The following is a 57,671-nucleotide window of genomic DNA, read 5'->3' as shown; positions in this document are numbered from 1 at the left end:
ACGGGCCGACCGAGACGACATTCACCCGCGAAAACCTTGAGGCGGCGTTTGGCGGCGTGCTGCGCCACTTCACGCTGGGCGGTGACGCGCTGCACGATGACGAGGATGCCCGCTCGGTCACGATCTTCAGCGATGACGAACGGCCTTTGGTGCAATACGGCGACAAGACACAGCGCAGGCGGCGCAAATCATGATGTCTTATCTGCTGGAGCCGTTCTCATACAATTACATGACCAACGCGATGTGGGTCTCGGCGCTTGTCGGCGGCGTCTGCGCGTTTCTGTCTGCCTATCTGATGCTGAAAGGCTGGTCGCTGATCGGCGATGCGCTGTCGCACTCGGTGGTGCCGGGGGTGGCGGGCGCCTATATCCTTGGCCTGCCCTTCGCGCTGGGCGCGTTCATCGCGGGCGGTCTGGCCGCCGGCGCAATGCTGTTTCTGTCCGAGCGGTCGGGGCTGAAGGTGGATGTCATCATCGGCCTGATCTTTACCTCGTTTTTCGGGCTGGGCCTGTTCATCGTGTCGGTCAACCCGATGTCGGTGTCGATCCAGACCATCACCATGGGCAACATTCTGGCCATCACGCCCGAGGATACGCTGCAACTGGCCATCATCGGCTTTGTGTCGCTGGCGATCCTGCTGGCCAAGTGGAAGGATCTGATGGTCACCTTCTTTGACGAAAGCCACGCGCGCACCATCGGCCTGCGCCCCGGCCTGCTGAAGGCGGTCTTCTTCATCCTGCTGTCGGCCTCGGTCGTGGCGGCGATGCAGACCGTCGGCGCGTTTCTGGTCATCGCGCTGGTCGTCACGCCCGGCGCGACGGCCTACCTGCTTTGCGACCGGTTCCCCCGGTTGATCGCAATGTCGGTCGCCATCGGCGCCATCACCAGCTTTGTCGGCGCCTATGCCAGCTATTTTCTGGACGGCGCAACGGGCGGTATCATCGTGACGCTGCAAACGGCGATATTCCTGCTCGCCTTCATATTTGCCCCCAAACACGGTCTGCTGGCGGCCAAACGCAAGGCGCGGGCGGCGCTGCGGCGCGGCCCCGGCGCCCTGAGCGCGGAGATCAAGTAATGGATTTCGACACCCTCATGCTGCCCTTTCAATTCGGGTTCATGCAAAACGCCTTCCTGATTTCGATGATCGTGTCCGTCCCTGCCGCCCTTCTGTCATGCTTTCTGGTGATGAAGGGCTGGGCGCTGATGGGCGATGCGGTCAGCCATGCGGTGCTGCCGGGCATCGTGCTGGCCTATATTCTGGGCATTCCTCTGATCATTGGCGCCTTTGCGGCAGGCATGACCTGCGCGCTGACCACCGGGTATCTGGCCAGCAACAGCCGGATCAAACAGGACACCGTGATGGGGGTCGTGTTTTCCGGCATGTTTGGCGTTGGCATCGTTCTTTATGTCTCGATCGAGACGAACATGCACCTGGATCACATCCTGTTCGGCAACATGCTGGGCGTGGGACCGGACGATATGTGGCTGGCGGGCATCATCTCGGCCGGGGTGGGCCTGCTGCTGGTGTTGAAGTGGAAGGATTTCCTGCTGCACAGCTTTGATCCCGCGCAGGCGCGCGCGTCGGGCTTGTGGGTCAATGGGCTGCATTACGGATTGCTGGCCGCGTTGTCGCTGACCATCGTGGCGACGCTGTCGGCGGCGGGGCTGATCCTGGCCATCGGGCTTCTGATCGCGCCGGGCGCCATCGCATTTCTGATCGTGCGCAAATTTTCCACGATGCTATGGGTGTCGGTTCTGGTCTGCATGGCCTCCATGCTGCTGGGCACCTATGCCAGCTTTTTCCTGGACAGCGCGCCGGCCCCGACCATCATCCTGATCCTGACGGCGCTGTTTATCGTCGCTTTCATCCGGCGCCAGATGGTCACGCGCCGCACCTCGCGGCAGCGCGTGGCGGCGGGTTCCTGACCGCAAACCGCCCTTGACCCCCGCTGCGCAAACCGCTCCTAATGCCCGCTGCGGACCATGCCACGGGCCGGAAATATTGCGCTTGTGCATAATTTCTTAACGTGTTGGCGGTCTTAGTATTCGGGACCACCGTCAGGAGCAGGGTTTGGCCTTTCGATTCATTCATACGTCCGATCTGCATATCGGGCGCAAATTCGCCAATATTCCCCAGCCGGGCGATGGTAACATTCGCGGCCGCCTGATGGAGGCGCGCCATGCCGCAATCGGCGCGCTGGCAACAGCGGCGCGCGATCACGGCGCGGCGCATGTCCTGCTGGCGGGTGATACATTCGATACCGCCACGCCATCACCCAGCGTGATCCGGCAGGCGCTGACGGCGATGGGCGCGGCGCGCGACGTCACATGGTGGCTACTGCCCGGCAACCACGACAACCTGCGCGACGCCGAACCGCTGTGGGATGCGATCCGCCGCGATGCGCCGCAAAACGTCATCCCCCTGACCGACGCCGCGCCCCACGTGCTGGACGGCACCGCAACCCTTCTGCCCTGCCCGGTCGCCTTTCGCACAGGCGCCACTGATCCGTCCGAGCCGCTGGTCTCCATGTCCAGCGAGGCGGGGCATCTGCGCATCGGGCTGGCGCATGGCGGCGTGACCGACTTCATCGAAAGCGGCGCCTCCATCGCCCCCGACCGGGATCGCACCGCACGGCTGGATTATCTGGCACTGGGCGATTGGCACGGGCGCATGGCCGTATCGGACCGCGTGCAGTATTCCGGCACGCCGGAGCAGGACCGCTTCAAACACGGGCGGCGCGGCGTCTGTCTGTGTGTTGCGCTGGACGGCCCCGGCGCGGTCCCGCAGGTGCAGGAGGTCGAAACCGGCACGTTCCTGTGGTCCGAAACCGACCTGCCCCTGCACCCAAGGCAGGACGCCGCGGCCGCGTTGGCCGCGATCCTGCCCGGCAGCGACCGCCGCAATATACTGACACGTGTCCGCGCCACCGGATGGGCCGGCCTGCCCGACCACGCCGATCTGCGGCGCGCCGCAGACCGATGCGCCCCCGATTTCGCACATTTCGAGCTGGTGACAGACGCGCTCGGCACGCAGTACCAGACCGCGGATCTGGACCAGATCGACCGCGGCGGCGCCCTGCGGCTGGCGGCTGACGCGCTGATGCAGGACGCTGAATCCGCCGCCTTGCCGCAGGACGCGAAGGACGTCGCGGCCGACGCGCTGGCGCGTCTTTATGCTTATGTGCGGGAGGCCGCCGAATGAAGCTTCGCAGTATTTCCCTGAACAACGTGCGCCGCTTTACGGGTTCCGCGCGCGTGGACGGCATCGCTGACGGTCTGAACGTCCTGAGCGAGCCGAACGAGCATGGCAAATCGACCCTGTTCGACGCAATTCAGGCGCTGTTCTTCAAACCCCACGGCTCGTGCGACAAGGACGTGACAGCCCTGCGCCCCCATGCAGGCGGCGCGCCCGAGGTCACGATCGAAGTCGAGACAGACGACGGCCGCTTTGCCATCGCCAAACGATGGCTGCAAAAACCCGCCGTCACCGTCCATCACGGCGGCAGGCTGATTGCTCAGTCGGACGAGGCTGAGGCATGGATCACCCATCTTCTGGGCGGCGACGCGGGCGGCCCGTCGGGCCTGATCTGGGTGCGTCAAGGCATGACAGACCTGACCAGCGGCACCAAGAAGGAACAGGACACCGCACTGGAGGCCCGGCGCGATCTGATGACCTCGGTCGGAGAAGAGGTGGAGGCGATGACCGGCGGCCGGCGGATGGACATGGCGCTGGCCCGCTGCCGCGCGGAGCTGGCGATATATGCCACTGGGAAAGGCAGGCCCAAGGCGAACGGCCCTTGGAAAGAGGCGCAGGATCATGTCGATACGCTGGCCGCGCGCCACAGCGGCCTGGCCGAAACCGCGCAGGCCCTGTACGACGCGTTGGCCGAACGCGCCCGCGTCCGGCGCGGCCTGCGCGACTGGGAGGCGCCCGAGGCCGCCGAAGAGCGGCGCACAAAACTGGACGCGGCCCGCGCAAACCACGCCGCCGCCGAGCGTCACGCCGAGAAGGTCGAGGCCGAAGAGCGCAAGATGCAAATGGCCCGCCTGACCGCCGACAGCGCCCGGACCCGGCTGGAGACGTTCAGGGAGGCCCGCGCAGAACTCAACGCCGCCGCAAACGCCGCGCGCGCCGCCACTATCGCCGCGACCGAGGCAAAGACAGCGCTGGACGCCCAGCACTCCGCGCGGGATGCCGCAGGCAGCACCGCCGACGCGGCGCAAAAGGCGCTCAGGTCCGCCGAAGCCGCCTACGCCTTGGCCACACGGGCCAAGGCGGCACGGGACGGCGCGGACCGCCGGCAGGACCTGACGCGCCGCATCGCACATGCCGAGGCGGCACGCTCGGCGATGGAAGTTGCATCGGCCGGGCGCACCGGGCCCGATGCCGGCACGCTGCGGCGTATCGAGGCGCTGGCCGGCGCCCACGCGGCCGCCATTGCCGCGCGCAATGCAACATCCACGCAGGTGATTGCCCACTATTCCGATGGCCGCGACAGCACGATCCGCATGGCAGACGCGCCGCTGCCCGGCGGGCAGCCCGTCCCCCTTACCCGCGCGACAAAGCTCATCATCGACGGGATCGGCGCATTGGAAGTGCGCCCCGGCGAGGGCGGCCACGATGACAGCACCGTAGAGGCGGCAGCAGCCACACTGCGCCAGGCGCTGGCAGATGCGGGCGCGGACAATCTGGAAGCAGCCCGCGTCAGCGCAGCCACCCGCGCCGAGGCCGAGCGTGCCTATGGCGAGGCAAAGGCCGTTCTGGCCAGCCTTGCGCCGGACGGCATCGACCGGCTGCGCGCCGCGCTGGCAGACATTCCCGAACTGGATGGTGTCGAAGACGCGCCCGACCCCGACGAAGCAGGCGCCGCGCTTGCGCAGACCCGCACGGCACATGACACCGCCCAGGCCGCGCGCGAGGGGGCGTCGGAACGGCTCGGCGATGCGCGTAACGCGGCAACCCATGCGGATGCGACGCTGGCATCGCTGCGCGACCGCCTGCACCGGGCGCAGGATGCGCTGGCAAAGGACGAGGGCGCGACCGAGGACAGCTTGCAGGCTTTGGCAGACAGCGCGCAGGTGGCCTATCAGCAGGCGGCGGCGGCGCATGCCGAATTGGCCGCCACCGCGCCCGATCTGGCCAGCACCAAGGCGGCGTTGACACGCGCGGCGTCGGTCGACCGGCAGGCGCAGGAGGAAATCGCCCGCCTGAAGCCGCTTCTTGCCCGGCTGGACGAACGCATCAGCCGCTCCTCCGGTGATGCGGTCGAAGAACGGCTTGCCGAAACCGCGCAGGAACTGGAGGCCGCGCGGCATCACCTTGACCGGATCGCCCATGAAGTGGCGGTTCTGATCCGGCTGGAAAAGGCGCTGGAGACCGCGCGCAACGAGGCGCGCGAGCGCTATTTCACCCCCATCGCCAAAGAGCTGAAGCCGCTGCTGCACCTGCTCTGGCCCGATGCCGAGCTGACATGGGGCGAGGAATCGCTGCTGCCGAATGCGCTGATCCGCGACGGGCAGGAAGAGCCGATCGACATTCTATCAGGCGGCACACAGGAGCAGATCGCGCTGCTGGTGCGCCTTGCCTTTGCAAGGATGCTGGCCGCGTCGGGCCGGATCGCGCCCGTCATTCTGGACGACGCGCTGGTGTTTACCGATGACGACCGGATTGAACGCATGTTCGACGCGCTGCACCGGCAGGCCGGCGACATGCAGATCATTGTGCTTACCTGCCGCCAGCGGGCCTTTCGCAATCTGGGCGGCACCGCCTTGCGGCTGTCACCTGCCCTCGCAGATGCGGAGTGAACAGCGGCTCAGCCCCCTGTAACAGCAGGCCCATCAATTATTTTCGCCACGCTTCGGGCGAGAACGCACAGCGCTCAGGCTTGATGTCGATCAGCGGCGTGCCGTTCAGGCAATCCAGGCCACGCACGGTCAGCACCATCCCGTCAATCGAGTCCAACCTTACCAGTGCCACCCCGATGGGATTTGGCCGCACCGGCGAGCGCAGCGCGAAGGTGCCGACAACATTACCTTTGGAGCCCGGATTTTGCACCGCTAGATCGCGCCGCGCCTGATCGAGCCAATAGAACACTTCGATCCGGTCCAGCGATTCCAGCCCTTGCAAGGCCGGCCCCCATGGCGCGAACAGCTCGATCGTGCAGGCCGGCCCGTCCGGCGTGCCCTGACGTGGACATTCGGCGCGTGTGTTCCATGGCGTGTGGATGCGCCCGATAAACCGGATCTGCGCATCGCCCGCGGGCGGCAAATCGACAGAGATTTCATGGTCGCGAATGTCGGACGTGCTGCTGGTCATGCTTTTTCCTTTTCCCCGTGGGCGGGCCTGCCCTCCTATTGAACAGCGGCGGCAGGTCGAACGCAACATGCGTGCATGGGCCGGGCATCGCAACGACGCAATCGGCGCCATCAGGCCGCGCCCGGATGATCCTGCCGGACAACCAAGCAAGTGGAACACGCCTAGACCGGGCAAGACTGGACCGGAAAGAATCGCTATGGATTAATGTGCTTTATTATGCGAAATTTCCCGAAGTTCGGAGGAAACACATAAATGCAGAGCTTTTCTTCGATCCTGTTCGAGGCGATCGGCCTGATCCTGTCCTGGGATGCGGACGTGATCGAGATCATTCTGCTGTCGCTGCGTGTCACGCTGACGGCGGTTGCGGTGTCCTGCCTGATCGGTCTGCCGCTGGGCGCGGTGGTGGGCGCGTTCCGGTTTCCGATGCGCACGGCCGTGCTGGTGGTGATGAACACGGCCATGGGCCTGCCGCCGGTCGTGGTGGGGCTGCTGGTCTATCTAATGTTGTCAGCGTCGGGGCCGATGGGGGTTCTGGGCCTGCTTTATACGCCAACGGCGATGATCGTGGCGCAGACCATTCTGGTGACGCCCATCGTCGCCGCCCTGACCCGGCAGGTGATCGAGGATCTGAACAGCGAATATGCCGAACAGTTCGAATCGCTCGGCGTCGGACGGCTGGACCGGGTGCTGGCCCTGCTGTGGGATGCGCGCTACAGCCTGCTGACCGTGGCGCTGGCAGGCTTCGGGCGCGCGGTGGCCGAGGTGGGCGCGGTGATCATCGTGGGCGGCAACATCAACCATGTGACCCGCGTGATGACGACCACGATCGCGCTGGAGACATCCAAGGGCAACCTACAACTGGCGTTGGCGCTGGGGCTGATCCTGCTGGCCATCGCGGTGGTTGTGAACGGCCTTTTGATGGCCATTCGCGGCACAGCGGCGCGGGCGGCCTATGTCTGAGCCCGCAATCAACATCCGCGCGCACAGCGCCGTCGCGCCCGAACCGCTGATGTCGGCGCGCGGCCTTTGCTTTGACGCGGGCGGGCAACGCCTGATCGACGCGGTTGATCTGGACATCCTGCCGGGCCGCTGCACCGTCGTCATGGGCGCCAATGGCAGCGGCAAAAGCCTGCTGCTGCGCCTGCTGCACGGCTTGCTGACCCCCAGCGAAGGCAGCATTACATGGCGCGGCAGGCCGCTGGACCGCGCGGCGCGGCGCGAGCAGGCGATGGTGTTTCAGCGCCCCGTGATGCTGCGCCGGTCGGTCGCGGCCAACCTGCGCTTTGCGCTGTCGGTGCGCGGCGTGCGCGGTCCAGAGCGCAAGGCGCGCGAGGCTGAAACGCTCGACCTTGCCCGGCTGGACGGGCTAAAGGACAGGCCCGCGCGCGTGCTGTCGGGGGGCGAGCAGCAGCGCCTTGCCATGGCCCGCGCCATGATCAGCGCGCCCAGGCTGCTGCTGCTGGACGAGCCGACGGCAAGCCTTGATCCTGCATCGACCCTTGCGATTGAAAACCTGATCGCGCAGGCCCGCGAAAGCGGCGCGACAATCATCCTTGTGACCCATGACGCGGGGCAGGCCCGCAGGCTGGGCGATGATCTGATCTTCTTGCAAGGCGGGCGCATTGCCGAAACCGGCCCCGTTGGCCGCGTGCTGGACGCCCCCCGCTCCAAAGCCGCGCAGGCGTGGCTCAGCGGGCGCCTGTTCGTTCCAAACACCCCCTGAAAACCTGATAAATCAACTAAGGAGTATCACCATGTTCAGACGCAATTTCCTCGGCTTCGCGGCGGCGGGCCTTCTGGCGCTGGGAGCGGCCGGCCCGGCGGCGGCGCAGGATGATTTCATCATCGTGCAATCCACCACCTCGACCCAGAACTCGGGGCTGTTCGATCACATCCTGCCGATGTTTCAGGACAAGACCGGCATCGAAGTGCGCGTCGTGGCCGTCGGCACCGGGCAGGCGATCAAGAACGCCGCCAATGGCGACGGCGATGTGCTGTTCGTGCATGCCAAACCGGCCGAGGAGAAATTCGTCGCCGATGGTGACGGCGTCAGCCGCAGCGACGTGATGTACAACGATTTCGTCATCGTCGGCCCCCCGTCCGATCCGGCAGGTGTGGCAGGCATGTCCGATGTCAGCGCCGCGATGGCCCAGATTGCCGAAGCGGGCGCCGCCTTCGCGTCGCGCGGCGATGACAGCGGCACCCACAAGGCCGAGCTGCGCCTGTGGGAGGCTGCCGGCGTCGATGTCGATGCCGCATCGGGCGGCTGGTATCGCGAAACCGGCTCGGGGATGGGCGCGACGCTGAACACCGGGACGGGCATGGATGCCTATATCATGACCGACCGCGCGACATGGATCAGCTTTGGCAACAAGGGCGAATATCAGATCGTGGTCGAGGGCGACGAGCGGATGTTCAACCAGTATGGCATCATTCTGGTGAACGCGGAAAAGCACCCCAACGTGAAGTCCGAGCAGGGCCAGAGCTTCATCGACTGGGTTCTGTCCGAGGAGGGACAGGCCGCGATTGCCGATTACAAGATCGACGGCCAGCAACTTTTCTTCCCCAACGCGGGCTGAACTGACAGCAAGGCGCGCCGCATCCCGGCGCGCCTTTTCCATTTTTCCAGGAGCGTCCCATGAAATCCACACTCACAGCAGGAATTCTGGCCGTGGCCGTCATCACGCAGCCGGCCCTCGCCCAAGAGGTGCGCCTGCACGCGGCCGGCAGCCTCAAGGCCGCGATGACAGATATCGCCAACGCCTTCGAGGCGGCCACTGGCGCCACGGTTACGCGCAGCTTCGGCCCCTCGGGCCTCTTGCGCGAACGCATCGAGGGGGGCGAGCCGGCCGAGGTGTTCGCCTCTGCCAACATGCGCCATCCGCAGACACTGGCCGATGCGGGGCTGTCCGGGCCCGTGACGATGTTTGCCCGCAACAGCCTGTGCGGGCTGGCGCAAGAGGGTGTCGACGTGACGCCGGACACGATCCTTGATGTCATGCTGTCAGACGATATCCGGCTGGGCACTTCAACGCCCAAGGCCGACCCGTCAGGCGATTACGCGTGGGAGCTGTTTGAAAAGGCGGGCGCGATCCGGCAGGGCAGCACCGACACGCTCAAATCAAAGGCACTGCAACTGACCGGCGGCCCGGACAGCGCGCAGCCGCCCGAGGGCCGCAACCCCTACGCCTGGGTGATGAGCGAGGACCGCGCGGATCTGTTCGTGACCTATTGCACCAACGCGGTACTGGCCCGGCGCGACACGCCGGCTTTGCAGATCGTGCAATTTCCGGATGCGCTGGCGGTGGGCGCAAATTACGGCCTGACCGTGCTGGAGGAAGCCCCGGATCTGGCCACAGACCTGGCCGAGTTCATCCTTGCCGCTGAGGGGCAGCAGATCCTTGTCAGCTATGGCTTTTCCCCCGCGCAATAAGGCGCGCAGCGGTGCGCCGGCGATCTAGTCAGACAGCCAGCGCACCGCCCCCATCTGGCCCAGATCATAGCCGCCCATCGCCGCCGCCTTTTCCCGGCAGGCGTCGCTGCGGGCGAAGGCCAGCAGCTTTTGCACCGGCGCGGTGAAGTAAGCGCGCCGGTCGATCAGCAGATCAAAGCGTTCTTCGGCCAACGGCAGAAAACCAAGGTTGAACTGCCGCGCCATCGCCTCGATCCCGGTGGCGGCATCGGCCTGCCCGGCCGCGACTGCCGCGGCCGCGTCATACTCGGTATGGGCCAGCCCGCACGCCAGATCCAGATCCGCCATGCTCAGCCCCGCGCGCGCCAGCATGTCATCAAAGAACGTGGCCCCGCCGGCGCCGGGCTGCCGCTGCACCACGCGCCTGCCTTTGAGGTCGGCAAACGATGTGATCGCGCCGCGCGCCGCCTCGGACAGGACCAGACCGCGCGCGCGGGTTGCCCAGGCGATCAGGACGCAATCCTTGATGCCCTGCGCGGCCACGGCATCCACATTCCAGTCATCGCCGCCCGGTATATGCAGCCCGGCCAGCGCCGCCTGCCCTGCGCCGAACCGCTCCAGCCCCGCGCGGCTGCCGTTGAACAGCGTGGCTAGGTTCGATCCACATTCGCGCACGGACCAGTCCAGCAGCGGATCGTGTGACCCGGTCAGCACCATCGGCCGCGCCGCCACAGCCGGGCGGCAGCCTGCCTCGATCCAGTCCAACAGCTCGGCCTTGGGGAACAACAGCTTGCCGGTGATGCGGCGGTGCGGGATATCGCCCGCTGCGGCCAGATCATAAACCTTGCGTTCCTTCACGCGCAGCATCTCGGCCACTTCGCGGGTGGTAAGATAGCTGGGCTGGGGCGCGTCTGGCATTCTGGCTGTGTCTCCTGAACGCCCGAAAATGCCCGAACAATCGGGTTTGCGCAAGCCACCGGGAAATCCGCAGCGCCGCGTGCGCAACGCGCCCGCCCTGCGCTGTGCCTGCCCGCTGCTGGCGGCTGGCTTAAATCGCGCGGGAATCAGGGTATCGCCGCGCCAAAACAGGCGCGTGCACCTACATTTAAATACTGTATCGCCGCACCTGAACGGTGCAAGGCTCTTGTTTTTGCGCGCCGCATCGCACAACCTGAACGGGCTACCGGGGTGCGCCGGTGTGCCTGATCAGACCGGCGCGCAAGATATATTCAAGGACGCTCCAGCCCGCCGCCCTGGGCCGAGGAAGGACAGCAGCCCCCAGGGCAACACCGATCAAAGGCAAGCGCGGGCCGCCGGGCCCACTGCGCCTGCATCGCCCCATGAAAGGAGACACCCCATGTCAACCGAACCCATCAGCCCGCGCCAGCCGTCGCTGACGCTGGCCCTTGTCCCGGTCGTTCTGACCCTGTTTCTGCTGGGGCTTCAGTTGTTTTACTTCGGCGATTTCACCCCGCAAATTCCGCTGGCCATCGGGCTGGGGATCACCGGCCTTTTGGGGATTTACCTGGGCCATGACTGGGGCAGCATGGAGGACGGCGTTTTTCGCGTGATCAACGTATCGCTGCCGTCTGTTTCCGTGCTGATCGTTGTGGGCATGATCATCGGCGTCTGGATCGCCAGCGGCACGGTGCCGACGATCATTTACTACGGCCTGACCATCCTGACGCCGCAGATCTTTCTGGCGGCGGCGATGCTGATGTGCGCGGTCGTGTCGGTATCGCTGGGCACCTCATGGGGCACGGTCGGCACGGTCGGGCTGGCGCTGATGGGCATCGGCGCGGGGTTTGACGTGCCGATGTACTGGACCGCGGGCGCGGTCGTGTCCGGCGCGTTTTTCGGCGACAAGATCTCGCCGCTGTCGGACACGACCAATCTGGCCCCTGCCGTGACCGGGCAGGACGTGTTTGCGCATATCCGCAACATGATGCCCACGACCATTCCCGCGATGCTGATCGCCTTTGGCATTTATGTCTGGGCGGGCTTCAGCCTTGTGGGCGACACCAGCGGCGCGTCGTTTGAGCGGATTGACGCGATCACCTCGGCGCTACAGGCGAATTTTGCGATTTCGGCGTGGCTGCTGATTCCGGCGCTGCTCGTGATCGGGCTGGCCATCGCGCAAAAGCCGCCGATCCCCTCGCTGTTTGCGGGTGTTCTGGCCGGCGGCCTGACGGCGATCATCGCGCAGGGCGTGACGCTGCATGACGTGTTTGAATTTGCCAATAGCGGCTACAAGATCGAAACCGGCGTTTCCGAAATCGACAGCCTGCTGAACAGCGGCGGCATCCAGTCGATGATGTGGACCATCTCGCTGATCCTGATCGCGCTTGGCTTTGGCGGCGCGCTGGAGCGGACGGGCTGCCTTCAGACCATCATCGCCGCCATCCTGACCAAGGTGCAGAGCTTTGCCGGGGTTCAGACCGCTGCCATCGGCACGTCGTTCGCAACCAACATCGTGGCCGGGGATCCCTATCTGTCGATCGCGCTGCCGGGCCGGATGTATTCGCCGGTATATCGCGGCATGGGCTATTCCACGCTGAACCTTTCGCGCGCCACCGAAGAAGGCGGCACGCTGATGTCGCCGCTGATCCCGTGGAACGCCGGCGGCGCCTTTGTGATCACGGCGCTGGGGCTGGGAATTACCGGGGGTAATCTGGTCAACCTGCTGTATATTCCGCTGGCCTTTGCCTGCTGGATGACGCCGATCATCGGCATCATCTATGCGTGGACCGGCCTGTTCTCCCCCCGCGCCGGCGAGGCGGAGCGCAAGGATTGGGTCGACAACGACCGCGAGATTACGGATATGAGCCAATACGGATACGAGCATCCGCTGCAATCCGCGGACGCCCCGGACACTCCGGACGCTGCGAAAACACCGGCGCAATAGACCGCGCCACCAGATGCGCCCTGCCGTGAGTGCGGCAGGGCGCATGTCCTGTCCCGTCACCGCCGACCATTTGGTGCAAGGCACCCGATCCCCAAGGAGCCGCGCCATGGTAGAGCCTGAAACATTCACCTTCCTTGCCGATCTTGCGCAGAACAATCGCAAGGCATGGATGGACGCGCATCGCCCCGAACGTGACGATGCCATGCGCAACTTCACCGGCATTGCCATGACGTTGCATGATTATGCGGACCGGTTTGACCCTTTCGTGGCCGATGCGGCGATCAAGCCCAAGCAAAGCTACACCCGGTTTCATCAGGATCCGCGCGACCGCACCGGGCGCGATCTGTTTCGCACCGGCATTGATGTCTTTGCCAACGCCGGCGATCCGTCCGAGGATTTCGGCTATTACCTGCATATTGAGCCGGGCAACTGTCACGCGGGCGCCGGGCTGTTTCATCCGTCAAAACCGGCGCTGGAGCGTCTGCATGCCCATGTGGCACGCGATCCCGAGGGGCTGCGCGATGTGCTGGCTGATCCTGATTTCAGCGCGATGTTTCCCGGCGGTCTGATTACCCGCAAGTCACTGACCAGCGTTCCGGACGGATATGACGACGCCGATGCTGCCGCGCCCTACCTGAAAATGGCTGGGCTTGGCTGCCGCAAGGACATCCCTGATGCCGCCCTGCTTGACGATGAGGCGATCGACCAACTTAGCGAGATATTCCGCGCCGCCAGCCCGCTGGTGCGGCACTTCGATCAAGCGCGCTGACCACAGACATGGCCCCTGCACCTTGCCGCGCGGGTTTGCGCCTATTCCGCCTGACCGGTAAACGCGAGCGACCGTTCCAGCTTGCGATCCAGTGCCGTCTGTTCGCGGCGGGTGCTTGCGTGTTCCGCCTCGGCGCGGCGCTGCGCGCGCAGGGGCAAAAGCCGATACAGCAGCGGCAATCTCACCGCCAGGCAAACCCGTAGCAGCCACGGCGAAAAGCGCAGGAACAGCTCGTCCTCCAGACTGACCATGGCCTCGGTCGTGCCCGGCCCGCCCTGCCGCCCGGTGCGCCCGTATAGCTGGCGGTCAATCCGCGCGCTTTCATGGAATTCGGTCAGGATCACATGCATTCCGCCCAGATCGGCCACGCCCGGCCCCGGCAGGATATCCGTTCCGCGCCCCGCGATATTTGTGGCCACCGTTATCGCCCCGCTCAGGCCCGCCACGGCGATAATATCCGCCTCGTCGCGGTCTTGCGTGGCATTCAACACCTCATGCGGCAGTCCCGCCGCCTTCAACGCCGCCGAGGCGCGCCTGCTTGCCTCGACCGAACGGGTGCCGATCAGCACCGGCCGCCCCTGCGCGTGGATGACCGACACGCGGCGCGCGACGGCCTTCCATTTGCTCGCCCCATCCCGCATGAACCGCGTTCCCAGATGTCTGCGCCGCAAGGGACGGTGGCGGGGAATGCGCACGGTTGTCAAATTGAACGTGTCGCGAAATTCCGGCGCCAGTTCCATCCCGGTGCCTGTCATCCCGGCCAGCCGCAGGTAGCGGCGAAAGAACCGCTGATAGGTGATGCGCGCCATGGTTTCCTTGCGCCCCGTCACCGGCACCGCTTCGCGCGCTTCGATCATCTGGTGCAGCCCGCCTTGCCAGCTGCGGTCAGGCATGATGCGGCCCGTGAATTCATCGACGATCTGCACCTGATCGTCCAGAACCACATAATCATGGCCGCGCTCGAACATATGCAGCGCCGACAACGCCTGCCGGGCCAGTTCCTCGCGTGCCAGCCGTATCCGCCACAGGCCCGGTTGCGCGCCCGCCAACTCCGCCAGCCGCGCGCGTCCCCTGTCCGTCAATTCTATCTGGCGGCTGAGCGTATCAACCCGGAAGTCAGCGCCCTTGGCCAGCGCCCGCGCGATGTCCAGCGCCGCGCCATATAGCTGCACCGCCTCGGGATCATCCGAGGTCGAGGACAGGATCAGCGGCGTGCGCGCCTCATCGACGAACACGCTGTCGGCCTCGTCGACAATCGCAAAGGCCAGTCCGCGCAGCATCAGCCCGGCCCCCCGGCCCCCGCCCGCCAGCGCCGCCGCCGCATGGCGCGCCTTGCCGCGCCGCTGGCGCAGGCTGACCCGGTCGCGCAGGTAATCAAACGTCAGATTGCTGTTGGACACATAGGCGATGTCGCAGGCATAGGCCGCCTGCCGCGCGGCCGGGTCCATATCCGTCTCGATCACGCCCACGGTCAGGCCAAAGAATTCATAGACCGGGCGCGTTTCCTCGGCATCACGCGCGGCAAGATAGTCGTTTACCGTCACCACATGCACCGGATCGCCGGCCAGCGCGGCGACAACGGCGGCAGGCGTGGCCGTCAATGTCTTGCCCTCGCCGGTGGCCATTTCCACCATGCGCCCGTCATAAAGCCCCAGCGCGCCCATGATCTGCACCTTGTAATGCCGTTTGCCCAGCAGCCGCGCACTGACCTCGCGCACCAGCGCAAAGGCTTCGATCAGCGCCTTTTGATCGCCGCGGCGCCGGGCCAGCAGCCGGGGCCGCAGCCGGGCGGCGGCGGCGCGCAGCGCCTCATCGCTCAGCAAAGCGATGGCAGGCTCCAGCGCCAGCACCGCATCGGCGCGCGCTGACAGGCCGCGCCGGATCAGTGGCGCACGGCTTTGCATCCAGCCAAGCCGCCGCTCCAGCCACAGATCCACCGGATTGCCACGCGGATCGGCACGCTCGGGGTATGGGCTGATGCCCAGATGGGGGCGGCCAAAGCCCAGAAAACCATCGACCTCAGGCATTGAACTGCCGCAGGAACAACTGCCGTACACGGCGCCAGATCTGCGCCGATGCAGGTTCAAACCCGTGGTCAAAGCGCACGTAAACGCGCGCGCCGAATGGCGCATCCGCCAGCGCGTCCGGCAGAGCCACGTCAAAGACAAACGCCTGCTCCAGCAGCTGCAATCCCTCGCGGTCAGCCGGATCGGTCAGAAGCCGCCCCCCGCCCGCGCTGCCCAGCGCGGGCGCAGGAAGCTGGAACGTCGCCTGCGGTACGGCACGGATCAGCGTCGCGTCATGGCGTGCGCCCATCCAGCCGGCCAGCCGCAGCTGGATGCGCTCCAGCCGGTCGCGCACCAGGGCGATATCGTCCTGCCGCACCACCAGCCGCGCCACCTCGGCGCGCGGCGGCAGGATATGGCCCAGCACGTCCCCCTCGGCCAGCCAGCGCCCGGCCAGATCCGCCACCGGCATAGACGGGCGAAACGCGCCGTCCAGCCGTGCCATCACCTGCAACCGCGACAGCCGGTCCCGCTCGCGCGACAGCTCGGCGCGGGTTTTCTCCAGATCAAGGCGCGCGCCCTCGATGCGCAAACGCTCCACCGCTTCGGCCTGCGCCAGCCGTTGCGTCGCCTCGCCGAGACGCGCCTCCAGCACCGCGAGTCGCGCGTGCAGCCGCGGCTCTTCCAGCACGGCAACCAGATCGCCGGCAGCAACAACGGCGCCGCCGGAAACGGTAAGATCATCGCTCAGAAAGCCGCCCGTACCCGCACGCAGCGTTGCCGCCTCGGGCAGCCAGATCACCCCTTCTGTATCGGTCCGAAGCGGCACCGGAACCAGCAGCACCAGCATCAGCAAAATCGCGATACTGCCAAAGGTCCACCCCATTGCCCGGCGCCGCACCTTGCGCAGGGCGGGCGCGGTCACGACATGGCGCAGATTCTTTGCCATGGGTTTGATCAGCGAACTGAACACCGACCAGCAGGCCAGCAAAACCCCCAGCACAAAGAATTTCTGCGCCACGAACAGCGCGATCCCCACCATGACGATCAACCGGTAAACATAGGCGGCGGGCGCGTAGAACAGGAACCAAACCTTCTCCCCCGCCGTCGCCGGTCCCGGTTTGAGCTGGCGCGCGCCGAAAATGTAGCGCTGTACCAGGTGGCCCCAGTACCGGGTTGCACGTGTGGCCAGATTGGGAATTTCGATCACATCTGACAGAACGTAATAACCGTCAAACTTTAACAACGGGTTTCCGTTGACCAAAACAGTCGAAATCCCCCCCACCATTACCAGATTGAATGCCACCGCGCGCACCATGCCCGGCTCGGCCGAGGCCCAGACCATTACCGCGATGGCGGCAACAAACGTCTCGACAAATATACCGCCGGCCGAAACCGCCGCCCGGTGCCATTTCGAGCGGAACGCGGCCGCGGTCGAGGCATCGACATAAGGCACCGGAAAGAAGACCAGAAACATGATCCCCATCTCGCGTACCTCGCCGCCACGCGCGCGCAAAAGCCAGCCATGCGCCAGCTCGTGCAGCGCCTTGAGCAGCGGGTAGGACACAAGTGTAATGATCAGATTGGACGCGCTCAGCAGCTGTCCGGACAGATCCCCGGTCAGCCGCTCCCAGTTGATCGCGGCAACGGTCAGCCCGGCTCCGACCACCATGATCCATAAAAACAGCCCGAACCACCCGGTCAGCCACCGCACGGCAGGCAGCGTGGCGATCAGAAAACGGTCGGGATCCCACAACGGCACGCGAAACGACATGGGGTTGGTCAGGTTCTGCGTGAAGACCTGCCGTGCCTGTTTGCCGTGCCGCTCCAGCAGGTCGGCCACGTCGGGCGTGCCGGGATACTGGATCAGATCGCTCTGGTGCAGTTGCGACAGCAGCTGGATGACATCGTCCTGCCCCGGCGCGTCCAGTGCATGGCTTTCGGCCAGTCGTCGCCACACCTCGTCCACGGTACTGCCGCCGTCCAGCTGTGCGATGAACATGTAGGCCGCGGGTGTAAAGCGGTGGACCCGCCCCGAGGCGTGATCGTGCAGCACATACCACGACTGACCCCGATAGCGATGGCGATGCACCCGGACATGCGCACGCAGGCGCGGCTGCAATTTTGCCACCCTGTACCAGATCGTTGACAGGAAGGACCCGGCCATATCAGGGCTGCCATGTCCAGGCGGTGCGCTGCGCCCAATCGACCAGGCGGCGCGTCCAGACCCAGATTGCCGCCTCTATTCCGGCGTCCAGCTTGGCCACGCCCTCCATGCCGGGGCGTATGCCGGCGGGGGCCGCATCCAGCGCCGCCTCGACGCGGTAAGTGTTGGCGCCTTCGCGCACCTGCGCCAGCGGCGTGATGCGCGTCACGCGGAGCGCAAGGCCGTCTGCCGGATGGCCCGCCAGCGCCAACCGGCCGTTCGTGCCTTCGGACACATAGGCAAGATCGCGTTCGTCCACCTGCATTTCGACGCGGTAGCGATCCAGCGGCGCCACTTCGAACAGCACCTCGCCCAGTTGCACCGGCGCGCCCAGTTTCTGGCTCAGATCGCCAGTGACGATCATGCCGTCAATCGGCGCCAACCGCTGCGCGCGCGCCAATTCCGCATCGGCCAGTGCCGCCTGCGCGCGGGCCTGCGTGATCTGCGTTTCGGTCAGGGCAACGCGGGCGCGATCCTTGGCGGCCAGCGCCTCGCGGGATTCGCTGACCAGACGGTCGATTTCCGAGCGCCAGCGCAGCGCCTCAAGGCGCAGATCGCTGTCGTCCAGGCGCACCATCAGATCGCCCGCCGAGACCGTATCGCCCGCGCGCAGCGGCGCCTCGGCAACGAACCCGGCGAAGGGTGCCACAACCGCACGGTTTATTTCGCCGCGCAGTACCGCCTCGGCCTGAATGCGGAACGGGATCTGCACCAGTATCATGGCAAGGACCATCGCCGCCAGCGTGACCGCCAACAACTTCCAGCTCAGGTGGCGCGGACCCAGCAAAACGCCCAGCACATGCGCCGTGCCATCCACCAGCCTGCCCCCGACCCAGCGCCGATTGCGGCGCTTCAGCTCCAGCACAGGACCCAGCAGCGCGGCAATCGCCTGCGCGACCAACGCATCCTCTTCGGCAAAGGGTTTGTCCTCGCGCCGCTCCAGCGTCAGCGCACCGACGGGGCCAATCTCGTCCGACAGCGGCACCGTCAACATATGCTGCGTGCGGGTGGTGCGCAGATGTTCGCCATGTGCGACTGAAATTGCGCGCGACAGCGATGGCAGCGCCGGCGCGGATACCGCCGCATTCTGATCGAACGCCTCTTCCATCGCGGTTTCCAGCGTTTCCATCACCGCCGAGCGTTTGCGGAACCAGGCCGAATAGGACAGCGCCACAACCCGGATACGCGGGTTGCGCGCCCGGCCCCGCACCAGTCCGACCGATACCTGATCGGCCACCAGTGCCGTCTGGATCTCATTCACAGCGGCCATCGCGGCGGCCTCCAGCCGGGAATGCTCGGACACGCTGGCCAGAATATCCAGCGCGGTGACCGAGCGGCGCAGACGGGCCGTTTCATCGCCTGCGCGCGCCTCCCAGCCGCGTGCGGCCAGCCACCCGGCCGCCCAGTGAATTTCCCGCATGCCCGCCTGCGCCGCAGCATCATCGACGCCGCGCAGCTCCAGCGCCACGACCGACACCGCCGCCCCCGGACCCAGCACCACAGGATAGGCCAGGTGGATCGCGCCGTCCTTCCCCGGCACAACGGCCGGCCGACGGGTTTCCAGCACCTTTTCCGCTGCCGGCACCAGCGCGGACAGATCGCGGCGCGGGTCCGGCACGATGGCAACCGGCTCGTATGCAGCCTTGGCCGGATCAGCCTCCAGCAAGACGCCCAGAACGGCGCCGGGCACGCGCCCGAACAGCAATGCCAGCCATGCCGATTGCCGCTGCGCATGGGTGCGCGCATTGGCAAACGCAGCCCACAGGCTGCGATCCAGGTTCGCGCTGGACGGCAGCAGAAACGGCTCCGGCCTCTGGGCTGGATTGTCTTGCGGGTCCGCATCTGCGGCAACACCGGCGGGCTTGCCCTGCATCGTCATTGCGCGGACCCTGTCACGGTTTCCACCGCAGTTCAGCCATCCAGCTTGCCGTATTTCGTCTCATGTTCATCAATCAGCCGGTTCATCATGTCGCGCAGCCGTTTGGCGGCATAGGGCGACATGACGACACGGTGCTGTAACATGACCAGAAGCTTTTCGCGGCCCATATCCCAGCTTTCGTTGACGCCGAAATTCACCACGACCTCTTCGCGCGTCGATGACCCGTTGCACACGTTGCAATAGCTGCTTTTCAGCTCGGTGGTATCGAACTGCACCTGACTGGGGGGAACGGTCGCCGCGCGCGGTGCCGATGACGCGCCGTCTGATGTGGCGGCGGCACCGCCGGGCTTGCGGTTTTGCGACGGCGCGTCGGGTTTGGCTGAATCGGTCATTTGAATAGTCTCCTCAACGGTTAGGCGGCGTTGCCTCAGCGGTCAGGTTTATGAACCATGCCCGCAGGCGGGAACGCAATGGACATGCGGTGTGACGGCGCGCCGATCATTCGGGCATGGGGCGGCGCCGCATCATTCAGCCAATCGGGGTTTTCATCCTCCAGCGGGATGTCGGCGCCATCAACGCTCAGCCGCTTCAGATGCAGCTTGCCTGTGCCGCGCCCCGCCATACCCGGCCTGGCAAATGCCAGGCATCCCAGAACGGCCAGGCCGGGCAAAAGCCCCTCGGAGGATCGCAATGTGACGACAGCCTCGCCGGGATGTGTGCCGGCGGCGACTGTCACCTCGACATCCGGCGCAGTGGCCATCGCCGCACCGGGCATCAGGGCGGCCGGGTCAAAGGCAAGATGCAGCACCACGTCAGAGGCCCCCGCCAACCCGTCAAAGCGGAACCCGACATAACCGCCCGCCAGCGCATCGGGGTCAATCAGCATCGTGTCGGGGGCGGTTGCCCCCAGCGCGCCCATGCGAATGTCCATCAGCGCCGGAGGCGTGTCGGCCAGCGTCAGGCTGGCGCCCAGATCTATCTTTGCCGGGGCCGCGCCCGGCGCCGCATCGCTTGGCGCGCCGCCGGCGACGGGTGCGCCGTTTATCGAAATGACGCGCAACTGCACGCCCGATGCGTCGATGTCGCCGCCCAGCACCCGCAGATGCAGCAGATCCAGAACCCCTTCGGGCAAAGGTTGATCCGCGTGCAATGTCACGGTCATGTGCTGCGCGGCGCCGGTCCGGTCACTGATCTGGCTGGTGATATCCACCTCGAAAGGCAGGCAAACGCCCATGACCGCGTCGATCATCGACAGACGCGGCGCCGTATGCGTCACCTCGAACACGATTTCGCGGATGCCGCCCTGACTTTGGAATACAACGGGGATGCGTTTCAGCGCGGCGCCCCCTGTTGCGCTGCCGCCGGTTGCCAGCCGCGAGGCTTGCACCTGTGTCTCCATCCGCGACAACCGGATCGGCGGCGCGTCGCTGTGTTGCAACTGCACGGGTCGCGGCGTCAGCAGATCCCCCCCCGTGACCGGGCGCGCGGTTGCGGCCGGCACCACAGACGCGGGTTGCAGGGACAGCGTGATGTCTGTCTCGGCGCTCAGCCCATCGGCATCGGTCACACGGACGCGCGCAATAAACGAGCCGACCTGCCCGCCCGTGGCGCCGATCAGGCGATCCCCGCGTATGCTGAGCCAGTCCGGCCCGGATACCAGCTCATAGGACAGCGCCCCTTGTGGCCCATCGTCATCAAGCCCCAGCAGACGCAGATCGACGGGGGCCCCCGTGGTCATTGCCAACGCCATCGGCGCCAGCGCCGGCGGCGCCTGAACTGTCAGACGGAAGGTCGCCTCGGCCACCAGATCGGCAGTGTCGCGCACGCTGATTGTAACCAGCGACAGCCCCGACTGCCCCGCCGTATCACCGGTGATCCGCCCGGTCGCGGCATCGACCTGGACCCAGTCAGGCCCACTGATCAAACGGAAGCTGAGGCCACCGGGCGGCGTATCGGCGTCGGTGACCGTCACCGCGTGCAATAGTGGCGCACCGCGCACCAGCGTCAGATCCGCAATCGCAATTTCCGGGCGCGCGTTGACATCAACGCTCAGGCGCAGCTCGGCGGTCAGACCGTCGCTGTCACGCACGCCAAAGATCGCATCGGTTTTGCCCGGATGGCCAGTGGTGTCACCCGAAACCATGCCGGTCGCCGGGTCAATCGCCATCCACGAAGGTGCATTCACGATATAAAAGCGCAGCGATCCGGCAGGGCCGTCCGCATCGCTGGCTGTCAGCGCCAGTGCCAGCGCCTGCCCTTCGATCAAGCGAACGGAATCGCCGGTCAGTGTGGGCGGGGCATTGACGTCAACGCGGACCTGCGCCTGGGTTTGCAGGCCGTCTGCGTCGGTCACGATCACCATTACCGCCGTTTCGCCCGCCTGACCGCTGCTGTCGCCGCTAAGTACGCCGGTCGCAGGGTCGATCATGATCCAGGGATGTGCCGCCGCCAGCGCATAGGTCAGATCGCTGTCGTCGCCGTCGGGATCGCTTGCCGCGACAGGGAAACTCAGTGCGTCGCCCATGCGCAGCGTCACCTCTGCCGCCGTCGCCAGAGGCAGCGCGCGCACGGTGATCTGCGCTGTCGCGCGGGCAGTCAAACCCTGCGCATCGCGCACCTCCACCGTGACGGAGGTTGTGCCGCTCTGTCCTGCGCTGTCGCCGCTCAGGCGGCCGGTCGCCGGGTCAATCGTCAGCCAGCCGGATGGCCCGATGATGCGGAACGCCAGCTCCGACGCGGGGCTGTCGGCATCGCTGACCGCAGGCAGAAGCGTCAGCGCCTCACCCTGCACCAGCACCTGATCGGCCAGCGAAATCACCGGCAGCGCAGACACGAACACCGTCATGTCCGCCTCGGCGGTCAGCCCGTCCCGATCACTGACCTGAACCGTCACGGAATGCGCGCCGGGATGCCCGGCGCTTGCGCCACTCAGCGCGCCGGTGACAGCATCGACGCCGATCCAGTCAGGGCCGGCCAATTTCGTGAAACGCAGGCTGCCGTCGGGGCTGTCGGCATCGCTGGCGGTGACGCGATGGGCCAGCGTCGCCCCCTCGATGATGCGGACATCGGCCGCGGTGAGAACCGGGCGCGCGCGCACGGTGACGGTCACATCCACTGCGGCGCTCAGGCCCGCATCATCCGTGACCTGCACCGTCAGCGCGGTCGTGCCCAGATGGCCAGACGTATCGCCGGTGACGCGGCCCGTCACGGGGTCGATCCGCAGCCATTCCGGCCCGGCGGTGAGGGCAAAGACCAGATCATCGGGATCGGTGTCGATATCAGTCACCAACGGCAGCAGGTCCAGCGCCTGACCCTCGATCAACACCGCAGAGGCGGCCCTTATCGTCGGACGCACATTCACAACAACGACAAAGCTGCCGTCGACGAACAATCCATCGGGGTCGGTGACGCGCACCGGCACGCGCGCCGCGCCGATTTGTCCGGTGCTGTCGCCGCTGACCGCGCCCGTCGCGGGATCCATGGTGATCCAGTCGGGCGCCCCCGGCAGCAACGCAAAGACCAGCCCTCCCGCGCCATCGGGATCGCCGTCGGGATCGCTGGCGTGGACGCTGTGGGCCAGCACGCTGCCCTGTTCGATCGCCACGTTCGATACGGTCAGAACCGGCGCGCTACGCACCGCCAGAGTAAAGGCGCGTTCGGCCTGCGCCCCGCCGGGGTCGGTGACGCGCAGGCGAAACACCATGTCGCCGGTCGTTGTCGGGGTCCATTCGATCCGGCCCGTCGCCGGGTCCAGAATGGCATCTGCCGGCCCCTGCACCAGCGCGAACCGCAGCTCGGACAGGGCATTGTCGGGGTCCGTCACCACGGGCGCAATCTCGACCTTGGCACCGCGCGCAACTGTTTTCCCAGCAATTTCGGCCATCTGCGGCGCGTCGTTAACCGGCACGATGTCGATAGTCAGCGATACCACCTCGCTATGGGAGATGCCGTCAAAGACCTGATACTCCAACGCGATCGTGCCGGTTGCGTCCGGGGCCGGGGTGTAGCGGAACAACCCGTCCGGCAACGCCGTCAGCGACGCGCCATTGAGATCGGACACGATATGCAAGATCAGCGGATCGCCATCAGCGTCGCTGTCATTGCCCAGGATATCCACGATGACGGGGGTGTCCTCGGTGGTCGAAATGCGTTCACCGCGCGCAATCGGGGCGGTATTCTGGCCGGTGCCCAGCAGCCGCACGCCGTCCACCTGCACCTCGGCGCCCAGCGCGCCAAGGCCGATCAGATCGAAGTCCAACGTGAGTGCCGTCAGCGCCGGCGCCCGTCCGGTCAGATCAAGCGTGACGATCAGTTCATCCCCCGCATCAAACACCGTCGCCGCGGACGATCCATAGACGCTGCCGTCTGACTGGATGTTCAGAACCGCATCGGTGCCCGGCAGATCAGTCATGGCAGGCAGCACCATCGCCCCGGTGTCGCCGTCGAACAGCGCCACCTCGAAGGCATCGGGCGCCGCACCGCCGCCCGACCCCAGCGTCAGGCCGGACAGGCGGAATTGAATCGCCGTCGCGTCGGCGGGCAAGGCAAAGCTCTGCGACAGGCCGCTCATCGCGCCCTGCCCCTCGCGCAGAACAGCGCGGCCATCGCGGATGCTGACATTGCCCGTATGGGACCAACCGGCCAAGCCCGCACTGAAATCGCCGTTACCGAAGGCGGGTTTGGGTGCGGGCGCCGCCATCGCGGAAAATCCGGCCGCGCCGGCCGCGCTTGGGCCGACGGCCGGCGCGACGCCAAGGCCGAAGGGCTGCGCCGCATCGCTGGCCAACTCCGCAACGCTCCAGTCCCCCGTATCGGGGCCCGATGGCAGCCGCCGCAATCCCGTATCAAGGATTGAGGACATGACAAAACCGGGCAAGGTTGGATCAACCATGTCCTGCAAGCCCATGGAATTGCCCATTTCATGCAAAAGCACCGTCAGGAGGTCGATCCGCCCCGCCGCATCGCCCGATGCTGCCCGGAACACATGCGGCGCGCCGTCGACAGCGGTGAATTCCACCTGATCCAGCGGTGTCTCATCAATGAACCAGCCGTTTCCGGCACCATCCACATCCAGCGTTATGACACCATCGCGCGCCAGTGCCAGCGCATCCCCCGGCAGGTCGCCGACCTTGATCGTGACACCGGCCAGCAGGCCGTCCGCGCCCGGCACCAGCGCGCTGTCAATCCAGATACCTTCGGCCACTTCGGCCAGCGCCTGCGCCTGATCCAGTCGCAGCATATCGCCGCCCGCGCCGATCCGTGCCGCCGTCTGGTTTGAACCCGACTTGGCAAGGCGGATGTCGTCGACGACCATCACGACCGAAATCGCATCGCCAAGGCCCATCAGATTGGCGCTTTCCAGGAAATTATGAAGCGCGGCATCGAAATCTGCCGCTGCCGCCCGCTCCAGCCCAATATTGCGGATCGTCAGGCTGGCAACGCGGCCCTTGACCTCTTCGGGGATACGGAAGGTGGCTGTCTGCCCCGAGAACAGCCCGGCCCCGAAAACAAAGGTGTCGGATTCGGTCTCGGCCCCCGAAACAGGGTCCGTCATTATGCCTTTCGCGCGGTACGTCGCGCCGTCAAGCGTGGTAAAGACGGCCTCGGCGCGCATGTCGTCATTGAAGTTCGCAACAAAGAATGCCTCGAATTTCAGCGTTTCCATATCCGCGGGGACAAACATGCGGTTGTGAGTCAGCTTGTCCAGTTGGCCGACGCTGTCCAGATAATCGTTCAGCGCTTGCTGCGGATCGTAATGCGCCCAAGGGGTGTCAAACCCGCCTTCGGGCAGGAAGGTTGCGAAAATCTCCTTGATGGCCTGGCTGCCGCCCATGATCAGGCCGTAGTCAGGCTTGGTATCTATGGTCGGGAACAGCTTGGAGAGCAGATTGCCCAGGTTTTTCTGAAGCAGCGCCGTTGCCTTGCCGATATCGGCCAGCCGCGCGGCGCGGTCGTTGCCTGCGGCCTCAGCGCTGCTGTCGTCAATAGGCCGCCCCGTGATGGACGCCAAGGGACCGGCAAAACCGGTCAGCGTGTATTTGGACATGAACGCCTTGACCTCGGGCACGTCCTCGATCTTCTTGAGCGAATAGTCGATTACCGACGCCAGCCGCGCAACGATCACGCTGTCATCCAAAAGGAAATTGACCAGTGCATCGGCCGCGGTTTTCAACTCATCCGGGCTGAGCAGTGTAGCGCCATCGGGGCCAACGACCTTAAGCGTGGTGCCGCCGCCGGGCACGTCGACTTCCTGCAATGTGCCGCCCAGCGACCTTGCGTAATTCTGACGGGCGCGCAACTCCTTCTCGGCGGGGGTCAGGCCACTGTCCCACATATCGGATTTGAACCGCTCGACGAGGTCTTCCAGCACCTTGTCGATCAGCGGCTTGACCACTTTTCCGACCGTGTCGATCAGTTCGCCAACCCAATTCTGATTGACCAGGAATTTGCCCGTTATGTCGACAGGCCCGTTCAGCCCATAGTCGCCCGGCGCTTTGTCCGAGAACAGGTCAAAGGTAAAGCTGTACCCTTCATCAACGCTGCCGGCGTGGCCGGTGCCGCCATGCATCGACCAGCCCGGCAGATCGTAGTGCAGCGGGAACCGGCCCAGCTCGGGCGGCAGATCGGGGATGAGATCGACCACCTTCTTGATGCTGGGCTTTTGTTTGGCGGCCTCGTCGATCGCGGCTTTCTGCGCCTCTTGCGGGCTCAGGTTCTGGGCCAGAATCTTGTTGTAGGCGCTGTCGAGCAACCATTTGATGTAGTCGGACAGCGCGTGGCGGGTGCCTTCGCTGAAATCGCCGTTAAACACGGTCGGCACCGCCGGGTAGTTCTGCGCAATCGGCTTTGCCGGATCTGCGGGGTTGGGCAAACTGTCCAGTTTCGGGCGATCGACCTCGGTATTGTCAAAGTCGAGCGGCGTGCGGAGCTTTGGCCCGACACCTGCCCGGACCTGCGGATCGCCGGCCACCGTGGAGAAGTAAAAGCCCGAGCCGACGGCCTCGGTCCGGACCGTGTTTATGACGCGGTCCTCGGTCCTGGGGTTGAACTTGGAGGCGGTGAAATACCGGTCGAAATGCGCCTTGATCTGCCCCCAGTTGCCTGACTGGAAGGCCACCGGATCGACGCCGTACCACGGCTGTTTGGTAAACTTCTGACTGAACAGCGAACCGACAGTTTCCAGCAGACCCGGATCGGCGCTGGCGCCCACGGGCAGGCCTTCGTCGCCGCGTGTGCGTGGCACCGCTTCGCCAGCCAGATACAGCGCGTTGACGTCCGCAGTGCCCAGATACCAGTTGGTGATGCGGCTGTGCGGCGTCGCAAACAGATCGTCCTCGATGAAGCCCGGCACATTCAGCGCCCGCCCGCTCCCCGGCGCCTTGGTAAAGCTGATCTCGATGTCGGGCTTCCCATCAGCCATCTTGCCGTGCGACGGCAGCTTGTCCTTGCCGTCCTTCGTGGTGGGCAGGCTGGTGCCGTTCGGCGTTGTGGTCTGGGTAAACTTGCCAAAGAAACCTTCGATCAGAGAGCCTTCGGCGCTCATGCTTTCGGCGGCGGATTCCTGGAAATAATTGTCGGCGAAATCAATGTTCGACCAGACCTGCACGTTGGGATCCTTGAAATCGTCCCAGGCGATGTCCGTCAACTGAAGACCCATCAGCCCCGAAATCTTGAACAGGACCTGAGAGAGGTTTTCGGTTACCGTCGCCACTCTGACAATGCCCGTACCCAGCGGCGGATTGACCAGCGTGACGGCGCTTCCTACCAGCTTGGCAGCGCGGATGTACGAGTCGAGCAGCTTCTTCAGTTCGACCTTCAGTGTGTCCTGCTTGAAATCATGCGGGTCAAGCGTGGTCATGTGAATGTCGATGTTGTTCCCGTCCGTTTCCGGAAAATGCACGCCGAGACGCTGAATAATTTCGGAATTGACCACCGTGCCGCGGCTGTGACCGATAAAGTGCAATGGGCTGGTAAAGATGTTGGCCTTCTGGTCCAGCCATACCAACGAGCCGAAAAACGCATCCGCCGCCGCCTCGGCAAAGCCGCTGTCGGAGATATCGCTTTCGCGGTACCAGTCCATCACCAGCGTCACCGCCTCACCCGCGGGCAGGGCACCGGGGATGTAGGCCAGCGGGTCAATCATCCGGCCCTCGCGGGCCGTGGGATCGTATTCGTGGAACTTGCCGGTCTGCCGGTTATAGACCAAAATGACGCCGCCGCCGGACCCCTGGCTGATGACTTCGGCGTTTTGCAGCCATGCGCGCAGCCTATCCTCGCTGAGCGCGGTGTTGGCATAATCCGGCATCGCGGCAAGCTGGAAACCGTGGGTGAGAATGTTCACCGATTTGAACTTGGTGCCGGCCGGATTCAGCGCAGGCGTCTTGAACTCTGCGCTGCCGGTCAGGTTGCCACCCGATCGCAGCACCGATACGCCCCAATGGTAGGTCTGACTGCCTGTCAGGATGCGGCTCAGTGCGGGGTCGGCCTCGATCATGATGGCATGGCTGGGATCTGTGCCGCCGGTCACCATGTCGGCTGTCAGTTTTTTGCTGGAGACAATGATGCCGTCCGCGCCCAATACATAATGACGCCCACTTTCAAAAGCATAGCTTTTGTTGGTCTGGGCGCTGTTGATCAAGCGCCACGGATGGTAGTCGTCGGCGCTGTCGGGTGTTCCGGCAAACAGCGCGCGCTCGCGGTACGGATCGCCCGGCCACAGCCCCTCGCCCGGTTTTTGCGTGCTCAGGAACAGGTCCATCTTGAACAGGCGGCTGCCGATCTTGCTGGGGTCCAGATGCACCTCGAATGTCAGCGGTTTGCGGTTCTTTGCAGCATTGACGTCCACCACGCCGACGGGGCCGATCAGCTCCAGCAGGGCCTCGTCCTGAATGTCCAGACCACGCCCGAAGAACTGCACATCCAGCGGCGCGCCGAAAATCTCGTCCCGAACTTTCGCGCCCAACAGCTTGCCGTCATAGCTGTAAAGCGAGCGTTCCAGATCGACCGGCTTGGTCCGGTTTTCGCCTACGTCTGACCGCGCAACCCCCTTGTCGGATGCCTCTATCAATGCGTCGATCTTGTATGTGACGATGGATCCGGCGTTGCGGAAGTTGGCCAACAGCTGGCTGCCGTCGGGCCGCATGGCGATTTCGGTCAGGTATTGATCCGGAATCGGGCTGGTAGATCCGACATGGCCGGAATAGCCAAATTCATACTGATACGTCTTGCCGCTCAGCTGAGCGGTCCACTCCTCGCTGTTCATGTCGAACGGGTTGCGGATCAGGCCGATCTTGTTGCCAAGGCTGTGCAGACGCTCGATTTCGTAGGCCAGTCTGCTGTCGCCCATCGTCAGATAGCGCGACAGATCATAATCGGCCACAAACGCATAAGTCTGGTCGGGGGTCATCTCGACCGCCACGGGATAGCGGATTTCCAGATCATACCGCTGGCTGGTCAGCGGCAGATAGCGATCGATCAGTATCGAGCTGAACGGGATGACCATCCCTGCATATTTCACGCCGATCGTCTGATTGTTCAATTCCAGCGGACGCCGCCCTGCGTTCGGATCGCTGCGCGATACCAGAGGGTCCAGTTGACTGACCCGCGCCTTGAACCTGTCGGGATCAGAATTGATCACCTCGATCGTGTAGAATCCCGCCTGACGTTCGCCGCGCGACACAAACACCAGCCGGTCAGGGTCATCTGCCGAGGCTTCGATGTCATAGGGGTCACGGCCGGCGTCAAACTCGTAGACCTTCTCGTGATATGTGTCGCTGCCTGCATCCTGCGGATCGACATTGAAAACATAGATCTTGCCCTCGGGCGCGCTTTGCGGATTGCGCGCCCATCCGCCATCGCCAAACATACCACTGAACGGCACGGCGACGTAGAGCTTTTTGCCATCCGCCGACAATTCGATATCGTTGATCTTGCCGGACTGAAGCCTGCGCGCCTCGTCAGGGATCGGCACATCAATCTGGCGACTGGACAGGTAGGTCGACGATCCGGGGCGCAGGTCGATAACGTGGATCTTGCCCGCGCCTGCCGCGTACAGGAAATGCCCGTCATTGCTGACAGTCATCTTGCCGACCTGGCCACCGGGCACACGGATCAGGCTCATGCCGCCACCGGGCACCACATCGAACTGGCGCAACGTCAGCATATCGACCACTGCGATGCCCTGATTGGTCGAAACATAGGCCGCCGACAGATCGCCCGCCATCAGCACGTCATTGGGCCACCCGACCAACGGCGCGGTGCCGTCTCTCAAGAAGACGTCGGCAACCAATTCGGTCTTTTCCGTACCGCTTCCCGGTGTCAGATCATTCGGAGCGATGTCGAAAATCTGCAACATCGTCTGATTGACGCCTCCATTCATTCTGGAGCCGCCCATCGCACCGTAGCCGCGGGTATTTTTCACCTGAAACGCCGTCGAGGCAATGCCGCGGGTGCGCTCAGACCAGCCGTTGCTGTCGCCCGGTGCGCCGCCCGGCGCAGGACGCTCATACGTGATCCTAGCCTGCGACAGCAGGATGTCGTCGGGGGCAGCGATTGTGAATTCCGCGCTGCCGGTATCGGGGTTCTGCGATGTCACGGTGAACTGGTCGCCGGTCACATAGCGTGTGTGGTTTCCGATGGCGAACTTGACGCGGCCGGCGCTCAGACTGTTACCGAAATAACGGTCCTGCGCCGATCCATTCGGGTAGAACAGATTACCGCCCGTGATCTTCAGCGTCACAGAACCGTCCGCGTTCAGAACCGGGGTGATATCCGTCAATCCCGGCGCAGCGCCCTGCGCAGGCGGCAGGGCGCCATCCGGCATGGTGATGTTCAGCGTCACCTTGTCGGTGACATCACCTGCGGGAACATCGCGCTGTTCGGCCTTGGCCCAATCCGTGCCTTCTAGATATTTCGCATAGACATCAACGCGCTGCTCGCCGGTTGTCATCTTGAACGCCATATAGGGCAGCGAGCCCGCAAGTGCCGCGCCGATCACGGCACCGGCGGCGCCTCCGGTCGCCAGACCGATGGCCATTCCGGTGACGACCATCACCGCGCCCGCCGCGAGATAGGGCAGATGCGACACGCCATCGCGCATTGGCGCATTGGCCGTGGCCACCAGGATCGAGCCTTTTTCGCTCAGTCCCGGAAAGGGTGGCGACGCGGTGCGCGCCATGCCGTTTTCGTCAACGGTGCCACTGTCGACCAGTCGCCAGATTTCGCCATGCTCGCCATTGGTCTGCTCGGTGAAATCATCCAGCACAAAGAACAGAACCTGCGCGCCGGGCGCCGCCGTCGCCGCGTCCACCGGCACGGCAAACTGAACCGGGCCATTCAGACTGCCGCCCTGAACATCCAGCACTGCCGCACCGACAAAGTCAAAGTCCGGCGGCACCTCCAGCTCAAGATTGGCCTCGTCCAGCGCCGTGACCGATACGGTCGGACTTCCTTCCAGCTGACCGGCACCAAAGGCAACTTCGATGCCCTCGGGCGTGCGCAACGCGCCACCCTCGGCGCCGATCCGGCCACTGTTTGCCTCGATCGGCGCGGCAACCGTAACCTCGATCACCTCCTCGGCGCCGCGGTAGATTACCGTTACGGTCGTGACGCCCGGCGCCATCGCTTCGATCAGGCCGTCTGGCGTGACCGTTATGACACCGTCATTGCCTGACACATAGATAACCCCGTCGTCACCGCCGATAAACTCCATCCCCAACGTGCCCAGCGACGTGATGATCCGGCGGTTTCCGCCTTCGGGCAGGATGGTCACTGTATCGGGATAGGCATCGATGCCGAACAGCTGGGCAATGGCTGCGTTCGGCTCGTCCGAAATACCGACCGAGGCCGCCGTGGCCGCCGCAACATCGCCGCGCAGTGCCAGCAGATGGGTATAGCCCTCGGCAACCGCACCAAGCACGCCCGTCTCGGACACGCGCACCACTGATGGATCGGCAGAGGTGACAGTGACATAATCAAACGGCAGGATCACATCCGCCTGATCCTCGAACTGGCCAACGACGACCAGCTCGCCCTGCTCGCCCGGCGCATCGAACATGTACTGGCGCATCAGCAGCGAAATCTCGGTCAGCTTGGCGTCCGAGATCGTCAGCTCAAAGGTGAATTCCGCGGTCGCGGCATAACCGTCATCGGCCACCACGGTCACGCGGCCCGTTCCGGCAAATCCGTCATCGGGCCGCACACGGAAAAATTGCCCGTCAGGGGTAAACCTGGCGGTGACGTTTTCGGTGCTGACAATGCGGAAGAATACCGGATCACCATCGGCGTCCGTTGCCAGACTGGACAGCGGCACCAGCGTGGCCAGGTCCACATGGGTGAAAACGTCGGGCATGACGGCGGCGATCGTCGGCGCGCTGTTGCGCCTGATGCCGTAATTGACGTTCAGAACCTGGCGGTCCTGCCCGTCTGTCCGCCCGTTCCCGTCCAGGTCGGTATCCGCGCCACCGGCCCGTAGCAGGGCGCTGTCGGTGCCATCCACCGACCCATCGCGGTTCAGGTCGCCCGCCAGACCGACGCGCATGGTAAACGCCTGATCGCCTGCAACATTCAGCCGGAACAAACCGGGCTGCCGGAACCCGAACAATGCGACAGATCCCGCGGCGCCGGTTTGCAGGCTGAGCAGGTCCGCGCCCTCGATTGTTGGCACAGCTGCGGCGGTATCGGTCTGCACCCGCAGGATCAGATGACCGCCCGTCGCACCGCGAATTTCACTGTCGCGCACATTCAGCGACCAGTTTCCGCCTGCCTCTGCCGATATGGTCTGTCCCGTGAACTGGCCAATGCCGCCCAGGTCGGTCACAACCGGGCGCACCTTTACCGTGCCATCCGCGCCATAGCTGATTGCATCGCCCACCGTGCCATCCAGCGGGGCATTGATACTGAGCCTGCCATCCGCGTAACCATAGCGCGCGCCGCTGCCATCGGCCAGCGCCCGCACCCCGGCAAGGGTGCCGTCGGAATTATAAGTGTAAACAACGCTCTGACCGTCCGGCGCCGTTGCACGCACAATGCGCCCGTCCGCATCGCGCAGGAAGGACAGAACATCGCCATTGGTCGCGGTGATCCCGCTTTGCCCGACGAACAGCCGCTGCCCCCCGGCGCGGATTTCCTGCACCTTGCCTGCCGAACTCAGCACATATTGCGTACCGCCCGATGCCGTCAGCACGAAAGGCTGCGCGCCGCCCGACTGCGGGTCCATCGGGTTATAGGGCAGCCCGTCGCCCGCCGCGTAGAATTTGCCGCCGGTCTTGCGCAGCACCATCTGCGCCGATGCCAGGGACCATCCGCCATCGTCGGCCTGCCATGCAGGCTGCCAGAATGTCGCCTCGCCGACCTTTCGCTCGGTTGGTGCAAAGGTAAAGCCGACCCGCTCGCCGGTGGGCGTGGTCAGGTACAGCCGGGTGCTGTCCTGCAAGGGCGCGAACAGCCCGACCGCCTCGCGCCCGGTCAGCGCGGTGTCCATCGACAGATCCAGATCAAGCCCGGCCGACCAGCTGCCGAAATCGGCATCCGGCGCCGCCAGACTGTCATAGCGGCGGCTCAACCCGAAGGTGATCCCGCCCAGATCCGTGACCAGATCGGTGCGGTTGCCCGTGTGGCGCGCGATCTTGGCGCTGCCGTTCACCTCGATGCGCAGATCGGTGCGCGCCTGCCGTCCACCGATATCGGTGGCGACCAGGCGCAGGCTGTAGAACCCGTTCAACAGCGTGCGCGTGTCCAGCGTGCCCAGCGCGCCGCCCACAGCTGCCTGCCCGCTGGCCAGCGTATCAATCAGCCGCGCGCCATCGGCGCTGCGCAATTCCAGCCGCCATTCATCAAGGTTGGTATCTGCAACCAGCCCCCCGATCTCCACCACTCCGGCCAGTTGCTGCCGGCCCAGCGTATCGGTGAACAAGGCCACCGGCGCGTCCCGGTCCGCAGGATCGCGCACCTTGATCGGCAGGACCTGCTGGCCCTCCAGCCCATCGGCATCGGTGGCAACCGCGCGCAGCGCGATCTTGCCCGGCGCGGTGGGTGTGATGACCGCGCGGCCCTTGTCGTCCAGCGTGGTTTCCACGCCGTCCACGAACAGCCTGATGCCGGTGATATCGGCCAGACTGTCGGCAACCACCGTCACCAGCACAGCCTGATCCGGACGCGCCGGGAAGGAGGGCGTCAGCTCGATCCGCACGGCCGGCGGCACCGGCTCCAGCGTGGCGCGCATCACGATTGTCTGGCGCGCGCTGCGCATCCCGTCGGAGGCGATGAAGGTGACGTAGTATTCGCCCACCTGCCCCGGACCGGGCTGCCATGTCACTGTCCCGGTCGCCGCGTCCAGCACCGCGCCCTCGGGCATGTTCAGCGCGCTGTAGCGCAGCGCCTGCCCGTCGGGGTCCGATCCTTCCAGAACGATGCTGCGCTCTTCGCCGATGAGGAAGGCGCGGTCATTGGCCGACAGCACCGGCGCGCGGTTCACATCGGCGATGTCAATATCCACCGATAGCGTCGTGACCAGACCATCGCCATCCTGCGCCGCCAGAACCAGCGTATGCAGGCCCGACTGCTCATAGCCGGGGATCCAGACAAACTCGCCCCGCTCGGCGGAAAACGCGGCACCTTCGGGCAGGCCCGAGATCACCGACAGCTTGACCGCGTCGCCATCGGGATCATCCGCCACCACGGTAAAGCGCATTTCAGCCCGCTCGCGGCCCAGCTGCGTGACCATCGGCACAAAGACCGGCGCGCGGTTGCGCGGATCAATCCGCAGCTCAACCTCGCTGGTCGAGGCGGAATGGCCGTCCGAAACGCTGACCTGCATCGTATATGTACCGGCCTGCACAGCGTTCGGCGTCCAGTTCAGGGTGCCGGTGGCCGGATCGAACACCGCGCCGGAGGGCAGCCCGTTGATGGAATAGCCCAGCGCATCGCCGTCCGGATCGCTGGCCCCGAACGTCACCGACAGCGGCGTGCCCTCGACACCCTCGAACACCCCGACAGGGTCCAGAACCGGCGCCGCGTTGCTGGCGCGCACGGTCACGTCAAACCGCAGATCTGTCTGCGCGGGCGCGGTCAGGCCCGCGGCCCCGGTATCGGTCACCGACACAACGGCGGTGTAGCTGCCCGCCTGCGCGGCGGTCGGCGTCCATGTCAGCAGCGCCTTGCCATAGACCAGCGGATCGGCAGTCAGGAGGGCGCCGGCAGGCAGGCCCGACAGCGCATAGGTCAGCGCGTCCTGATCCATGTCGGCCACGTTCACAACGGTGCGCAACGGCTCGCCTATGACAGCGACCACATCACTTTGATAGGTGAATTCCGGCGGCTCGTTCTCGGCCTCCACCTGAATGACAAACGTATGGGCAACGCCGCGCGGCACATCCTGCCCGCCGCCATCATCGGCAGCGACCAGCGTCAGCACATGCTCACCGCGATCCCCCACACCGGCCGCCACCCGGATTACCCCGGTGCCGTCGCCATTATCGGTGAAGGTCACGAATTCCGGCAGCGGCATCCCCGGCTGTTCGTTGATCAGCGTCAGGGTGATCGGATCGCCGTCGGGATCGCTGGCATTTACCGCAATCTCGCGGAGATCGCCGCGCCTTGTCACGATGGTTTCGACCGGCGCCATGACCGGCGCCTGATTGAGATCGCGCACCGTCAGGTTCACCGTCTGCACCACCGATAGCGGCGTGCCACTGCCTGCCCCGTCATCGGTGGCACGGAACGCAAAGCTGTAATCGCCCGATTGCGTGGCGCCCGGCGTCCACAGCAACTGCCAGGTGTCAGTGTCGAATGTCGCGCCGGCAGGCAGGTCATCCAGCAATTCAACGGCGACGGTTTTCGGAATGTCCCCCAGTTCCAGATAGGTGCCGTCACCGTTGCGATAGCCCGGCTCGTAAAATGGATTGTCCGGGTCATAGGCAAAGACGCGCAGCGCGAACTGCTGGCCCTCATGCACTTGCAGACCGGAAAAATCGTCGAAGACCGGCGCGCCATTGGCCGGCGTCACCTCGATCTCCATCGCCTGCGTCGCCACGCCGGTGCCGTCCGATACCGCGAAGATTACCGTATAGGTATCGGCCTGCGTATAGCCGGGCGTCCATTCGAATTCGCCGGTCGCCGCATTCAGCGTCGCGCCGAACGGCAGGGTATGGTTGACCACGCCAAAATCCAGCACCGAGCCCGGCTCGGCCCCGGCCTGTAGCACGAAGCGGATGCGGTCACCTTCGGCAACCGTCATCTGCGGCGGCACCTGCAACGTCACCGGGCGCGCCTTTTGCGCGATGTGCAGCGTCACTTCGGCGGCGGTTTCGCGCAGACCGTCACTGGCGCGCAGGGTCATCTTGTAGGTGCCGGCCTGACCATAGCCGGGCGACCATGTCAGGATCCGCTTGACCGGATCATAGACTGCGCCCTCGGGCAGGCCGTCCACCCATGTGACGACCGTATCCAGATCCGGATCGGAGGCCGCCACATCGAACTGCACGAAATCGCCCTCTGCGGCCTCGATGACCTCGGGCAGGTTCGAGATTACCGGCGCGCGGTTGCCGCCTGCCAGCGACAGCACGAAGCGCTGCACCGATACCGCGCCGCGCGCGTCGAACGCCTGAACCACCACGGGGGTGCGGGCATCGGCATCCGCGCCGGGCGTCCATGTGATCGCGCCGGTTGCACCGTCGATCTGCATCCCCTCGGGCGCTGTCAGCAACGTCATCACAACCGCCTCGCCGTCAGGGTCGGTTGCGGCGACCGTATGGCTGAACGGCGTGCCGATCACGGCCATTTCCGGCGGCAGCGAGGTGAACACCGGCGCCGCATTCGGCCCGGTCGAGGCAGCGACCCCGGCCGAGAATTCCACCCGCTGCCGGTTGGGCGTGACAATCGCCACCGTCTGTCCGGTGGTCGTGCCGCCCGCCACCAGCCGCCCGTCCGCAGGCAGGCTGCCGGTCAGATCAATCAGCCACATACCGTCATCGGTGCGCCCCTCGGCGCTGCCCGGCGTGCCCTCGTAGCCGCGCTGCGGGTCCAGAAGCAGCAGCACCGGCAGCACGATGTCGCGATCCGTGCGGTTGGTCAGCGACACCTCATAGCTGACCGTGCCCAGCGCCCGGTTATAGCGCGTCTTGCCGAATTCGATATCCACCAGCGCCGACAGATCGTCCAGCGCCTTGAAGCTGCTGACATGCGCCTCGCCCATCCGCAAGCCGCGCAGCGAGGTCACAGAGCCGGCAACGCTCAGGCTGTAATCATCCGCGATCAGCCCGTCCAGGCGGATCAGGACGGTGCGGTTCCGGGCGTCATAGACCACCGCCGCAGGCGTGACCGCGCCGGAATTTGCCCCGGTGATCACATAATTGTCGGGGTTGATCACCGACGCCTCCAGCGCCGGATCGCCCGCGAACATGTCCTGATCGAACGTGACCGTCAGCACCGGCATCGGCAGCGGCACCACCGCATCGGCGTTCGGGTTGGTGGCAATGACGCTGGGCGAATAGGCCGGCGCGATCACGTCCACCTGGACGCTCTGCGAAATCAGCACGCGGCCATCGGCCGTCGTTGTCACCACATCGCCGCGACTGCCGCCTTGTGCGACCTCGATCCGCTGCATCGTTTCCAGATCGACCATGGTCAGCGCCGAACCTGCCAGCGCCTCGCCCGTGCCGGACACGCGTCCGGTATTGGCCGACACGAACAGCAGATCCTCCAGCACCGTATCCTTCTGCCCAAAGGCGATCGAGTCGATCTGGCTGTCAAATGTCAGCCGCGCCTCGGCGCGCTGGCGATCGCCGAAGCTGACCACCTGCGCGCGGTCGGGCCATGTCACCGCCCACAGCACCCCGCGCTGGTCAAAGGCAAGCGAGCCGACGCGCAGGTTTTCATCGCGGCTCCACTGCGCGAACAGGCCGGTGGTGGGATCGAATGTCGAAATACCCGCATTGGTGCCGACATAGATCAGCCCGGTTGCCGCCTCGACCGCAAGGCCCATGGTGATGCCGTCGCCGTGGCGCGCCAGAACCGCGCCGCTGGCCGGGTCCAGTTGCAGCAAGGCGCCGCCGCCGGTGGTGGCCCAGACGCGGCCATCGGCATCCTGCGCAAGGTTGAAGATGGGATCATCCAGCGTGGCCAGCAACGTCTCGCTGCCTGCCGCGCCGCCCTGCGCGCCAAACCGGTGCAGCGCGCCCCGGTTCGCGCCGCCCGAAATCAGAACCGTGCCATCGTCCAGCTCCAGTATCGCCATCGGCCCGATGCCGCCCTGGCTGGTCTGGAAACCGGTCGCAAAGGACGACCCCACCAGCGGGCTGAGAACCTGCGCGAATTCCGGCAGATCGATCAGCGGATCGGCGGCGGGCACGTTCTTTTCGGCCAGCTGGAACAGCAGGTTTGTCGAGGGGATGTCCACCGGCGGCGGCGGCATTCCGAAATTCGGCACCGTGGTCGCGTCCACCGTCGCGGCGCCGCCCAGATTGACGGCCTGTCCATCTGCCGTGACCGCAGCGCCATCGCGCGGCGCCTCGCGGTTGCCTGCATTGTCAGTTGCCAGCGCGAGGAATTCATAGGTCTTGCCCGCCTCGCCCTCAAATACCAGATGCCCCGCCGCCTGCTCCAGCCGGCGCTGCCAGATACGGAAATCGCCGCCGTTTTCCGCCACATAGAGCGTCACGTGCTTGACGCCGGACGCGGCGACATCATCGGCGCTGGTCCAGCGGATGTCATAGCTGTCGGTGCCGGTGATGCGCTCGGCCGTCAGGGTGGTTTCGGGCGCGGCGCCATCGACCACCTGCACGATTTCATTGGTCGTCTCGGGCGCGGCGGTGTCAAACAGAACCCGCGCCGAGGAAGTGATGCGCGTGCCGGTGTCCACATCCTCCATCGGGCGCACGGTATAGGCGGCAAATCCCGCGCCCTTGCCACCCTCGGTATTTGGCGGCAACAGGCCGCGCGTGACGTCCTGCAATACCTCGCCGGTCAGCGGATCGACCGCCTGCAACACCCAGCGCGCCGCTGCCGGGTCCTGAAACAGGTCCACCCCGGCGCTGATGCGCAAGACAAAGCCGTGGCTCTGGCTGAAGTCGATCTCGTCCTGATAGAACCAGCGGCCTTCGGGCACATCAATGGTGATGTCGCCGATCCTGATATCGCCCAGCTCGAAACTGCGCGGATCAAGATCGGGGTCAAGCTGGGTCACGATCTCGATCTGGTTGGCATGGGTCGCCGAGGCGGCCGCATTCTCGAACTTGACGGTGAAGGGCAGCGGCTCGCGCGCGGGCAGCCATCCCATCGTCTCCAGCGTCTGCGGCCCGGTCATCGACGCCAGACCGCTGCGGTTGGCCGGTTGCGCGAAGTAATCGGCAAAGTTCAGCGCGGCAAATTCATCGCCGTCCACCGGCTGGGGGCCGTTGATCAGGAAATCGGCGGGCAACGCCGCACCGCGATTTTCAAACGGCACCCAGGGCGAATAGATGCGTACCGCCTCGAAATGGGTCGGGTTGCTCAGGCCAAGGTTGTAATCCTCGAATTTCGGCAGGGCCGGAACCGGGATTTCGCCGGTGTAGCAATCGCTTTCGCGCGGGTCCATATATTCGATATCGGCCATGATCGTCTCGTCATGGCCATAAAGCGTGCGCAACTGCTCGAAAAAGCCCAGAATATCCCCGTCCGAACGGATGTCCTGCCCCGCCGGTCCGAACAGCACGCCCGAGGCCAGGGTCGTCATCAGCGACAGGATCTCCTGATGGGTGCGGATCGGGGGCACCGCATCCTCGGCGCGCAGAATGCCCGCCTGATGCAGGCCCGTCATATAGACATCGACCCACAGATCGGGATCGGCCACCACCGCCACCAGCGGCGCGGGGGCATCGTCGCTGGCCAGAACCGCGTCACGCAGGTTCAGCACGATCTGCGTCTGGTGCGCGATGAATTCATCGCGCGTCATCGAGGTCGCGGCGGCAAAGACATGAAAGCGGAACGGGATGAACGGAATTTCGCAATCGCTCGGTTTGGCGGCGTTTTTGTTATATAGATCCTCAAACGGAAAGGCAGCCATCGCCGCGCCCAGCGCCGGACTGGCTTCGGCGGCCTTGGCAACCACGCCGTCATACCAGTCGCCGATGGCACCGGCCCCGCCCTCCTCCAGAATATCGTCCAGATCGGGCAACACGGTCGACATGCGGGCGCGGAAGGCATCGAACGCCTCGTCATGCAGTGCCTGAAGGCCGGGATAGGCGGCCACGTTGAAGGTGAACCCGGCAAACCCGTCGGCGGGCATGTCATAAAGATAGCCGCGCGTCGTCAGCTGTCCGTCACGGTTGACGATACTCTCCAGCCCGTTCCAGAACACATCCTCGTTCGGCGTGCCTGCGGCGCCATCCGGCGTGCCGCGCACATTGGTAAAGAAATCAAGGAACGGCAGGCCATAGACATAGGGGTTGAAATGCAGCTCAGGCACGCCAACCTCGAAATAGGTATAGGGCGCGTCCAGATTGCCAAGGTTCTGCAAGGCGACCGAATATGTCTCGGTCTCGCCGGGCAGAACCACGCGGCTGCCGCCGATGCCGATGGTCACATCGCCCTCGATCCCGCGCTCGACAAGGAACCGATAGGGCGACAGCGCCTGCGCGCCCGAGGGGTTGGTCACCTGCACATCGTACAGGCCATGCGCGGCGCCGGTCAGGTCAAACGTGGCGATGATGGTGGTGCTGTCCACCACGCGCCAATCGACGGGGGCAAATTCGGCAATACCGGGGCGCACCAGTTTCACCGTTGCGGCATCTGCAAATTGCGCGCCGCTGATTTTGGTCGTCACATAGTTCGCCGCGCCGCCGCGGTCGGTCTTCACATCGGTGATGACCAGCGGCAACAGCTCGGCCAGAAGGGTGATGTCGGTGCCGTCTTCCGAGCCCGAGAAGTTGCGAACCGAAATGTAGTAGGTGCCCGGTTCGGTCGAGGGGACCAGCGCCACCAGATCGGAGGACAGCGGCCCCTCGTAGGTGGCATCAAACGCATTGGGCGACGGCAACGCGTCATGGCGCAGGAAAATCTCGTTCGAAGCGGTCGGATCGGACGAGCGCACCAGCACGCGCAGCGTTTCGCTGGGCGGCACGGTGATGCGATACAGCCGCTCGCCGCCCGGCGCCAGCTGCACGGTGGTCGGCGTGCCCATCAGCAACTCGTCCACTGTGGTTTCGATGGTGTCGGCCGATGCGGTGGTGTTGTTGGCCTCCTGCACGCCCTCGTGGATCTGGTTGAAGATATCGGTGCGCACGATCACGCGGTAGCCGCCCGGCGTGGCGGCCGGCATTTGCGTGGTCAGCGTCAACGTGCGGCTTTCGCCCGGCGCCAATGGCCCGCTGGTGGCGACGCGGCCAATCGGCTTGTCGCGCAAATCCCAGGTGCCATCCTCGGACAGGAACACGCTGTCGGACCAGTTTCCGCTGGCCATAACGCTGTCGGACTGATTGGTCACGGTCCAGCTGACGGTGATTTCCTCGCCCGCCCGCGCCGAGGCGGGGATGGTGATCGCTGTCACTTCCAGATCGGTCGGCGGCGGCAGTTCGATGATCATCGGCAGATCGGCGACCGCCGCGTTATTCGCGTCATCGGCCTCGAACACCGCGCCGCGCCCGCCCGCCCGGCCCGGATCGGTGACGACAAAGACATAGTAAGCCTCGGTCGCCAGATCGGCCGGCGTGGTAAAGCTGCGCGTGACGTCATAACCTTCGCCCGCCGCAAGCTGCCGGTCCTGCCGGATGGTGCCGATGAAGCGGTCCGAGGTAAGATCAAGAAACGCATCGCGGCTGAGATAGACCAGATCATCCCATTGCGCCTGCTGGAACGGTATCGCCCCGCCCTGATTTTCAACCCTGTAGGAGACATCGAAGCTTTGCCCGCGCGTTGACCGCTCGGACGCGGTCAATGATGTGACCACCAGATCGGGCGGTGCATAGAGACCGATGCTGACCGCCTCGAAGGTGGTATTGTTGCCCTCGCCCTGAAATTCGCGCACCCGCCCCGCAGCGGCACCCGACAGCCCCGACAGACGCGGCGACAGCGTGCTGCGGTTGACATAACTGTCATCCAGATCGGTATCTGCCACGGCAAGAATGTGGAAATCGCCCGACAGCTCGAACGGCAGTGTGACAGTCACCGTGGCGGTATAGCTTTCGCCCGCCGCCAGCACGCCGCGCCGCTGATGTTCGGCCTTGATTTCGCGGCCATTCGACTCGCGGCGCAGCAGGAAATCACCGGTATCCAGCGATGCATCCAGCGACAGATACACCCGGTCGAGCCAGGATTCCTCGCGCGTGGCGCGGGTGCCGGTATTGGTCACCTCGAAGGTGATATCGACGGTCTGCCCCGCAGCCAGCCCCTCGGGCACGGTCAGGTTGGTGACCACCAGATCGGGTTCGGAATAGACCACCGGCAGCGCCGCCTGCGCCATCGCGCCCTCTGGATGCTCAAAGGCATATTTGGTGTGCGAGCTGCGCTGGCCATCGTTGTTGCCGCTCTGCTCGGGCCACGGGCGGCTGGTCTCCTCCAGCCCTCTGGCCGTGTTGGTGAACACATAGACGAAGTAATCGCCGTCAAAGCCCGGCGGCAATGTCACCTCGACATCGCGGCTGTAACTGGCCTGCCCGGCCAGTCCGGCGGCATTTGAAATGGTCACGCTCTGTAACCGGGTTGCGCGGCCTGCGTTAAAAGTCGGATCGCGCGAAATCCAGATTTCGTCGGTCCAGTACTGCGTGCCTGACCAGATTGCCGCATCACTTTCATTGGTGACCGTATAGCCGACGGTCAACTTTTCGCCCGACAGTGCCGATTCGGGCAGCCGTACCTGCTGCACCCGCAGATTAGGCTCGGGCGATCTGACACGGGACGTGGTCACGTCCAGATTGTCCGTCAAGTCCGCGTCGCCCTGAACGGAAACCGCGCCGGTGACATATGCCCCGTCCAGACCGGGCGCAAGGAACAGCTCCTGGGTAAAGCTGCGGCTGGCGCCGACGGCTATATCCTGACCGCCATAGGCGCCCAGCGTCCAGACCTCGGCGCCCGGCACGGTCAGTCCGGGGGTCGAAGACAGCGTGAAATCAACCAGATAGCCCGAAGCAGCCTTGTCACCCTTGTTGGTCAGGGTATAGCGCAGGACCATACGGTTCTGCCCTTCCACCCCGGCGGTGGCTTCGGGTGTCACATCGTCAATCACGATACCCAGATCGGGGCTGGTCAGGTCGGGCGGATCGCCGATGATCTGAAACACCGGCGGCTGGCCGATGACATTGCCGCCGCCCGCCCTGTAGTTGTTCGAATTGATTTCGGTCGGATCGTCCGGGTTGACGTTCACTGCCAGAGGATCCTCCAGCAGGGTGGCATAGGGATCGACCCACGGGGTGATATAATAATTGCCTGATCGTACCTTGGCTGGCAGGTCGACTGTCACGGTACGGTCGTACCCTTCGCCGACATCCAGCACGCCCCCGGTATATTGCAACGTACCGAGCAGCACATCCCCCTGCCCCGGATGCGGACGGTTCTTGTCAAGGGTCAGCCAGATCTGCTCGGCCCATGACCCCAGATTGGTCGCGCCGGCACCCCGGTTGGTGACGGTATATGTCACAGTGACCTCGTTGCCCTCGAAGCTTTGGGTCGGGGTCACGACATTGTCCACGACCAGATCCGCAAACGGAATCGGGGTGATGTCTATTTCCTTGACGGCAAGGTTGTTGTTGTCGTTCGGCCATTCGTTGACCGCGTTGCCGGAATCGGTCTTGACCAGCAGGAAGGCGGTGCCGCGGAAGCGTTCCGGAATGCGGAACGTGGCCTCCTGGCTGAGATATTGCTGGGCCGTGTCCAGCGCGGATTCGTTGCTGAACGATCCCAGCCGGATGTCATCGAACGAAATCTTGTTGTCCAGAGACAGATAAACGCTGTCGGTCCAGTTCGGCACATCCGTGGCCACCGGTCCCTGGTTGATCACCGTCCACCGCACCGAGCCTGTGGCCCCCGCCGTGTAGGTGTCATTCGCCTCTATACCGGACACCTGAAGATCAGGGCGCGGCAGGCGGCTGAGGGTGATCTGCCGGTCGCCCTTGCTTTCGTTGTCGCCTTCGTTCTTGTGCTCGTACACGGCGTTGGTGAAATCGGTTATCACGATCAGATCGTACCGATCATTCAACTCGGCCGGCAGGGTGATCTGCTCGCGGCGGCTGTAGGTTTTGCCTGCCTGCAACGGCCCGGTATAGCTGTAACTGCCGATTGCGATATCAGCAGAGCCGCCGCCGGCCTTGCGCAGGAACACCCGGTCAACCCATGTCCCATCGGCCGGCCCGATACCCCGGTTGGCCACGGTCCAGCTGACATCGATCGCTGCACCCTCGGTGGAGGCTGCGGGCGCGGAAATTTCCGTCACCACCAGGTTGGGCGGCGGCGTCAGCGTGACATCGACCCGTGCCGACGCGGCCTCGTTGCCCGCGTCGGTAAAGACAAGCTCGAACGGGGCGCCGGTGTTGTACGCGTCATCCGTACCGGGCGTGCGTACAAAGAAATAGGCCGGTCCCTCCCAGCCATCGGGCAGGGTGATCGTGGCTTCGCGGTCATAGCTGCCCCCCGGAGCCAGATAGCCGATATGGTCAAACCGCCCGGCCAGAGTCCGCCCGTTTCCGGCAGCGTTATCGGCGATATACACCTCGTCGGCCCAGCGGCTGACATGCGTCAGGCCAATCCCGTTGTTCGCCACCGTCCAGCGCAGGGTGACATCGCCGCCCGATTGTGCGCTGCCCGGTGCCGTGACCGTCTCGACCACCATGTCGGCATAGGGAATGGGCGCCACGTCGAAAAACCCTGGCATTGCCAGCGTGTTGTCGGCCTCCTGCCCGTTCTCGAACACCGCCTTGCCCGCGTCGGTCGTGACATAAAGCGTGAAGCGCCCTGTCATACGGGCCGGCAGGTAGAATTCCTCGGTCCGGTCAATGGTGGCGCCGGCATCCAGTCCGCCTGTATGCGCGAAAACCGCCAGCTCGATATCGTCCGCGTTGCCGATGATATCGTCGCGGGACACAAAAATGCGGTCGCTCCAGACGTCGGTGATGCCGCGCCCGGTGCCGGTGTTGTCCACCGTCCACGTCACGGAAACACGCGCCGGATCGTCGATGATCTGCGCGGGCGCGGTGATCGACGTCACTTCCAGATCAGCATAGGGCGCCAGCGTGACCGCAAGCGCAGCGCTGGCCAGATTGTCGTCCTCGTGGCCCGGCTCGGAGACGGCCTGACCGGCATCGACGCCGACCAGGATGAACCACGCCCCCGAGGCGGAGATCGGGATGCTGACATCGCTGAACGCCACGGCGCTGGCCCCTGCATCCAGCGCGCCGGACGTCACCTCGCCCAGCAGCAGATCACCGGCGTCCAGCTCTGCGTCCCGGCTAAGCCAGAGGCGGTCGATGCGCGCGCCCTGCGCGGCGCCGGCGCCGGTATTGACCACATCCCAGGTTACGCGCACCGCATCGCCCGAGGTGACGGTCGCATTGTCCAGTGTCACGGCGCCAATCGCCAGATTGGGGTGCAACATGCCCAGGACACCGGAATCGGCGGCGTTGTTGCCATCGCGCCCGCCCTCATAGACGCGGCCGCGATGATCGCTGCGCAGCTCCAGCCGGTACTCTCCCTCGCCGACGGCCGGAATGGTCACGTCCAGTGTCGCCTCATAGCTGGCGCCCGGCGCCAGATCGAAACTTTGCGTCACGTCGCCCAGGTAACGCCCGGCGCCAAGACCCGGACCCATCAGGTAAACCCCGTCGGACCATGGCGCGCGCGCCGGTGCCTCGCCGCTGTTGGTGACGGTCCAGCTGACAGTTTCGACCGCCCCCGGCACCAGCGCGTCCGGGCCATCCACAACCCTGACCGAAAGATCGGCAGAGGGGGCCGCAGCCAGCGAAACCGAGCCGGATGCGACACGTACGTTGTTCGCCGCAGCGCCGCGTTCGTAAATACCGGTGTCGGCATTGGTTTCAACGATGATGCGGAACGTGCCGACCTGTCCGTTGGGCAATGTCGCCGTTACGCTTCGGCAGTAGCTGGACCCGACGGCCAGCGGCCCTGTGCCTGCCACTTCGGCCAGCAGGATGTCGTCAGCACCGCGCACCGCGTCCTTGGCCAGCCATACCCGGTCCACCCACGCCGCGCCGACGGGCACCGCATCCGGGCCGGTATTGGCCGCGCGCCACAGGACAGTCACGGTTTCATTGGCGACAAAAGACCCGCTCGGCGCCGTCACCGCCTGCACAGCCATATCCGCATAGGGCGAGGCCAGCGTGATGGCCCCGGCAGCCAGGTTGGAGGCGCGCGTATCGGGCTCCATTACAGCCTGCGCCGCGTCCGTGACGACCAACAGCTGAACGTCGCCTTCGATGCCGACGGGCAATGTTACATCTGCGGCGGCATCATAGCCTGCGCCAACCGCCAGCGCGCCGGTATGAGAAAACTCGCCCAGCAACGTATCGCTGTCGTCCAGCACGCCGTCACGCGACAGATACACACGGTCAATCCATTCTTCGGCATCGGTCGCTGCCTGCCCGCGGTTCTCCACCCGCCAGCTGAGGCGTGCGACCGCGCCGCCATCGGGCGCGGCGGGCAGGCCGGTAATCGTCGCAATTTTCTGACCCTGCTGTCCGAGCGCCGCAACACGCTGGCCAAACGCAACGCGCTGCCCGATACGCAAGCCAAGGAAACCGCGCTTGAGCTGGCTGTGGCAATTCAGGATCTGGATCGCGCCCGCATGGCCATCGACATGGCCGGTCTGGAGGTCGCGCAGGCCAGGGCGCTGCTGGCGCAAAAGGCCATAACCAGCCCGATCGCCGGCGTCGTCACAGAGCGGCTGGCCAACAAGGGCGAATTTCGCAACGGGGAGACAGATATCGCCACTATCGCCCGGATCGATCAGCTGCGGGTCGAGGCATACGCCCCGATCAGCCACTATCCCCGCCTCAGCATTGGCCAGAGCGTGCAGGTCATTCCCGAAGCGCCGCTGGACGAGCCCCGGCGCGCCACGATCCGCGTGATCGACCGGGTTTTTGATGCCGCCACCGCCACCTTCGGTCTGAGGATGGAACTGGATAACGCAGATCTGTCCCTGCCTGCCGGATTGCGCTGCACGCTTCATTTTCCCCAAGGGTGACGCAGCGTCGCCGCCCCCACTGACGGCGGATCAATCGGGCCTTGGCCCTTGCAGCAAAGGCCACTAGGCTTGGCGCCGGTGGCCGTACCCTTTTGCCTGGGGACGGATGCACAGCCAGATCACGCAGCGCCTGGCTGCCTGGTCAAGCCAGCAAGGGGGCCGGGCGACATGCCATCTTACTTTCAGGACCGACTGAATATCGCACTTGTGTCGATTGCGCTGATCGGGCTGGCCGCCGGGCTGGCGCTGTGGGCGTCGGGGCGCGACGATCTGGCCGATATGGTCTGGATCGCCGGCGTGGTTCCGGTTCTGACCGCGCTGGTGGTGGAGATTGTGCGCAGCCTGGCGCGCGGCGATGTCGGGCTGGATATCGTGGCGGCGCTGTCGATGACCGCCGCGCTGGTGTTCGGCGAAACGCTGGCGGCGGCGGTGGTCGCGCTGATGTATTCCGGTGGCACCTTTTTGGAAAGCGCGGCCGAGCGGCGCGCCCACCGCGAGATGAGCGATCTTTTGTCGCGTGTGCCGCGCACCGCCACCCGCCATGAAAACGGCGCGCTGGTCGAGGTGGATCTGGACGCCATCACGCCCGGCGATCTGCTGCTGATCCGGCAGGGCGATATCGCCCCCGTCGATGGCACGGTCGAGGGGGCGGGCGCGCTGCTGAACCAGTCCGCCCTGACGGGCGAGGCGATGCCGGCCCGCCTGCCCCCCGGCGGCGCGGTGATGAGCGGATCGACCAACAGCGGCGATGCGTTCGACCTGCGCGCCACCCACCGCGCCTCCGACAGCACCTATGCCGGCATTGTCCGGCTGGTTGAGGCGGCGCAGAAATCCAAGGCGCCGATGGTGCGTTTGGCCGACCGCTATTCGCTGGTGTTTCTGGTCGTCACCGTCGCAATCGCCACCGCCGCGTGGTGGTTCAGCGGCGATCCGATCCGCGCGGTGGCCGTGCTGGTCGTGGCCACGCCCTGCCCGCTGATCCTGGCGGTGCCGGTCGCGCTGGTTGCCGGCATGTCGCGTGCGGCGCATTTCGGCGTGCTGATCAAGGGCGCTGGCCCGCTGGAGGCGATGGCGCGCATCCGGTCCGTGATCCTGGACAAGACCGGCACGTTGACCGATGGGCGCCCCCGCATCGTGGCGATCAAGGCCCAGTCAGAACTGGGCGAGGATGACATCCTCTATTTTGGCGCCGCGCTGGATCAGGCCTCGAAACATCCCATCGCGCAGGCCATCGTGGCCGCCGCGCAGGAGCGGGGCATCACCCTGCCCGTCCCCGACAGCCCGGTCGAGCTGCCGGGCGCGGGCGTGACCGGCATGGTCGATGGTCGCCGCGTGGCGGTGGGTGGCGCGGATTTCGTGCTGAAGCAGACCAGCGCCGCGCATCCGAACCACCCCGCCACGTCAGAGGCCGAAGTCACCGTTGCGGTCGCCGTGGATGGACGGCTTGCCGGGTATCTGGTGATGGCCGATATGCTGCGCAGCGGCACCGGCGGGTTTCTGGCCGGGCTGCGCCGCATCGGGATCGGGCGCATTCTGCTGGCCACGGGCGACCGGCAGGCAGTGGCCGATGATGTGACCGGCGGTCTGGATCTGGACGCGGTTCAGGCGCAGCTGTCACCGGATCAAAAGGTGCAGCTGGTGCTGGCCGAACGGGCGCGCGGCCCGGTGATGATGGTGGGCGACGGCGTGAATGACGCGCCCGCGCTGGCGGCGGCGGATGTGGGCGTGGCCATGGGCGCACGCGGCACGGCGGCCTCCGCCGAGGCGGCGGATGTGGTGCTGCTGGTCGACCGGCTGGACCGCCTGCTGCCGGGGCTGGAGGTGGCGCGCGGCGCGCGGCGGATCGCGCTGGAAAGCGTGATTGTGGGCATCGGTCTGTCGATTCTGGGCATGATTGCCGCCGCACTGGGCTATCTCAGCCCGGTGCAGGGCGCGCTTTTGCAGGAGGTGATCGACGTGGCGGTGATCCTGAACGCACTGCGGGCGCTCAGGATTGCGCCCAAAACGGTCGCCTGACGGGCTGCCGGCACCGCCATGTAAGGGCGCAGCAGTCGGCCAATGCCGACCGCCGCACCCCCCCGACTACAGCCCGTAGTGTTCGCGCGCGTAGTCGCCAAGGCCAACGGCATCCAGCTTGTCCAGCGGGGCCAGGAACGTGACATGTATCACCCCCGGCGCGCGGCCGATTTCAATCGCGCCGTTCACGGTGGCGCGGTTGCGGATTTCGGCCACGGTGACATCCAGCAGCCTGGCGGCCCGCGCCAGCCCGTTGTCGATGGCATCATTCAGATTGGCGGCTGTACCGATGACCGAGATCGGCGCCAGCGGCGCGATGTCGCCCACGCCCCAACGTTCCGCAAGGCGCCGGCCCTTGGCCATCTCCTCGGCGGTGAAGGGTTTGGCCATGGGCGGCAGATCCTCCTCCAGCGGGAACAGAACGGGGCCGTCCAGCGGGTAGTCCTTGACCACTTCGACCTGCAAGGTCACAGCGCCGGAAACGTCCATCGTGTGACCGGCAATTTCGCCATCGCCCTGCCCTGCGTGCATGTCGCCCATATAGACGCCCGCGCCCTTGACCTTGACCGGGCAGACGATGATCGCGCCGGCGCGCACCGCGTCGATATCCATGTGGCCGTCTGTCTTATGCTCGGCCAGCTGTTCGGCGGTAATGGCATATTCATGCGGCGCGCCCACAAGGAAGGCGCCGAAATCGCCGGCATTGTGGCTGTCGGGCATCGGCATCGACGGGCATGTGCCCAGCTGCCCAAGGAAGGGGCGCATCCGGACCAGCGTGCCGGGCATGTCCGACGGCGCATAGTTCAGGATCGAATGCTGGCGGCTGGCATCGGGCAGCGCCGAATAGTGATCGGCCTGCATCGCAATCGTCTCTGCCGCCGCCTTGGGCAGGGTCAAACCGACGCTGCGGGTGTCGTCGAAGGTGACGGTATAGCCATGCACGATCTCGAACGGGGTGACCGCATTGCCGCATTTGTCACATTTCACCGATTGCCCGCCGACACCCTCGATATGCGTCTCGGGCGCGATGGTATCGCACACCGGGCAGCGCGCGGCGACGTAGGGATCGCCCAAACAGAACCCCTCGGGCGAATTGTCATGGCCGGACGCGGTGGCGATGGAGGTCACGGTGATATCGCGGATGCGAATGGCCACCGCATCCCCCACCTCGGCCCCCTCGACATACACCGGTTGCGTCACCTCATGCCCGCCGCGCAGGCGGGGGGTGATCATCGGGCCCCAGCAGCCCGGCGCGGTATTGGCGATGATCGTGCCGCCATCCTCAAGCGGGCCAAGCATGGGCGCGCCGGGGTCCAGCACGCTGTTGGTGAACGCATCAACGACAAGGCTGCGCCGGGCTGCGTGGTCTGTTTTGGCTCCGTCTGGCATGGTGTCCTCCGCTGGTGTTGCTATTTGCTGATGTCAGCTTAACTTGCAATTCTCGGCAGGCAAGGCGCGTAATGACGCGCCGGCCGCCGGTGGATGTTACCTAAAACGGCGGGCAAAAGATATGGAACTGAACTCGGACTTCTCGCAGGCCGCGCTGGTGCATTCGGATCGTTTGCCGTGGCACGCCTCCCCGTCGGCGGGGGTGTCGCGGCGGATGCTGGACCGGATCGGCGACGAAGTGGCGCGCGCCACCAGCATCGTCCGCTTTGACGCCGGTCACAGTTTTGTCCCCCACACCCATGGCGGAGGAGAGGAGTTCGTGGTGCTGGAGGGGGTCTTTCAGGACGAGCATGGCGATTACCCGGCAGGCACCTATGTGCGCAATCCGCCAACCAGCCGGCACACGCCCCGCTCGGATGCGGGCTGCACCATCTTTGTCAAGCTGTGGCAGTTTGCCCCCGAGGATCGCCACCAGTTTCGCAAGGATATGCGCGCCGGGCTGGCGACAGTGGCGCCGGGTGTGCAGCGCGCCGAATTGCACAAGGATGCGCAAGAGGTCGTCAGCTACACGCGCCTTGACCCCGGCGCCGCGCTGGATGTGGACGCGCCCGGCGGGATCGAGCTGCTGGTGCTGGAGGGGGCGCTGACCCGGCAGGGCGGGGATCTTCGCACAGGGTCATGGCTGCGCCTGCCGGAGGGTCAGGAACTGTCAGCCGTGGCAGGCGCAAATGGGGCGGCGCTGTGGATGAAAACGGGGCATCTGCGCCACGTGGCGGCGCCTGATACCTGATCTGGACCGCAGCCCCGGCAACCCCGGTTGCCGGGCGACGCCTAGCGCGCCTGCCCGCGCCGGATATGCACCCACGCAATCCGCGTGATGACCGCCCAGACCACGATGCGCAGGATCATCACCGCCCCGGTGCGCGGCTCGTATGCGCCGCCCTGCTGGATGTGAATGCACAGCGCCACCGCGACCAGAAACGTCACCGCCAGAATGGCCAGCGATATCCACACCGCCGAACGCTCGCGCCGCAACAGGCCCACCCCGGCAAGGATATAGACAAACCCGGCCATGAAATTGAAGCGCAGCACAAACGGCACCACATCGCCGATGGCCGCATCACTGGCAAACAGCGCCCGCCCCCCGGCGAACACTGTCAAAAGCCCGAAAACGATGGCGACAACGCCGGTGATTTGCAGCACGCGCTGGGCCTTGGTTGGGGTCGTCATGTCAAATGTCCTCAGCTAGTTTCCAGCCGTCCGCGCCGCAGGTGACACAGCGTATCGAACCGGTCGTATATCCTGTCGTCATGGGCCACCGCAATGATGCGGGCGCCCTGTTCCGTCGCCAGTTTGCGCAGAAGATCCATGACGATACCAGCCCGTTTGCTGCCGGGCGCCGCTGTCGGCTCGTCCGCCCGAATGATGCGCGGGCTGTTGACCGGCGCACGCGCGACGGGGGCGGAGTTGTCCGCCATTCTCATCATACGGGCGACATTGGCCATGGCGTCCAGAAACGGCAAAAGAGTTCGAAACTGAAAGATGAGGCCGATCTTGTGCAGCCGCAGCTTGCGCAGATCGCCGCGCAGGCGCGCGGTTGTCAGAAATCACCAAGCCGTCCAGCGTCGCTTTGCCCGTGTTAGTGTTCAGTTGTTCTGTCACCCCGTTTCAGTGGTTCTGTCACCGGAAGTGGCCAGCAGTTCGCGGGAGTACCGGGACCGTCCGTTGACATTCGGTAGCGCTATTTGCGACGATAGGTCTTGCGATACCAATCCCAGATTGCGGTCTTTCTGACGCGGCGGCTTTCCTCGAAGTGTTCGGCCACGTCATCAGCGATTTGCGGGAAGGTCAGGCGGTCGATGCGGGCAAGGATGAAGGCGCGCAGTTCGGGATCATTTTCGATCTTGGGGGCGCGTCCCGAACGATGCTGCCTGCGGTGTTCGGTGATGGGCGCAGAACAGGACGGTGCGGCGGCGGCAAGGCCTTGGGCGATGCTGGCGCGCACATCCATCTGAGTGGCGACAGCGCGGGCCAGCGCAGCCGACATATCATCCAGCGCCCCGCGCATCAGCTCAAGCTCGGCGTCCAGCTGGTGGACGGATTTAGACAGGTCGCGAGCACCCTCTTTAACACCCGTTGAATTGCCCTCCATACCGGCTTCCCTTGTGCCATGCGTTCGTCGGCCCGTGCCAGCCAGCGGCGCACGGCTGTTTCAGACGCCCGGACTGTGCGAGCGATTTCTGACACGCTCACGCCCTTGAAGCGCAGATATTGAGCGGTCCACGGCTTTGCCAGTGGCACTTGGCGTTGCCGCGCGGGGATCTGTGCCAGCGCCTTGGCGCGTTCCAGCCCGACCAACTGCGCCAGCTTGGAATCTTCACGCGGGTTCTCGCCAATGTTGAGCTGCCCGCCGCCAAATCGCAGAAGGAATGTCAGGGTCAAGTCAGGGCCAAGGATTGCGACATAGGGAGCGATCTGGGCGGGTGGTTTGGGCGGGATAGGAACAAGAGCGGTCACGGGCTTTACCTCTGATGGTTTTTTGGTCAGAATGAACGCCATTGGCGCGACACGGTGATATTCTCCCGGCCGTTGCCCGGTCTTTGGATCGGTGCGCTATGCGGGGTTGCTGGCTTGACCAGAAGGGGAGGCCCCGCCGCCAATAAACCAGCCCATCGCGCCGCCAAGTTCATAGCTTGGACCGTTTCGGACGTTCAGGACGGGGGCTTTTTTCCTGTTTCATTACCGCATACTTTCGGGTTGGGTCGATACGCGCCCCGACCATGCGGGGAGAACGGCACAAGCCGGGACGCGCGCGGGCCTGCGCACTCTGAAACGCAGGCCAATCAGCCGGGGCCATGCCAGCCCGGCCAATTCCTAATTCGCCAGCCGGTCGATGGATATGCCCAGCTGCGCACAAACCGCTTCGGCAAGCGGCGATCCTTTGGCCTGCGCATCCGCGCCGCGTGGCGGGCCGCTGGGCAGGATGCTGCCGCCCTTCGCGTATGGCGTGGCGGTATTAATGAATGCATCAAAGCTGGCCTCATCCATCCGGCAAAGCTCGGGCGCCCAATCCTTCATCGGTCCGGTCAGATAGTCACGCCGAAAGGCGTCATCGACGTGTGATTGCGCGCGGGCCTCGCGCATGGTCGCGGCCTGTGCGTTGCGATCCGTCATCAGGCTGTGCAGCGCCTCAATCGGCACATATCGGCGCGGGTCCGGGCGCGCTTGTGCCATCTGGGCATCGTCCCTGGACGTTGCTTCCATGTGTTCCACCAGTGCGCGCAGAATTTCATCTTCGGGCGTTTCGGGCGGCAAGCCCAGCATTTTGGCGATGCTTTGGGCAAAGGTCATTTCGTCTTGGGGCATGGTGTCTTCCTGAGATGCGAGGGCGGTAAGGTGCAGGTTCGGGGCATGAACAAGGCCCGCGCCCTTCAATTTGACGATACGTTGATCCAGCCGGTTGTAGAGGATCGACGGGCTGAGATAGCGATACTCGCGATTGGCGATCAGATCGGCTGCGCGCGCGGTCCATTCCACGCGGCCCCATAAGCCGTCTTTGCGCGCTTGCAGTTCCTTGATCCAGCCCGCCGCCGGAACCGGCCCGGACGCCTTGGACCTGTCGTTCTGATGCTCATAGTCGATCGGCAGATCAATTCGGCCCGCCTCGAATTGTGCCATGACGGTTTGCGGATCAGTCAGATCAAAGCTGCGCCCATCACGCCCGACGATGCGCCCGGACGGCAAAAGGTGGACCCATTCGGGCGCGCCTTTTCCGCCCAGATCGCGGTCGCAGATCGCTGTTGCAAAGCCGCTCATGGATCAGACCACGAACGGCGTTACGATCAGCTCGGCGGTGCCCTTCCACGGGTTCGAGCCGCCGCCGTCCGAAGTTTCGGTATTGACCACATGCAGAGCGGCGCTTTCCAGCGTCGGCGGCACAACTAGCGTCGTCGGATTGATGCCCAGAATGCGGCCATCGTCGCTGCGGAAATTCATCATTGCGGCGCGCGCCGCCGCATAGTTTGCCGGTGTCAGTTCCGCCTTGCTGGCGAATGCCAGCTGCCAAAGACCAAAGCCCGCGTTGACACGCGCATTCACGCCATAGAGGAATTCATTGTTCATGAATACGTTGTCATCGCCCGCCGATGTCTTCGCCTGAAACTGATAGCCTTCGCGTTCCTGCCAGATCAGCGGGCGCACAGAACGCGACGTGTCCAGAAGATACCAGGGCGCGCCGGTGCCGGTCTGCATATTGCTGACCGAAACTTTGCCGTCCTTTTGCGGATGATCCGCATCAAAGAAGCTCTGCCCGTCATAGCACTGGCTTTCAAAGCCATCCGCCAGCAGGCCGAAAATCAGTTCTTCGGGATGATTGCGCGCAAGGTGGCCCATTTCCGCAAAGCTGGGTTTGAAGACGCCCAGCCGGTCATCCATAATGTCATTGCGATGGACCGAAACCGTGCTTTCAAAGTCGCGGTTGACGATCTTGAAGCTATGCGCGCTCAGCCCGTGAACGTGGCGCGGGCCAATCCATTCGCGCAGCTGCGGAAACTGACCAATCCAGCCATAGGTTTCATCGCGCCCGCTGCTGGGGACTGTCATCGCAACCTTGTCGGAATGCGTCGGGGCGGCAAGATAGGCGTCAGTGTAAACGGTTTTGAAGCCGCTATAAACGAGGTCAAGAGATTGGGCGTTGATGAGCATGGCGGATTTCCTGAAGGCTGCGATTGCGCGCCGCGATGCCGCGGCGCTTCGCATCATCCTAAGAAATCCATAACCTCCGGTTCAGCCCAAACCGTGATGGGCCGCCACGTCCCTGAGTTTTCCGCCTTGATGAGTTCGTGCCATCATCGCCAGTTTTCGGCGCAGATCAACCGCAATTCGCAATCGCTACCGACAGGGCGCGCACAGCGCGCGATTTGAATACCATTTAAAGGGGTCAGGAAGCCCGGAAGCGATTTTTGCGGCCGTGTGATGCCAAACGGCCCTGAACGGCGCTTACAGCCGCTTTTCTGCGCCGAGCGAAAAAGGGGCGGCACATCAAGCGCCGCCCCTGTTCAATTTCCATGCTGCGCCTGCCTATGCGGCGCGGGCCTTCATCGCCTTGAGCGCCGTGATCGCATGGGCCGCGCGCGTTGCCGTCAGAAAGCGCAGGCTGGACACTTGGAAGCTGCGCAGCAGCCACTTGTTCAGTTCATCCTCGCCCGCCACATGGCGCGTGTATTCGGCCCAGAGCGCGCGGATCAGCTCGCACTGGGCAAAGCTCGCCATGCCCTTGCGGGTGCCGTAATCCTGACCGCGCGCCTTCATAGGCGCAAAGCCCATCCACTCGAAATACCCCATGACGATTTCAAAGCCGCTTTGATCCAGTTCCTTGGCGCTGGTCGCGCCGGTCAGATGGACAAGCGCCCCACGATAGTGGTTATCGCTCAGCCCCAGCTTGGACTTGGCGACATGCAGGATTGCCAGCTGTTTGCGCGAAAGGGTCATTGCGTATCCTCCTGATAGACGGGTTCAAGGTCATTCAGGGCGGTGGCCAGTCGCATTGACCAAGGCGCGGCTTCATCGGTTGTGGCCCGCGCCAGAAGCTCCAGCGCCCCACCTATGTTATCGGTCGAATATTCAGCGGCGCGCGAAAAAAACATGAGCGCTTGATTGATCAGCGCAAGCGTCAGCTCCGCCTCTTTGGCGTCGTCACGCATCTTGTTCAGATCGCCTTCATGCATGTGCAGCGTGATCGGCGCACCGCGCAGTTCTGCCCGGATTTCTTCAACGGTTTTGCCCGGCAGATAGAAAGCCTTGCCTTCGCGCGCGTTTTTCACGCGGTAATCTTCCGGTGCGGTCATTGCAGGCCACCTTTCCGCGCATCAGGATCGGAAATTTCCGCACGGGCCAAGATCGGTGCGAGGGTGCGCCTTATTCCTTCGGCCTTTTCAGCATCCGCTTTCATGGCGGCGACCAACTGCGCCAGCTGCTCGCCTGCGCTTTCGTCATCGCTCAGCATCAACTCGGCAATGCTGTTGGCATAATTCCAGAACACCGTGGGAAACTGCGCCATCAAGCCCATAAGTTTGCGGGTTGGCTCAACTTCTGATGCCTGCATCGGCATGTAAATGATCACATCACGATCAGTCATTTAGAAGCTCCCTTCGGCGCAAGTTTCATATCAATAATCGCGGCTTTGACGTGTGCCAGTGTCGGAACGCCGTCACCTGCGAACAGCTGTGCGATGGTTGCGATATTCTCGACATTGCGCAGCCCGCCTGCCTTTCGGGCGATAGCGTGAAGCGCGTCCAGAAACGCAGGGGCTTCAAATGCAGTGCCGCGCACAATCGCTGCCACATCGGCGCGGGTGGCCTCGGTCACGACGACAGGCCGCCGAATGCGGCTTTGCAGCTGCGGCATTTTACGAATTGCGCCGGGCAGGTTCAGATCACCGCAGAACACCAGCTTGAACGCGCCTTCATCGGCGGTCGCGCGCAGCCATTCAAAGGCTTCGCCAACCTGCCCGGTTTTGCGGTTCTTCTGGTCAAGATACTGGGCTTCATCGACCACTAAAATGCAACCCGCTCCGAAATTTCTGGCAACAATAAAGCGGGCTTCTGCCAGCGAATTGAATTTCGGTGCGCCGAAACAACCGCCCCAGAGGCGCATCATCGACGTGGCGAAATTCCATGCGGTGCCTTCACCCCGCGCCGCCTGAATATACTGGGCCTGCTGCCCCAAATTGTCGCAAAAGCGCTTTACGCTCGCGCTTTTGCCGATACCCGGCGCGCCTGCGATCATCGACATTGCCGGGCTGGGCAAGCTTTGCACCAGCTCCAGCGACCGCATGATATCACACGACGTTTCGGTATCTGCCCAATCGCCGATGGTGCGCGGTGCGCTATCGGTCTTGGCAAGTCTCAGATGGTCTGCCATTCTGGCCTCCGTTCAGGTTGCGGGCCTTGCCCGCGCTTCAGTCGGCATGGCGGCGGTGCAACGCCGTCATGCCACCCCGTCGCCCTTTGCGCGCTGTGCGCGCATCGCGGCGTCAAAGTTCCGGTAAAATTCTTCTGGCACGGTCTCGTTTTCGACGGACGGGGCCGCGATCTTGTCACGCAACGGCGCGCCGAACCGCGCGCCGACAACCTTGCGGGCCGGTTCCGGTGCGATTTCCGCATCCTCGATATCCAGATAGGAATAGGCGGCGCGCAGTTCGGTATCAGACAGATATTCGTTCGCTGCATCGGCCTGCGCGGTCTTTGTCCGGGCCTCTTTACGCAGCCGCGCCGCCTCTCGGATGCCGCTTTTGCTGCCATATGCGCCCCGCTCGACAACGGCGATGCCCTCGGCGATCAGATCCCCAGCTTCATCAAAAGCCAGTGCTGGCTGGGATAGATCATCAGGATTGCGGCCCAGCAGAATGCGCTTGCCGGTCCCATGATAGGGCAACAGCATGTCTTGCGTCATCGGCCCGCCATAGGTCCAGTTATCGACCTTCACGCGGCCTTCACGATCTACCGCAACCGGCGTGTAGATCAGCCCGGCCAGATAGGCTTGGCGCGCAGTAGGCTTCGCAACAACGCGGTGCGACAGGCCGGCCGCAAAAATATCATCGTATGAGCGGCCCC

At 64.7% G+C, this 57,671-nt stretch carries 32 protein-coding genes (1 of these 32 running past the window's edge); 14 read left to right on the top strand and 18 right to left on the bottom strand.

Features of this window, described 5'->3' with window-relative positions; all coding sequences use genetic code 11:
- From DQ230_RS03855 to DQ230_RS03835, 5 genes are all read left to right on the top strand, one after another.
- Nucleotides 1-194, top strand: the 3' end of a protein-coding gene (locus tag DQ230_RS03855) for a manganese/iron ABC transporter ATP-binding protein (RefSeq protein WP_113911193.1). Its footprint begins 700 nt before the window's first position; 194 of the gene's 894 nt are visible here — the last part of the coding sequence; the start codon falls outside the window, past its left edge; it ends in the stop codon at nucleotides 192-194.
- Entirely contained in the window at nucleotides 194-1,075 is an 882-nt protein-coding gene (locus DQ230_RS03850) for a metal ABC transporter permease (RefSeq protein WP_113911341.1), read from the top strand. Before DQ230_RS03855 ends, DQ230_RS03850 begins: the two co-directional genes overlap by 1 nt.
- Entirely contained in the window at nucleotides 1,075-1,926 is an 852-nt protein-coding gene (locus DQ230_RS03845; protein ID WP_113911192.1) for a metal ABC transporter permease, read from the top strand. The genes DQ230_RS03850 and DQ230_RS03845 overlap by 1 nt, the downstream gene beginning before the upstream one ends.
- Nucleotides 1,927-2,071: 145 nt before the next feature.
- On the top strand, nucleotides 2,072-3,202 hold the full coding sequence (locus DQ230_RS03840) for a metallophosphoesterase family protein (RefSeq protein ID WP_113911191.1): 1,131 nt from the start codon (nucleotides 2,072-2,074) through the stop codon (nucleotides 3,200-3,202).
- On the top strand, nucleotides 3,199-5,805 hold the full coding sequence (locus tag DQ230_RS03835; RefSeq protein ID WP_113911190.1) for an AAA family ATPase: 2,607 nt from the start codon (nucleotides 3,199-3,201) through the stop codon (nucleotides 5,803-5,805). The genes DQ230_RS03840 and DQ230_RS03835 overlap by 4 nt, the downstream gene beginning before the upstream one ends.
- Before the next feature lie 37 nt (nucleotides 5,806-5,842).
- Here the strand turns inward: DQ230_RS03835 and tsaA are convergent, their stop codons facing one another.
- Nucleotides 5,843-6,316 carry a tRNA (N6-threonylcarbamoyladenosine(37)-N6)-methyltransferase TrmO gene (gene tsaA / locus DQ230_RS03830; protein WP_113911189.1) on the bottom strand — a complete coding sequence of 158 codons (474 nt, stop codon included), beginning with the start codon at nucleotides 6,314-6,316 and terminating at the stop codon, nucleotides 5,843-5,845.
- 252 nt (nucleotides 6,317-6,568) lie between these two features.
- Between tsaA and DQ230_RS03825 the strand changes: the two genes are divergently transcribed.
- From DQ230_RS03825 to DQ230_RS03810, 4 genes are read left to right on the top strand one after another with little or no spacing between them, the layout of a single operon-like run.
- Nucleotides 6,569-7,276 carry an ABC transporter permease gene (locus tag DQ230_RS03825; RefSeq protein ID WP_113911188.1) on the top strand — a complete coding sequence of 236 codons (708 nt, stop codon included), beginning with the start codon at nucleotides 6,569-6,571 and terminating at the stop codon, nucleotides 7,274-7,276.
- Nucleotides 7,269-8,039: an ATP-binding cassette domain-containing protein gene (locus DQ230_RS03820; RefSeq protein ID WP_203227990.1), complete on the top strand. Its 771-nt coding sequence runs from the start codon at nucleotides 7,269-7,271 to the stop codon at nucleotides 8,037-8,039. Before DQ230_RS03825 ends, DQ230_RS03820 begins: the two co-directional genes overlap by 8 nt.
- 31 nt (nucleotides 8,040-8,070) lie before the next feature.
- Entirely contained in the window at nucleotides 8,071-8,895 is an 825-nt protein-coding gene (locus tag DQ230_RS03815; protein WP_113911187.1) for an ABC transporter substrate-binding protein, read from the top strand.
- 59 nt (nucleotides 8,896-8,954) lie between these two features.
- Nucleotides 8,955-9,749: a molybdate ABC transporter substrate-binding protein gene (locus tag DQ230_RS03810; protein WP_113911186.1), complete on the top strand. Its 795-nt coding sequence runs from the start codon at nucleotides 8,955-8,957 to the stop codon at nucleotides 9,747-9,749.
- Between the two features lie 24 nt (nucleotides 9,750-9,773).
- On the opposite strand, the gene DQ230_RS03805 is transcribed toward DQ230_RS03810, so the two are convergent.
- The gene (locus tag DQ230_RS03805) at nucleotides 9,774-10,646 is read right to left on the bottom strand and encodes a helix-turn-helix transcriptional regulator (RefSeq protein WP_113911185.1); all 873 of its coding nucleotides are present in this window, start codon (nucleotides 10,644-10,646) and stop codon (nucleotides 9,774-9,776) included.
- 439 nt (nucleotides 10,647-11,085) lie between these two features.
- Between DQ230_RS03805 and nhaC the strand changes: the two genes are divergently transcribed.
- Nucleotides 11,086-12,633 carry a Na+/H+ antiporter NhaC gene (gene nhaC / locus DQ230_RS03800; protein WP_113911184.1) on the top strand — a complete coding sequence of 516 codons (1,548 nt, stop codon included), beginning with the start codon at nucleotides 11,086-11,088 and terminating at the stop codon, nucleotides 12,631-12,633.
- 106 nt (nucleotides 12,634-12,739) lie between these two features.
- Entirely contained in the window at nucleotides 12,740-13,402 is a 663-nt protein-coding gene (locus tag DQ230_RS03795; RefSeq protein WP_113911183.1) for a DUF2461 domain-containing protein, read from the top strand.
- 41 nt (nucleotides 13,403-13,443) lie between these two features.
- Here DQ230_RS03795 and DQ230_RS03790 read toward each other — a convergent pair whose 3' ends face one another.
- Genes DQ230_RS03790 through DQ230_RS03770 form a run of 5 tightly spaced genes read right to left on the bottom strand, consistent with a single transcriptional unit; the run spans nucleotide 13,444 to nucleotide 46,014 of the window.
- Nucleotides 13,444-15,429 (bottom strand): preprotein translocase subunit SecA, encoded by a 1,986-nt coding sequence (locus tag DQ230_RS03790; protein ID WP_113911182.1) that lies wholly within the window; start codon nucleotides 15,427-15,429, stop codon nucleotides 13,444-13,446.
- Nucleotides 15,422-17,575 carry a PqqD family peptide modification chaperone gene (locus DQ230_RS03785; protein ID WP_113911181.1) on the bottom strand — a complete coding sequence of 718 codons (2,154 nt, stop codon included), beginning with the start codon at nucleotides 17,573-17,575 and terminating at the stop codon, nucleotides 15,422-15,424. Before DQ230_RS03785 ends, DQ230_RS03790 begins: the two co-directional genes overlap by 8 nt.
- A gap of 1 nt (nucleotide 17,576) precedes the next feature.
- Nucleotides 17,577-19,493 (bottom strand): efflux RND transporter periplasmic adaptor subunit, encoded by a 1,917-nt coding sequence (locus tag DQ230_RS03780; protein ID WP_238987411.1) that lies wholly within the window; start codon nucleotides 19,491-19,493, stop codon nucleotides 17,577-17,579.
- A 32-nt stretch (nucleotides 19,494-19,525) separates the two neighbouring features.
- Nucleotides 19,526-19,885, bottom strand: coding sequence for a DUF3467 domain-containing protein (locus DQ230_RS03775; protein WP_113911180.1), 360 nt, complete (start codon nucleotides 19,883-19,885; stop codon nucleotides 19,526-19,528).
- Nucleotides 19,886-19,920: 35 nt separating this feature from the next.
- A complete protein-coding gene (locus DQ230_RS03770) occupies nucleotides 19,921-46,014 on the bottom strand; it encodes a putative Ig domain-containing protein (RefSeq protein ID WP_113911179.1) in 26,094 nt (8,697 codons plus the stop codon).
- On the opposite strand from DQ230_RS03770, the gene DQ230_RS03765 reads away from it, so the two are divergent.
- Nucleotides 45,952-46,653, top strand: a complete 702-nt coding sequence (locus tag DQ230_RS03765; protein WP_113911178.1) for an efflux RND transporter periplasmic adaptor subunit — start codon at nucleotides 45,952-45,954, stop codon at nucleotides 46,651-46,653. The genes DQ230_RS03770 and DQ230_RS03765 overlap by 63 nt on opposite strands.
- Before the next feature lie 168 nt (nucleotides 46,654-46,821).
- Nucleotides 46,822-48,669 (top strand): heavy metal translocating P-type ATPase, encoded by a 1,848-nt coding sequence (locus tag DQ230_RS03760; protein ID WP_113911177.1) that lies wholly within the window; start codon nucleotides 46,822-46,824, stop codon nucleotides 48,667-48,669.
- Between the two features lie 66 nt (nucleotides 48,670-48,735).
- Here DQ230_RS03760 and DQ230_RS03755 read toward each other — a convergent pair whose 3' ends face one another.
- Entirely contained in the window at nucleotides 48,736-50,058 is a 1,323-nt protein-coding gene (locus tag DQ230_RS03755; RefSeq protein WP_113911176.1) for an acetamidase/formamidase family protein, read from the bottom strand.
- Between the two features lie 121 nt (nucleotides 50,059-50,179).
- On the opposite strand from DQ230_RS03755, the gene DQ230_RS03750 reads away from it, so the two are divergent.
- Complete coding sequence (locus tag DQ230_RS03750; protein WP_113911175.1) at nucleotides 50,180-50,848, top strand: cupin domain-containing protein; 669 nt, start codon at nucleotides 50,180-50,182, stop codon at nucleotides 50,846-50,848.
- A gap of 41 nt (nucleotides 50,849-50,889) precedes the next feature.
- Here the strand turns inward: DQ230_RS03750 and DQ230_RS03745 are convergent, their stop codons facing one another.
- From DQ230_RS03745 to DQ230_RS03695, 10 genes are all read right to left on the bottom strand, one after another.
- Nucleotides 50,890-51,288, bottom strand: a complete 399-nt coding sequence (locus tag DQ230_RS03745) for a hypothetical protein (RefSeq protein ID WP_113911174.1) — start codon at nucleotides 51,286-51,288, stop codon at nucleotides 50,890-50,892.
- 11 nt (nucleotides 51,289-51,299) lie between these two features.
- The gene (locus DQ230_RS03740) at nucleotides 51,300-51,536 is read right to left on the bottom strand and encodes a P-loop NTPase family protein (RefSeq protein WP_203227989.1); all 237 of its coding nucleotides are present in this window, start codon (nucleotides 51,534-51,536) and stop codon (nucleotides 51,300-51,302) included.
- A 263-nt stretch (nucleotides 51,537-51,799) separates the two neighbouring features.
- On the bottom strand, nucleotides 51,800-52,210 hold the full coding sequence (locus DQ230_RS03735) for a hypothetical protein (RefSeq protein WP_113911172.1): 411 nt from the start codon (nucleotides 52,208-52,210) through the stop codon (nucleotides 51,800-51,802).
- 722 nt (nucleotides 52,211-52,932) lie between these two features.
- Nucleotides 52,933-53,874: a phage protease gene (locus DQ230_RS03725; RefSeq protein ID WP_113911170.1), complete on the bottom strand. Its 942-nt coding sequence runs from the start codon at nucleotides 53,872-53,874 to the stop codon at nucleotides 52,933-52,935.
- Nucleotides 53,875-53,877: 3 nt separating this feature from the next.
- On the bottom strand, nucleotides 53,878-54,762 hold the full coding sequence (locus DQ230_RS03720; protein WP_113911338.1) for a Mu-like prophage major head subunit gpT family protein: 885 nt from the start codon (nucleotides 54,760-54,762) through the stop codon (nucleotides 53,878-53,880).
- Nucleotides 54,763-55,137: 375 nt separating this feature from the next.
- Nucleotides 55,138-55,548: a regulatory protein GemA gene (locus DQ230_RS03715; protein ID WP_113911169.1), complete on the bottom strand. Its 411-nt coding sequence runs from the start codon at nucleotides 55,546-55,548 to the stop codon at nucleotides 55,138-55,140.
- Complete coding sequence (locus DQ230_RS03710; RefSeq protein ID WP_113911168.1) at nucleotides 55,545-55,904, bottom strand: hypothetical protein; 360 nt, start codon at nucleotides 55,902-55,904, stop codon at nucleotides 55,545-55,547. The genes DQ230_RS03715 and DQ230_RS03710 overlap by 4 nt, the downstream gene beginning before the upstream one ends.
- Nucleotides 55,901-56,179, bottom strand: coding sequence for a hypothetical protein (locus DQ230_RS03705; protein ID WP_162497352.1), 279 nt, complete (start codon nucleotides 56,177-56,179; stop codon nucleotides 55,901-55,903). The genes DQ230_RS03710 and DQ230_RS03705 overlap by 4 nt, the downstream gene beginning before the upstream one ends.
- A gap of 11 nt (nucleotides 56,180-56,190) precedes the next feature.
- Nucleotides 56,191-56,844, bottom strand: coding sequence for an AAA family ATPase (locus DQ230_RS03700; protein ID WP_162497351.1), 654 nt, complete (start codon nucleotides 56,842-56,844; stop codon nucleotides 56,191-56,193).
- Between the two features lie 201 nt (nucleotides 56,845-57,045).
- Nucleotides 57,046-57,671, bottom strand: a 626-nt coding sequence (locus tag DQ230_RS03695; protein ID WP_162497350.1) for a hypothetical protein, incomplete at its 5' end; no start/stop codon positions are given.

The sequence above is a fragment of the Roseovarius dicentrarchi genome (assembly GCF_003316635.1).
In the GTDB taxonomy this organism is placed as follows: Bacteria; Pseudomonadota; Alphaproteobacteria; order Rhodobacterales; family Rhodobacteraceae; genus Roseovarius; species Roseovarius dicentrarchi.
This window is presented reverse-complemented; position numbering and strand designations above follow the sequence as displayed.

Bases quoted from the DNA above. Each gene is read 5' to 3' on its own strand.
- DQ230_RS03710 (WP_113911168.1), bottom strand. From the start codon at position 55,904: ATGACCGCACCGGAAGATTACCGCGTGAAAAACGCGCGCGAAGGCAAG.
- DQ230_RS03720 (WP_113911338.1), bottom strand. From the start codon at position 54,762: ATGCTCATCAACGCCCAATCTCTTGACCTCGTTTATAGCGGCTTCAAA.
- tsaA (WP_113911189.1), bottom strand. From the start codon at position 6,316: ATGACCAGCAGCACGTCCGACATTCGCGACCATGAAATCTCTGTCGAT.
- DQ230_RS03825 (WP_113911188.1), top strand. From the start codon at position 6,569: ATGCAGAGCTTTTCTTCGATCCTGTTCGAGGCGATCGGCCTGATCCTG.
- DQ230_RS03810 (WP_113911186.1), top strand. From the start codon at position 8,955: ATGAAATCCACACTCACAGCAGGAATTCTGGCCGTGGCCGTCATCACG.
- DQ230_RS03725 (WP_113911170.1), bottom strand. From the start codon at position 53,874: ATGAGCGGCTTTGCAACAGCGATCTGCGACCGCGATCTGGGCGGAAAA.
- DQ230_RS03700 (WP_162497351.1), bottom strand. From the start codon at position 56,844: ATGATCGCAGGCGCGCCGGGTATCGGCAAAAGCGCGAGCGTAAAGCGC.
- DQ230_RS03745 (WP_113911174.1), bottom strand. From the start codon at position 51,288: ATGACGACCCCAACCAAGGCCCAGCGCGTGCTGCAAATCACCGGCGTT.
- DQ230_RS03815 (WP_113911187.1), top strand. From the start codon at position 8,071: ATGTTCAGACGCAATTTCCTCGGCTTCGCGGCGGCGGGCCTTCTGGCG.
- DQ230_RS03835 (WP_113911190.1), top strand. From the start codon at position 3,199: ATGAAGCTTCGCAGTATTTCCCTGAACAACGTGCGCCGCTTTACGGGT.
- DQ230_RS03790 (WP_113911182.1), bottom strand. From the start codon at position 15,429: ATGCCTGAGGTCGATGGTTTTCTGGGCTTTGGCCGCCCCCATCTGGGC.
- DQ230_RS03755 (WP_113911176.1), bottom strand. From the start codon at position 50,058: ATGCCAGACGGAGCCAAAACAGACCACGCAGCCCGGCGCAGCCTTGTC.
- DQ230_RS03740 (WP_203227989.1), bottom strand. From the start codon at position 51,536: ATGGCGGACAACTCCGCCCCCGTCGCGCGTGCGCCGGTCAACAGCCCG.
- DQ230_RS03795 (WP_113911183.1), top strand. From the start codon at position 12,740: ATGGTAGAGCCTGAAACATTCACCTTCCTTGCCGATCTTGCGCAGAAC.
- DQ230_RS03715 (WP_113911169.1), bottom strand. From the start codon at position 55,548: ATGACCCTTTCGCGCAAACAGCTGGCAATCCTGCATGTCGCCAAGTCC.
- DQ230_RS03850 (WP_113911341.1), top strand. From the start codon at position 194: ATGTCTTATCTGCTGGAGCCGTTCTCATACAATTACATGACCAACGCG.
- DQ230_RS03845 (WP_113911192.1), top strand. From the start codon at position 1,075: ATGGATTTCGACACCCTCATGCTGCCCTTTCAATTCGGGTTCATGCAA.
- DQ230_RS03765 (WP_113911178.1), top strand. From the start codon at position 45,952: ATGAGAAAACTCGCCCAGCAACGTATCGCTGTCGTCCAGCACGCCGTC.
- DQ230_RS03820 (WP_203227990.1), top strand. From the start codon at position 7,269: ATGTCTGAGCCCGCAATCAACATCCGCGCGCACAGCGCCGTCGCGCCC.
- DQ230_RS03780 (WP_238987411.1), bottom strand. From the start codon at position 19,493: ATGACGATGCAGGGCAAGCCCGCCGGTGTTGCCGCAGATGCGGACCCG.
- DQ230_RS03775 (WP_113911180.1), bottom strand. From the start codon at position 19,885: ATGACCGATTCAGCCAAACCCGACGCGCCGTCGCAAAACCGCAAGCCC.
- DQ230_RS03785 (WP_113911181.1), bottom strand. From the start codon at position 17,575: ATGGCCGGGTCCTTCCTGTCAACGATCTGGTACAGGGTGGCAAAATTG.
- DQ230_RS03805 (WP_113911185.1), bottom strand. From the start codon at position 10,646: ATGCCAGACGCGCCCCAGCCCAGCTATCTTACCACCCGCGAAGTGGCC.
- nhaC (WP_113911184.1), top strand. From the start codon at position 11,086: ATGTCAACCGAACCCATCAGCCCGCGCCAGCCGTCGCTGACGCTGGCC.
- DQ230_RS03735 (WP_113911172.1), bottom strand. From the start codon at position 52,210: ATGGAGGGCAATTCAACGGGTGTTAAAGAGGGTGCTCGCGACCTGTCT.
- DQ230_RS03750 (WP_113911175.1), top strand. From the start codon at position 50,180: ATGGAACTGAACTCGGACTTCTCGCAGGCCGCGCTGGTGCATTCGGAT.
- DQ230_RS03760 (WP_113911177.1), top strand. From the start codon at position 46,822: ATGCCATCTTACTTTCAGGACCGACTGAATATCGCACTTGTGTCGATT.